Raw genomic sequence first — 56,614 nt, forward strand, 5'->3', positions numbered from 1 at the left:
CGTCCAGCGCATACCCCGAGATACGGCGGGGCAGGTCCGGGAAGCCCGTGCGCAGCCGGGCCAGCTCGCCCTCCGCCAGCTCCCGCAGCCCGTCCGGCGCCCCGGCCCAGCCCTGCCCGAGCCGCAGCCGCCGCCCGCGCGCGGTGAGGACGGACAGCTCCCGCACGCTGTCCGCGGTGGTGCCCCAGGCGACCGAGTGCGAGCCGCAGGAGTTGTTGCCGATCATCCCGCCGAGCGTGCACCGGCTGTGGGTGGAGGGGTCCGGGCCGAAGCGCAGGCCGTGCGGGGCGGCGGCCTCCTGGAGCCGGTCCAGCACCAGGCCGGGCTGTACGACGGCGGTCCGCGCCTCCGGGTCCAGCTCCAGCAGCCGGTTCATGTGCCGGGTGAAGTCCAGCACCACCCCGGTGCCGGTCGCCTGGCCGGCGATCGAGGTGCCTCCGCCGCGCGCCACCACCGGCACGCCGCGCGCCCGGCACACCTCCAGTACGGCCGCGACGTCGTCCGCGTCCCGGGGGGCGACGACGCCCAGCGGGACCCGCCGGTAGTTGGACGCGTCCATCGTCACGAGCGCCCGGTTGGTGACATCGAACCCGACCTCGCCCCGGACGGCGCCGCGCAGCTCTGCTTCGAGACCCGTGAGATCCGTGAGATCCGTCATGCGTCCAGGATGCGCCCGATCACGCTCCGTCACCGAAACTTTTCCACAGGGCCGCCCCTATCGTCGTACAAATTCACAAGTCCACAGACCGTCGATCTCGTCTCATCGGACGGACACCGTTCCATCCGGTTTCACCCAGCCGATACCCTCCGACTCGTGGCCGACATCCAGATCCCCGCTGACATCAAGCCCGCCGACGGACGCTTCGGTGCGGGCCCCTCCAAGGTGCGGACCGAGGCGCTGGACGCCCTCGCCGCCACCGGTACGTCCCTCATGGGCACCTCCCACCGCCAGGCGCCCGTCAAGAACCTGGTGGGCCAGGTCCGCGAGGGCATCAGCTCCCTGTTCTCCCTGCCCGAGGGGTACGAGGTCGTCCTCGGCAACGGCGGCTCCACCGCCTTCTGGGACATCGCCACCCACGGACTGATCGAGAACAAGTCCCAGCACCTCAATTTCGGCGAGTTCTCCTCGAAGTTCGCCAAGGCCGCCAAGCTCGCCCCCTGGCTGGCCGAGCCGACCGTCATCGCCAGCGACCCGGGCACCCACCCGGAGGCGCGGGCCGAGTCCGGCGTCGACGTCTACGCCTTCACCCACAACGAGACCTCGACCGGCGTCGCCATGCCGATCAAGCGGGTCGAGGGTGCCGACGAAGGCGCGCTGGTCCTGGTGGACGCCACCTCCGGCGCCGGCGGTCTCCCGGTGGACGTGTCCGAGACCGACGTCTACTACTTCGCCCCGCAGAAGTCCTTCGCCTCCGACGGCGGCCTGTGGATCGGTGTCTTCTCCCCGGCCGCGATCGAGCGCGCCGAGCGCGTCCACGCGTCCGGCCGCCACATCCCGGAGTTCTTCAGCCTGCCGACGGCGATCGACAACTCCCGCAAGAACCAGACGTACAACACCCCGGCCCTCGCCACCCTCTTCCTGCTGAACCAGCAGCTGGAGTGGCTCAACGGCCAGGGCGGTCTCGCCTGGTCCGCGGCCCGCACCAAGGACTCCTCGACCCGCCTGTACACCTGGGCGGAGGAGTCCAAGTACGCCACCCCGTTCGTCACCGACCCGGCCAAGCGCTCCCAGGTCATCGGCACGATCGACTTCTCCGACGAGGTCGACGCGGCCGCCGTCGCCAAGGTGCTGCGCGCCAACGGCATCGTGGACACCGAGCCCTACCGCAAGCTCGGCCGCAACCAGCTGCGCATCGCGATGTTCCCGGCGGTCGACCCGGCCGACGTCGAGGCGCTGACGCACTGCATCGACTACGTCATCGAGAAGCTCTGACCTCTCGGTATGTACGACGAAGGGCGCCCGGTGATCGTCACCGGGCGCCCTTCGCGGCTCCGGAACCCTGCTCTCCCTCCCCGGCGAACAGCTCCTCGGCGACCGAAGCGGTCAGGGAGCGGTCGAGCCAGGCTTCCAGCACCTCGAGCTCGGTGCAGGCCATGACCCGCTCGCGGACGGCGTCGGAGACCTCGATGCCCCGCGCATCAAGAACCCGAAGAACGGCCTTCGCCTCGCCCTTCGCCTCCCCGTAGGCGACGACCTTCCGCCAAGCCTCCTCCATCACGGTGCCCGCGCCAGGGAAGACCGGGGTGTACACGTCCATCAGCTTCCTCCAGTGGTCACGGGCCGGGCCATCACCCAAACCCATCTCGATGATTTCTGCCCACTCCTGATGGGGCCCCACCACCGGCCCGACCTCGTCCAGTATGGCAAGCACACCCGGATCTTTGGCGTGGGCGAGCACGGAGAACACGGTGGCGGGAAGGTCCTTCGCCGCCTCGTCCGGGTCGGTGATGACCGGCAGGTTCTTCGGTCCCAGCACCAGCGGGAAGAGCTGCATGCTGGTGTGGAAGTCACTACCGATGCGAATGGGCTCCGCAGCCCAGGACGCCGTCTTCTTGTCCTGGCACACGACCAACAGGATGGGCGGCAGCCGGTACTTGGCGTACAGATGCGCCACGTAGTACGTCCAGCTGTTGTGCTTGTCGCGGTCCGGCTTGCCCTGCGACTCGACGGCGAGCAGAAAACCGCCCTCGCTCCCGGCCGTCCGGACCCGGAAGAGGCTGTCAACCCTCCGCTCCAACGGCCTGATCTCGGTGAGGTCGGTGTCCAGCGGCTCGATCGAGTGGTACTCGGGGAACTCCATACCCGCCCGCGGCAGGAGCCGGGCGAGCAGATCCGGCTCCTTGCGGAAGATGTGGTGCATGGTGTCATGCGGTGAGCTGACCATGCGACGGAACGTAGCCACGGGAGCCCGACCAGCCGGGGTGTACGGCGGCAGAGTCAGCCGGATGAGTGAATGTGCCCCTGGAATATGCCGAGACGCCTACGCGAGCTGCTGGAGGAAGGCCTGCCAGGCGTCGCGGGAGACGGTGAGGAGGGGGCCGTTGTGTTGCTTGCTGTCGCGGACGGCTCGGCCGCCGGGAGCGGTGTCGGCGACCTCGACGCAGGCGTTCTCCTGCCCGGAGTACGACGACTTCCAGAAGGGGCTTACGACCTCGGTCACGATGTGTCTTCCTTCAAGCTCCGCAGTATGCCCCGGATGAGCTTCGCGCTCGTGTCCGGCGCCAACGCTGCCGATCGTAGTAGGTCGTACGCATTGGCGTAAGCGGCGAGGTCTTCGGCCCCTTCGAGGACCGACGTGCCTCGCAGATTGTCGATGGCAACTGCTTCGACCGTCGGCTCCTCGTCGAAGCTGAAGGAGTAGAAGGCAGACGAGTATCCGGCCAGGACACCTGCACTGAACGGCAGTACCTGCACGGCACTCGCCGAGAAGCCGGAGGTATCCCGTGTTCCGGCGCCTTTATGAGACGCTCGCCCGCCTGCGCCGCAAGCCCGCCGCCATGAATCACTGGCAGCTCGCACAGGAGGTTCGCACCCCCGACCCGTATGTATGGCCGCTCCCCAGCCCGTACGACGCCCGGTGGCGCCGCTGGTCCAGACTCAACCGGGCGGCCGGTCACCAACTGCCGTTCCCGTACGACGAGGAGTGCTGGCGGAGCCCCGCGATCCACCCCGGCGGGCCCCTGTGGGAAGCCGCTGATGACGTGGTCCGGCCGTATGTCCTCAGACCTTGATGCTCCGGCGGACGCGGGCGATCACTTGCTGGGCCTCGGCGCCGAAGACGGCCGACTCGGCGAAGGTGTCCCAGATGCGGCGGTACAGAGCGATCGTTTCGGCGTCTTCGAGCCAGAGTTCGGCGTGCCAGTCCTCGACCGCGACCACCTGCTCATCCACGATGCAGAAGGCGTTGGCGGGATTCAGGGACAGCTGTGCATCCAGCGGCACAATTCCCAAACGCACCGTGTCTATGCCCACCACCCCGAGAAGCCGGTCCATTTGCGCCGCCATCACATTCGGTGGCGCCACCCGAGCCCAGAGCGCTCCTTCCCATACCAGCAGATTCAGCTGCTTGCCAGGTCGGTACAAGCACTCCTGCCGCTTCATACGGGCACGTACCGCATCTTCGGTGTCGCGTGGGGAGTTCTGGAGTCGGGAGTGGCTTTCGAACACGCGGCGGGCGTAATCGGCGGTCTGGAGAAGGCCTGGGACGAGGCTGGTTTCCCACTCGTGCCAAACCGTGGAGTTGGACATGACCGCGTTCCAGGAGTCCTGAACAGGGCGGTGGCCCGCCGCGAGCTGGCGCCGCCAGGAGCGGGTCTGGCTCTCGAAGCCCTTGAGACGGGCACGCAGTTCAGCGAACACAGCAGGCTGGCCCGTGGCTTCGGCCCAAGCTCGGAGGTCGTCGTCCGTGGGCGTCTGTCTGCCGTTCTCCAGCTTGCTGACCTTCGACTGGGTCCAGCCAAGCCGCTGAGCGAGTGCGGTACCGGTGAGCCGGCCGTCAGGGCTGTCGACACGCAGCTCTCTGAGCCGACGGCCCAATTCCTCGCGTGCCCTCTGATAGTCCGTGCTCACCGGTACCCGCTCTTGCTCCTACAGGTCACTGGCCATTTCCGCCGCGAACTGCTCCCGGGGAACGGCCTGATGCCAAGCAGCATCCCGCACCATGCAGCAGCGCACCACCTCTGCGGGCTCTGTGATCAGTTCCACGTGGGTGAGCTGGTCGTCGTCATCAAAGCGCAGGAGCGCGAGGAGGCGGCTGTCGAACAGCCAGAAGTCCTCGGCGGGCAGCCTGAGGCGGTCCGCGTCGGCGCGCCACATGTTGCGGATGTCCTCGCCAAGGCCGATGTTCCATTTCGCGCTCTCGAAGAGGTAACGCTGACCGGTCGTCGCGGGCCGGTCCACGATGCGTACCCGCTCGATCCTCTTGCCCAGTGCGACCTGCGCGCGGATGGTGTCACCCCACTGCTTGGCCGCCGGGCTGTCCGAGCCGTTCGCGTCAGCAGTCCCCGTCTCGATGAATCGCGTCCAGCGGACATCGGCCTCATCACTCGCATAGCGGCGACGCGTCTCCAGCCGCCACGCGGTGTGCTCGAACTTACTGAACAGCGCACCGAACTCGTCCAGATCGATCGTCTGCACCTGCCTCGTCCGCTCCTTCGGCGCCCAGTCGACCAGAAGCTCACGCGGCACTACGACAGCCACCTCCCCCTCCGAGAGGTGCTGAAGCTGCGCCACGTCTTCAGGGTCGGTGAGCGGGGCGCCGTGAACGATGACCTCTCCGCTGTCCAAGTCCTCATGCACCGAGGGACACCCGTTGTAGCCACTCCCCGTCCCGTTGAACCGCAACCTGCGCACCACGACGACCACCCCCCGGGTGTTGACGATGTTGGTGGCCCCAGGATGTCGGTGCCTCTGAGTGAATGTCCATGCATCCAGAGTGACCGCAAGAGAATAGTCTCGAATATCGCGCTCGCCATTCTCCGCCCGGCTCCTACCGTCGTCTCGAACCCACACCCCCTCGGGAATCACGGTGACCGCCATGGCGAAAACCCACCGGGAGCGCTCGCCCCAGGTGCCCGCCGTCTACGACGCCTGGCTCTTGGACTGCGCTCCCGCCACCGGCTGTGACGTCTGCGCCGCCAACTGGCGACAGCTCCTCGCCTGCCGGCAGGCCGGTGACGTCACTCAGGCCGTGCGCCATGCCACCGAGATCCGGGACCACCCCTCGGGCGTCCACCCGAGGCCTTCGTGAACTTCCGCCCATGAGGCGGAAGCGGTCGGTCATGGCCGCGACAGCACAGCAGGAAGGTGCAGTGATGGTGAACGGAAGCGACCTCTACGCACTCGATCTCAGCGGCGCCTCGTTCGTGAGGGCCTGCGGAGGCAGCACCCACCCGGACGGCGAGGCGTGCGTGACCCTGGCCCGTATCGGCCAGGACGCCTGGGCCCTCGGGGACAGCAAGCGGCCGGAGGCGCAGCCGCTGCGCTTCAGCTCGGCCGAGCTGGCGGCCGCCGGTATCGACCCGGGGCGGTTCGGGCTGTCCGGCTGAGCCGGATCCGTCCGCCCACCCCCTCACCGGCCGGTCCCGGCATCCCATCGCCCCGCCGGGACCGGCCGGCTTCTCCGCCCCTGACGCCCCGAACCGGACGCCCATGCACCACCACGGCTACCTGTGGACCGGCCCCAAACCCCGCTTCGACGAGGAGGCCCTGCGCCGACCGCCCCACCCCGAGCCCCCTCCCGCCGGCAGCAGACCGGAGCTGGTCCAGCGGTACCGCATGGTCGCCGCCGAGTTCCCCGCGTCCGATCTGCCGCCGCTGGAGGTCTCCTACTGGCTCGTCAAACCACGCTCGCTGGTGCGGGGCACGTGGCAGGACCCGGAGGGGGCGACGGCCTGGCTGGGTGAGCGGCTCACCGAGTCCGCCCCCCGGTTCGCTTCCGGCGCGCAGCGCGAGGCCCGCCGCCTCGGGGCCCTGCTCGCCTCCGCCCGGGAGCGGCTGGCCGCGGGCGGTGACGTGTCGCTCGGTTTCTATCTCGAACGCCCCGCGTATCTCTCCCTCGCCCTGGTGACCTGTTCGCCGAACCGAGGGCGCCGCGAGCTGGGCTGTCCGCTCAGCCCCCCATCGACGGGTCCGGCGTCAGCAGGGCGAAGGCTGCTCCCGTCGGGTCCAGGAGCATCGCCAGGCGGCCCACTCCTTCGACGTCCATCGCCGGGATGAGCACCGTGGCGCCGGCCTCCGTCGCCCTGGCCACCGTGGCGTCGCAGTCGGCCACCGCGAAGTAGGGGTGCCACTCCGGGGTGGTACCGGCGTCCAGGTGCTGCTGTTGCAGCTGCATGATGCCGCCCTGGCCCGCCTCCTGGCCGCCCCCGGCCGGGGACACCACCGTGTAGGCCAGTTCCGCGTCCAGCGGCCAGTCCTGGAACTGCCAGGAGAACACCGCGCCGTAGAAGGCCCGGGCCGCCGCCGTGTCGGTGGTGTACAGCTCGGTCCAGCACAGGGCCCCCGGCACCCCGACGGTCTCGAAACCGGCCGTCTCGCCCGGCTGCCATACGGCGAAGTCCGCACCGGTGGAGTCGGTGAACTGGGCCATGCGCCCCGCGGAGAAGACGTCGGCGGGGGCGACGCGCACCCTGCCGCCCGCCCGCTTCACGGCCTCGGCGGTGGCGTCCGCGTCGGGGGTGTGGAAGTAGACCGTCCAGGAGGAGACGGCCCCCTCCTCGGTCAGCGGGCCGATCCCGGCGACCACCTTGCCGTCGAGCGTGAAGAACCCGTATCCCCCGGCGTCCGGTCCGGCCGACTGGAATTCCCAGCCGAACACCGCGCCGTAGAAGGCGGCGGCCGCAGCGGTGTCGGGCGTTCCGAGGTCGAGCCAGTTCGGCGCGCCCGGGACGAAGTCGGTCGAGAGCACGGCAGCGTCCTCCAGTGTGGTGGGTGGGTCATGGACCGGTGGACACTTTGCCGCATTGCTGGGCGAAAGCTGAGATTTGGTTGCGCGTCGGGCTCGAAAGTCGTCAGCTGTGCGGCGAGGGCCCGCACCCCCGGAGGGAGATGCGGGCCCTCGCCGTGGTCAGGCCCGGTATCCGCCGCCCGTCAGGAGGCGGTGCAGCTCACGCTCGGTACGGCGGCGCCGCCCGGCGCCGCGCCGAAGCCGAAGCTCACCGAACCGCCCGCCGGCACACTGCCGTTCTGCGGCGCGTTCACGGCCGTGACCGTCGAGCCGCTCTGCGTGTACGTCGCGTTCCACATGGTGCTGATCCGCTGCGAGCCGCTCCACGTCCACGTGACCTTCCAGGACGACAGCGCGGTCGTGCCGGTGTTCCGCACCGTCACATCGGCGTTGAAGCCGCTCCCCCAGTCGCTGCTGACGGAGTAGGTCGCGCTGCAACTCGCCGAGGTGCCCCCACCGCCACCGCCCCCGCCGCCACCGCTTCCCGTGCTCCCGAACAGCGGTGCCTTGATGCTGGTCAGGTATCCGTCCTTCGCGGTGTCCACGGTCGCCCAGTCGTCCTTGAGGATGCCGCCCGTGTCCCCCGAGTCGGGGTTCCAGGACCAGAACGTCCACTGGAAGGCGTCGCCCCCGTACGTCGATGTCGGCCTCAGGTAACTCACCAGCGCCGCCAGCCACTTCTGGTCGACCGTCGCCTGGAGCGTCGTACCGAATTCGCCGACCCACACCGGGGCGATGTTCTGCTTGAAGATGTAGCCCCAGTACTTGTCCCAGATGCCCGGCATGTTGGCCGGGAAGGACGGGTCGCTGAACCAGCTCTGCTGGGCGACGCTGGTGGCGTAGTCGTGGGCCGAGTACACCACCCGGTTGGGCACGCTGAGCCGCACCGGGTACTGGCCGACGCCCATCAGATTGCCGCCCCACCAGTACGAGGCGCCGTTGTACGACTGCACGCCCTCGACGAAGACCAGCAGGTTCGGGTTGACGGACAGCACCGCGTTACCGGCCCGCTCGGCGGCGAGGCGCCAGTCGGTGGCCTGGTCGCCGCAGCCCCAACAGGCGGGATCGTGCGGCTCGTTGTGCAGGTCGATGCCGATGACCGTGTCCTGGTTGAGATACCGGGTCGCCAGCGCCTTGAGGTCGGCTATCCACGTCGACTCGGGGACGGAGGAGGTGTACCAGAGCGCCGACTGGCCCGCGGAGTCCGGGCGGTGCCGGTCCAGGATGACCTTCAGGCCGTCCTGGCCGGCGTACGCCACCACCTTGTCCATGACCTGGAGCGAGGTCAGGCCCTGGAGGTCGGCGTTCTTCCCGCCGGAGAAGTCGATGCTGTCGGGCATCGCGCCCGGCTTGAAGATGTCGTCGCTGTAGGGCAGCCGGATGGTGTTGTAGCCGAGCGACCGCATCTGGTCGATCATGCTCTTGTAGTCCCGGGACCACAGGCCGTGGACCACCTTGTTGGTGGTCTCGAAGCCGAACCAGTTGACCCCGGCGATACGCACCGGGTGACCGGCCGCGTCCAGGATCTGGCGGCCGCTGGTGTGCCAGTAACCGGCCCCGGGTGCGGTGTCCGCGTGGGCGGTCTGCGCCCCGGCCAGCCCCGCCAAGGGCAACAAGAGTGCCGCCCCGGCCGCGCACAGGGCTCTTCGCAAACTGCGGAACATGTGCCTGGTCTCCTCTCGGAGGTGCGGCCCCGGAACTATGGGAGCGCTCCCATAAACCGCTCGCCTCCAGACAACCCGGAGACCATGCGCACGTCAAGATCTCGGTCGGGAACGGCGGGCGCCGCTCAGTCCCCTCACCCCCGTCGGCGCAGCCTGCGCAGCCCGAGCAGGGCGAGGGCGCCCACGGCGATGACGGCCGCGCCGACCCCGACACCGGAGCCGCTCCCGAACCCGGCGAGACCCGAGCCGCCCCCGGAGGCCGCGTTGGCGCTGCCGCCCGGTTCGTCGCCGGAGGGCCGGCCGGGCGCGTCCTTCGCCTCCACCGCACTCTCCGCGCCCTCGCTGCTGTACAGCAGCTTCGCCCCGTCCGGGGAGTAGGTGAGACCCTCCCCCTGCCCCTGCAACGGCACGTCCAGCTGGCCCGCGCGTTTGATCCGGCCGCCGTTCCAGTCGTAGTAGATGCCGCCGAAGTAGCCGCGCACGGCGAGCTGCCGGCCGTCCGGGGAGAAGGCCGCGTCGGTGGCCCACAGGTCGACCGGGGCGACGGGCTTGAAGATGTTCGCGCCGGAGGTGGAGAGGGTGGCCGGGCCCTCGTAGAGATGCCCGCCGTCCTGCTTCTTGTCGATGATGTAGACGCGCCCGGTCTTCGGGTGGACGACCAGCGACTCGGCGTCCCGCGGACCGTCCTCGTACTTCACCACGTACTGCGTGGCGGTGACCGTCTGGTCCTTGAGGACCTTCGGCTCGGGCAGCCGGTAGATCCAGACGTACGGCCATCTGCCGCCGAAGTTGTCACCGATGTCGCCGACGTAGATCTCGTCGTGCGGGCCGACGGAGATCGCCTCCACATCGCGCGGGGAGCCGACACCGCGCAGGGTGACACGGGCGACCGTCTTCCCGGTAGCGCTGTCCACGGCGTAGATGTACGGCCCGTCGCCGCTGTCGTTGTGCGTCCAGTAGATGCCGGGGTGCAGATGCGAGGCGGCGAGCCCGCTGGACTCGGCGATCCTCGGGTCCTTCAGGGTGAACCCCTGGTCACCGGCGCCGTCGGCCGGGGCGGCGGAGGCGGGGACCGCGGGCAGCGCGCAGACGCCGGCGAGCAGCGCTCCGGCGGACAGGGCTCGGGCGAGGCGGGCGGACGATCGACGCATCCCCCAAGCCTGCCATCCCCGCTCCGCGTTCACCGGCCGAGGCGGCCAGGTGGTGGCGCAGGGGTGACCCAGGGGCCCCACGGGTGGTGGCCCAGGAGTGGCCCACGGCTCCCACGGATGGTGGCCCAGGAGTGGCCCACGGCTCCCACGGATGGTGGCCCAGGAGTGGCCCACGGCTCCCACGGATGGTGGCCCAGGAGTGGCCCACGTAGCGGCCCGCGTGGCGGCCCTCACATCCCATGCGTACGCGTGATCGTCCATCATGAGCGGATGCTCAGGTTCATGCCCGTAGGCGACTCCATGACCATCGGAAGCGCGGGCGAACACACATGGCGTTACCGGCTGTGGCGGCATCTGTGCACGGCGTACGACGGTCCTTTCACCTTCGTCGGCCCGCGCGAGACGCTGTACGACAAGCAGACCGAGGCCCCGACCTCCCTCGCCTACGCCGAGCCCGACTTTCCCCGCGCCCACCTGGCCGGCTGGGGCGAGGGCTGGCTGCACATGGCCCCGCTGATCGGCCCGGCGGTGCGGGAGCACCGGGCGGATGTGCTGCTGGTCTCGCTCGGCCTGATCGACCTGGGCTTCTACACCAACGCCGAGCAGACCGCGGAGAACGTACGGGCCTTCGTCACCGGCGCCCGCGCGGCGAACCCGCGCATCCGCATGGTGCTGCTGCCGGTCATACCGAACATACGGGCCGAGGCCGACGAGCCCTTCGCCGCACAGGTCGACCTCTTCAACGACCTCCTCGCGAAAACGGCCGCCGACCTGGACGAACCCCGCTCGCCCATCCTGCTGGCCTCGCCGCCACGGCCGTACGACATCCACACCGACACCTACGACGGCACCCATCCCAACGCGAGCGGTGAGCACCGGATCGCGGGGGCGTTCGCCGGGGCGATGCGGGAGGCGTGGGGACTCGGGCAGATGTTCGCGGCCGGAACGGATTGACCTGATTTGCGGCGTCTCCTCGTCACCGTGCGTATCGTTGAAACCGCGCGGCTGCACTTGTCCGTGGGCAGCCGGGGAGGAGCGCCACGATGACCGTCCTCGAAGACAGGATCGAGATGGCCGAGGAGAGCGGCGAGCTGACTCTGGACGTCATGTTCGAGTGGCTCGACAAGATGCCCATCCCCGAGGGAACGAAAGTCGAGATCGTCGGGGGGCACATCTTCATGTCGCCGCAGCGGGCCAACCACTGGGAGATCATTTTCCGCGTCCTGGATCAGTTGCGGAGCACGTATCCGATCGAGCGGCTGGCATCAGACGTACGCATCGACTTCCCGGGGCATCTGAACGGTTTCGCCTGTGATGTGGCAGCGCTGGCCAAGGGATCCGTAAAGGACGACAAAGGCCGCTTTCGTTATCAGGACGTCGAATTCGTCGCCGAAGTCATCTCCAAGGACACCGCGCGCAACGACTACGGCCCCAAGAAGACCGCCTACGCCACCGCCGAAGTCCCCGTCTACCTCATCGTCGACCCGTACCAGGGCAGGTGCCATCTGCACACCCAGCCCAAGGACGGCGAGTACCTCAGCGAGCTGACCGTCGTCTTCGGGGTGGACCTCGACATGACCACCACCCCCCTCGGCCTCACTCTCAAGACCGACGAGTTCCCCCGCGACTGACCAACTCCCCTTGCCTTGAGCGCACTCCAGGACGTTGGCTGGTGGACCATGAAGTACACGCAGCTTGGACGCACGGGGCTCAAGGTCAGCCGGCTCGTCCTCGGGACGATGAACTTCGGTCCGCAGACCGAGGAGGCCGACAGCCACGCCATCATGGACGCGGCGCTGGACGCGGGCATCAACTTCTTCGACACCGCCAACGTCTACGGATGGGGCGAGAACAAGGGCCGGACCGAGAGCATCATCGGCAACTGGTTCGCCCAGGGCGGCGGACGGCGCGACAAGGTCGTGCTCGCCACCAAGGTGTACGCGCACATGGGCGCGGACGGCGACGACGTCTGGCCCAACCACGACAAGCTCTCCGCCCTCAACATCCGGCGGGCCGTCGACGCCAGTCTGAAGCGGCTGCGGACCGACCACATCGACGTCTACCAGTTCCACCACATCGACCGGAACACCCCCTTCGAGGAGATCTGGCAGGCCATCGACGTCCTGGTCCAGCAGGGCAAGATCCTCTACGCCGGCTCCTCCAACTTCCCCGGCTACAAGATCGCCCAGGCCAACGAGACCGCCGCCCGCCGCGGCGGCACCCTCGGCCTGGTCAGCGAGCAGTGCCTGTACAACCTCTACGAGCGGCGCGCCGAGATGGAGGTGCTCCCGGCCGCGCAGGAGTACGGCCTCGGGGTCATCCCCTGGTCCCCGCTGCACGGCGGCCTGCTCGGCGGGGTGATCAAGAAGGAGGGGCAGGGCGCGCGCCGGGCCTCCGGGCGGGCCGCCCAGGTCCTCGCCGACCCGGCCGCCCGCGCCCGGGTCCAGTCGTACGAGGATCTCCTCGACAAGCACGGCCTGGAGCCCGGCGAGGCCGCCCTGGCCTGGCTGCTCACCCGGCCCGCGGTGACCGGCCCGATCGTCGGCCCGCGCACCGCCGAGCAGCTGGAGTCCGCGCTGCGGGCGGTCGAGCTGGAGCTGAGCGAGGAGGTGCTGGCCGGCCTGGACGAGATCTTCCCGGGGCCGGGACCGTCGCCGGAGGCCTTCGCCTGGTGACCGAGGGTGCACGGGGGCGCGGGGGCGCATGCGAGATGCGGCCCCGCAGGCCCCCGGGCGCTACCTGACGGCCGACGCCAAGGCGACGACCGCGAACATCAACACCAACACACCGGCCATGATCCGGTTCCGCGTCTTCGGGTCCACGCCATCGAGCCTAACCGGCCCCGCCCAGTGCCCAGCGGGCGACCGCCTCGTACCGGGGCTGTTCCCCCGGCACTCCGGACCGGGGCAGGTTGCTGCGCACCAGGGCCAGGCCGGTCACGGTCCAGGTGTCTGAGGTGAACTCGCGCAGGAGCTGCACATACGACCGTACGTCGACCGCCTCCCGGCTCCTGGCCAGCGTCAGGTGGGCCTTGTAGCGGCGGTGTTCGCCCATCGGCACGCCCGCCTTGCGGGCCGCCGCCTCGGCGCGGTCGGCCAGCAGGCGCAGCGCCTCCACCCCGCCCGACGCCCCGGTCCACAGCGCCCGGCCCTGCCCGAACTGGCCCCCGCCGGAGAGGGCCAGCTCGAAGGGGTCCGTACGGTGGGCCGCGCGGGCCAGCCGGTCCGACAGGTCCGGTACGAGATCGTCGGCGACCTCGCCGTAGAAGGCGAGGGTGAAGTGCCAGCCGGGGCGGCCCGTCCAGCGCAGGCCGGCGGCACCCGGCAGCTGCTTCAACCGGTCCACTTCGGCGGCGAGTTGGCGGGTGACGTCCTCCGGGGGCAGTACGGCGGCGAAGAGTCTCATGCCCTCACCATCCCAGACCGAAATGCCGTCGCCTCCCCATGACGGCGCGGGCAGGATGGGCCCATGACGATCAGCATCCGCACCGGTGGCCCCGACGACGCTCCCCTCATCCTCGGCATGCTCGACAGCGCCGTGGAGTGGCTCGTCTCACAGGGGCGGACCGGGCAGTGGGGGACCGAGCCGTGGTCGACGAACGAGCGGGCCGTGGAGCTGGTGCACCGGTACGCCGCCGAGGGCACCCCGTACATCGCCGAGATAGACGGCACGCCGGCCGCCACGCTGACCCTGAGCAAGCGCCCGGGGGCCTATCTGGAGCCCGCCGACGAGCCCGAGCGGTACATCCACCTCTTCGCCACCGACCGGCGGTTCAGGGGGCGGGGTGCGGGGGCGGCGCTGCTCGCGCACGCGGCGGAGGAGACGCGGCGGGCCGGGGTGTCCTTGCTGCGGGTGGACTGTTATGCGGGGGACGACGGGAAGCTGGTCGCCTACTACGAGGGCAACGGGTTCATCCGGACCGAGGCGTTCACGGTGGGCGAGGAGGCGTGGCCGGGGCAGGTGCTGGCGAAGAGGGTGCTGTAGCGGACTTGGCTTGCCGGGTGCCGTGTGCTGTGGCTGGCCGGGGGGTGTTCCGCTCACCCGCGCTTGCGGGGTGCCGCTGCGCCCACCCGTGCCGCCCCCAGCGGCACGACTGCCCGCAGCTAGCGCGCCCGAAGGGGCGCGGGGAACTGCGCGACCGGCCCGCAGCTACCCGCACCCGGCATCCGAGCCGCAGCCCCCCTCAGGCGGCCGCCGCCAGCTCCTCCTTCGGGATGAAGTGCAGGCGGGGGTGGCCGCGATGCCAGCGGAGCGATACCCGGAGGCCGCCGACCCGGGTGAGGATCAGGCCGATGGCGACCGCGGCGCCCGCCGAGATGAGGCCGCCGCAGGCGAAGCCCACCCGGGGGCCGTAGGTGTCGGTGATCCAGCCGACGATCGGCGCGCCCAGCGGTGTGCCGCCCATGAAGACCATCATGAACAGGGCCATCACCCGGCCCCGCATGGCGGGGTCGGTGGCCATCTGCACCGCGGTGTTCGCGGTGACGTTGACCGTGAGGCCGGCGATGCCGATCGGCACCATGAGGAGCGCGAACAGCCAGTACGACGGGGCCAGCGCGGCCACGGTCTCCAGGACGCCGAAGGCCAGCGCGGCGGCGATCAGGACGCGCAGCCGGGCCGTGCCACGGCGGGCGGCCAGCAGGGCGCCGCACAGGGAGCCGGCGGCCATCAGGGTGTTGAAGAGGCTGTAGGAGCCGGCGCCGGCGTGGAATATGTGGTCCGCGTAGGCGGTGAGCCAGACCGGGAAGTTGAAGCCGAAGGTGCCGATGAAGCCGACCAGGACGATCGGCCAGACCAGCTCCGGCCGGCCGGCCACATAGCGCAGCCCTTCCCGCAGCTGGCCCTTGCCGCGCGGCGCGCGCTCGACCACGTGCAGTTCGCGGGCGCGCATCAGCAGCAGGCCGGCGATGGGCGCGGCGAAGGACAGGCCGTTGGCGAGGAACGCCCAGCCGGTGCCCACGCCGGTGATCAGGAGACCGGCGACGGCGGGGCCGACGAGACGGGCGGACTGGAAGTTCGCCGAGTTGAGGCTGACCGCGTTCTGGAGCTGCTCGGGGCCGACCATCTCGGAGACGAAGGACTGGCGGGCCGGGTTGTCGACCACGGTGGCGAGGCCGACGGCGAGGGCGGCGACGTAGACGTGCCAGACCTGGACATGGCCGGACAGGGTCAGGAAGGCGAGCGCGAGGCCGGTCAGGGCCATCGCCGTCTGGGTCACCAGCAGCGTCGGGCGCTTGGGCAGGCGGTCGACGAGGACGCCGCCGTACAGGCCGAGGAGGAGCATCGGCAGGAACTGGAGGGCGGTGGTGATGCCCACGGCCGCGGAGGAGCCGGTGAGGCTCAGGACCAGCCAGTCCTGGGCGATGCGCTGCATCCAGGTGCCGGTGTTGGAGACGACCTGGCCGAGGAAGAAGAGGCGGTAGTTCCGGATCCTCAGCGAGCTGAACATCGAGGACGTGCGGGGGTTGTGGGTGGTCGGTGCGGGGGCGGAAGGTGTTCCGGGTCCCGTACTCAAAAGGGTTCGCCTCCTCAGGCCGCGCTTACAGGTGTGCGAGCTTCTCCAGGACCGGGGCGGCGGCGCGCAGGGTCGCCCACTCCTCGTCGTCCAGGCCTTCGACCAGACCGGCGAGGAATGCGTTCCGCTTGCGGCGGCTCTCCTCGAGCATGGCCTCGGCCTGCTCGGTCTGGGTGACGACCTTCTGACGCCGGTCCTCGGGGTGCGGCTCCAGCCGGACCAGCCCCTTGGCCTCCAGCAGTGCGACGATGCGGGTCATCGACGGCGGCTGGACGTGTTCCTTGCGGGCGAGCTCGCCCGGGGTGGCGCTGCCGCAGCGGGCCAGGGTGCCGAGCACCGACATCTCGGTGGGGCTCAGCGACTCGTCGACCCGCTGGTGCTTGAGGCGACGGGACAGCCGCATCACGGCGGAGCGGAGTGAGTTCACGGCGGCCGCGTCGTCGCCATGGGTGAGGTCCTGCATGTTCTTTAGAGTAACTCATTACCCTGACTAAGGACCACCGGGACGCGCGTGAATGCCCGTGACACCCGCCACTGAACCCTTTGATCACCCGTATGGGTGACACGGTTCCGGAAAGGAACACAGTGGACGGCCGGGTGTGGCGACCCTCGTACGCATGGCGACCAGTGTGCTCAGCCTGCGGATAGACGGGGAGCTGCTCGAACGGCTCCGGCATCACGCGGCGAAAAGAGGAATGAGCGTGCAGGACTATGTGGTCCGCACGCTCATCCGGGACGACTTCGACGAGCGGTTCCAGACCGCCGTCGAGGAGACGGAGAGGTTCTACGGGGTCACCTGACGCCGTAGGGAGCGGGTCAGGTCAGACCCAGGGCCGGCATCAGGTAGAAGAAGGCGAAGACCGCCGAGACGACGTACATCGGGACCGGGATCTCCCGGCCGCGTCCGGCGACCAGGCGCAGCACCACGAAGGTGATGAAGCCCATGCCGATGCCGTTCGTGATCGAGTAGGTGAACGGCATCATCAGCATCGTCACGAAGGCCGGGATCGCGATCGTGTAGTCCGCCCAGTCGATCTCCTTGATCGAGTTGGACAGGATCAGGAAGCCGACCGCGATCAGCGCCGGGGTGGCCGCCTGGGACGGGACCATCGTGGCGACCGGGGTGAGGAACAGGGCGACGGCGAAGAGCGCGCCGGTGACCACGTTCGCGAGGCCCGTGCGGGCGCCCTCGCCGACACCGGCCGTGGACTCCACGAACGCGGTGTTGGCCGAGGCGGAGCTGGCGCCGCCCGCCGCGACCGCGAGGCCGTCGACGAAGAGGACCTTGTTGATGCCGGGCATGTAGCCCTGGGCGTCGGTCAGCTTGGCCTCGTCGCTGACGCCCATGATCGTGCCCATCGCGTCGAAGAAGCTCGACAGCAGGACCGTGAAGACGAAGAGGACGCCGGTCAGCACGCCGACCTTGGAGAAGCCGCCGAACAGGCTGACCTTGCCGACCAGGCCGAAGTCGGGGCTGGCGACCGGGTTGCCGGGCCACTTCGGGACCGTCAGGCCCCAGGACGGCACCTTGGCGACGGCGTCGATGATCATCGCGAGGACGGTCATGCCGACGATCGAGATCAGGATCGCGCCCGGCACCTTGCGGACGATCAGCGCGAAGGTCAGCAGCGCACCGAGGATGAAGATCAGCACCGGCCAGCCGAGCAGATGACCGCCCGTGCCGAGCTGGAGCGGGACGGTGGTCTGGGCGGCGTCCGGGATACGGCTGACGAAACCGGAGTCGACCAGACCGATCAGCATGATGAACAGGCCGATACCGATCGAGATCGCCTTGCGCAGACCGAACGGCACCGCGTTCATCACGCGCTCCCGCAGACCGGTGGCCACGAGCAGCATCACCACGAAGCCGGCCAGGACGACCATGCCCATCGCGTCCGGCCAGGTCATCCGGGGCGCCAGCTGGAGCGCGACCACGGAGTTCACGCCGAGGCCGGCGGCGCACGCGATCGGGACGTTGCCGATGACGCCCATGAGGAGGGTGGTGAAGGCGGCCGTCAGCGCGGTGGCGGTCACCAGCTGGCCGTTGTCCAGGTGGTGGCCGTACATGTCCTTCGCGCTGCCCAGGATGATCGGGTTCAGCACGATGATGTACGCCATCGCAAAGAAGGTGGCGAAACCGCCACGGATCTCCCGGACGACGGAGCTGCCGCGCTCGGAGATCTTGAAGTAGCGGTCGAGAGCGCTCTGAGCGGGCGCCCCGTCCGGCTTGCCGGGGGTGGGGACCTTGGCAGGTGCCGAGGTGGACATGCGAGACCTCATCACCAAGAGGGTTCCCCCGAGCCTCGTTGGCGTTTCATACGAACAGAAGCGGTCAAAGACAAACGGTTTCAGTATGAACGTATGAGCCGCAGATCGCTATCTCCGCGCGTAGATACGTCCAGCAAGAGAGAGAGCCGGTCGGCTTAAGCTGTGCCCATGGCTAAGTGGACCCCCAAGCACGAGGCGCCGGAGCCCCTGGAGGGGCCCGTGGTCGCCACGATCACCGGCGGCACCATCGTGTGGTTCGTCCTCTTCCTGGTGCAGCTCCCCTTCTACGGCTGGTTCACGGACCACCACCACACCTGGTGGCTGTGGACCTGCCTGGCCGGCGGCGGGCTGGGCCTGATCGGCGTCTGGTACGTCCGCAGGCGGGACGCGGCGATCAAACGGGACGCGGCGATCAAGAGGACCGCTGCCCCGGCCGAGTGACGCCATCGGTGGGCGGCCCGGCGGATCTGTACGTACCGTCGAATGCATGACCCACACAGACGCGGGCGCCGAGCTGGACCCCGTGCATCCGGTGGCCCCGCCGGCGACCGGGCCGGCCGGGCTGACCGGGGCCGAGGTGGCCGAGCGGCGGGCGCGCGGGCAGGTCAACGACATACCGGTGCGCAGCAGCCGGTCACTCGGGGAGATCGTCCGGGCGAACGTGTTCACCCGGTTCAACGCGATCATCGGCGTGCTGTGGCTGATCACGCTCTTCGTGGCGCCGATCCAGGACAGCCTCTTCGGCTTCGTGATCCTCGCCAACACCGGCATCGGCATCATCCAGGAGTGGCGGGCCAAGCAGACCCTGGACTCGCTCGCGGTGATCGGGGAGACGCGGCCGACCGTACGGCGCGACGGCACCGCCGTGGAGATCCCCACCCGTGAGATCGTCCTCGGCGACCTGCTGGAGATCGGGCCCGGCGACAAGGTCGTCGTGGACGGCGTCTGCGTGGAGGCCGAGGGGCTGGAGATCGACGAGTCGCTGCTCACCGGCGAGGCCGACCCGGTGGTGAAACGCCCCGGTGCCGCCGTCCTGTCCGGCAGCTTCGTCGTCGCGGGCGGCGGCGCCTACCAGGCGACCAAGGTCGGCCGGGAGGCCTACGCCGCCCAGCTCGCCGAGGAGGCCTCCCGCTTCACCCTGGTCCACTCCGAGCTGCGCACCGGCATCTCCACGATCCTCAAGTACGTCACCTGGATGATGGTCCCGGCCGCGATCGGGCTCGTGGTCACCCAGCTCGTGGTCAAGAGCAACGATCTGAAGGACTCGGTGGCCCGCACCGTCGGCGGGATCGTGCCGATGGTCCCGGAGGGGCTGGTCCTGCTCACCTCCGTCGCCTTCGCGGTCGGTGTCATCCGGCTGGGCCGGCAGCAGTGCCTGGTGCAGGAGCTGCCCGCCATCGAGGGGCTGGCCCGGGTCGACACCGTCTGCCTGGACAAGACCGGCACGCTCACCGAGGGCGGCATGGACGTCACCGAGCTGCGGCCGCTGGACGGGGCGGAGGAGCCGTACGTACGGCAGGTGCTCGGCGCGCTCGGCGAGTCCGACCCGCGCCCCAACGCCTCCCTCCAGGCGATCATCGACGCCTGCCCGGACAGCGAGGACTGGCGCTGTGTGGAGTCGCTGCCGTTCTCCTCGGCCCGCAAGTACAGCGGGGCCGCGTTCAGCGAGGGCGACGGCGAGACCAGTACCTGGCTGCTCGGCGCCCCGGACGTGCTGCTCGGCGACGGGGACCCCGCGCTGGCCGAGACCGAGCGGCTCAACGAGCAGGGGCTCAGGGTGCTGCTGCTGGCCCGGGCCGCCCGGGAGCTGGACGACCCCGAGCCGGCCCGGGGTGCCCGGCCCACCGCCCTGGTGGTGCTGGAACAGCGGCTGCGGCCCGACGCGGCCGACACCTTGCGCTACTTCGCCGAGCAGGACGTCCGCGCCAAGGTCGTCTCCGGGGACAACGCGGTGTCGGTGGGCGCGGTCGCGGCCAAGCTGGGGCTCGACGGGTCGGCCGTGGACGCGCGGCGGCTGCCGGCCGACCCGGCGGGGATGGCCCGGGCGCTGGAGGCGGGCACCGTCTTCGGGCGGGTCACCCCACGGCAGAAGCGGGACATGGTCGGCGCGCTCCAGTCGTGCGGGCACACGGTCGCGATGACCGGCGACGGCGTGAACGACGTCCTCGCCCTGAAGGACGCCGACATCGGGGTGGCCATGGGGTCGGGCGCGGAGGCCACGCGCGCGGTGGCGCAGATCGTGCTGCTGGACAACAGTTTCGCGAGCCTGCCCTCGGTGGTCGGCGAGGGCCGCCGGGTGATCGGCAACATCACGCGGGTGGCGACGCTGTTCCTGGTCAAGACGGTGTACTCGGTGCTGCTGGCGGTGCTGGTGGTCTGCTGGCAGGTGGAGTACCCGTTCCTGCCCCGGCATCTGACGCTGCTGTCCACGCTCACCATCGGCGTCCCGGCCTTCTTCCTGGCCCTGGCCCCCAACCGGGAGCGGGCGAGACCGCACTTCGTGCGCCGGGTCATGCGGTACGCGGTGCCGGGCGGGCTGGTGGCGGGCCTGGCGACCTTCGTGACGTATCTGACCGCCCGGCACTACTACACCGGCCCCGGCCGGCTGGACGCGGAGACCAGCGCGGCCACGCTGACCCTGTTTCTGGTCTCCATGTGGGTCCTGGCGATCGTCGCCCGCCCCTACACCTGGTGGCGGGTGGTCCTGGTGGCGGCGATGGGCGTGGCGTTCCTGCTGGTCCTCGCCGTCCCGGCGCTCCAGGAGTTCTTCGCGCTGAGGCTGGTGGGGCTGGCGATGCCGTGGACCGCCGTGGGCATCGCGGTGCTGGCGGCGGCCGCCCTGGAGGGTGCCTGGAAGTGGGTCGACCGCCGCGTTCCCGAGTGAGGTGCCCGGAAGGGGGTTACTTCACGCCGACGTACACGCCCGTGGCGGTGGCCGCCGGGGTGGTGGAGGTGCCGGCGAAGCTGTAGCGCCAGTAGCCGCTGTAGTTCGCGGTGGCGCTGGTCTTCAGGTTGCCGTAGGAGTCGGTGTACACGGTCTTGACGGTGGTGTACGTGGTGGTGCCGGCCTTGCGGAACTGGAGCTTGACCGGCTGGTTGGCGTAGCCGTGGTACAGGTGGTCGTCCCAGTCGGCGCGGGAGAGCTTGCCCGAGGCGGTGAAGGTCTTGCCCTTGTAGACCGAGGTCGAGCTGGCGGCGACGGTCTGCTTGGAGTAGCGCTGCACCAGGGTGGTGCCGAGGCTGCTGTCGTCCGTGTAGCCGACCTTGCTCATGTCGGCGGGGTTCTGCTCGTCCTGGCCGTTGAAGGCGATGGCCTCGGCGGCCACGTTCCAGCTGCCCGCCCAGGCGATCTTCAGGTCGCCGTCGGCCGGGTAGATGTTGATGTACCCCGTGCAGGTGGCCGTGGTCGACGTGACGTCCGTGCAGGTGGCCCAGTCGTCGCCGTCCAGCTCGGGGGCGGTGTCGGTGTAGCTGCCGTGGTAGAGGAAGACGTCCGTGTGGAAGTCGCTCGCGTGGATGTCCACGTCGGCGCCGTGCGTCAGCGTGTAGGTGTACTTGGCGCTGACCTCGCTGCTGGTGCCGACCTTGATCGCCTTGGCGATCGAGACGTTCGAGAAGTGGGCGTCCAGCGTGTACGGCGTGCCGTCGGGGGGGGGGGGCGGGGGGGGGGGGGCGGCGCGGGGGGGGGGGGGCCGGGGGCGGGCGCGCCCCCGCCACGGCGAGGGCGGAGAGGGCCAGGGCGCCGGAGACGGCGGCCACGGTGGCACGAATGCGCATGTGCGTTCCCCTGGAGGGAGGAGTGTCCTAGGAGTCGGTCGACTCGCGGGACGAGACCCGCGGGGGATGCGCTTGGTTGTACGAGAGGAGCCCCCCGGGATGCGATTTTGGGCTCGAATTACTGATCCATTGCACAAGTGAGGGAAAGGGCTCCGTTTTGCGCCCTTTCCCTCCTCGGCAGCTCAGTCGAACCAGCGGTCGCGGGCCAGCTCCTCGGTGCGGGACGGGTCCTCCAGCAACGCGGCCACCTCGAACCGGCGCGGCCACTGCCCCGCCGCCCAGGCCAGCCCGGCGGCGACGCCCTCCAGGGTGGCCGCGTGCAGCACCCCGTCGTCGGTCAGCCGCCAGTCGATCTCCACGCCGTCCACGACCAGCTCCTCGTGCTCGACGTACCGCTCGGGGGTACGCGGCCCGAGCAGCACCCGCACCGGCTCCGGTACGTCGTGCTCGGCGCCCTCGGAGTCGACCGCGCCGGTGACGGACTCGCTCAGCCTGCGCACCTGGAACAGCTCGGCCAGGTCGGCGGCGCGGGACGGCCGCACCGGCAGCAGCGGCACCCCGGAGGTGAACGGCAGCAGGTCGGGCGAGTCGACCACGACCGCCTCCCCCGCGTCCACGACCGCCACCCGCCCGTCGACCACGGCCCGCAGCTCGTCCGGCAGGGTCACCTGCTCGGGGTCCAGCTCGGCCAACGCGCCGTACAGGGCGTGCAGTTGGGCCGGGGTGACGGTCCGCTCCGGGTCGGCCATCCGGTCCAGCAGCTCGGCGGCCCCGCCCGGCTCGTCCAGCAGCGCGCCGACGGAGGTGCGCACCCCGAGCGCCCGCAGCACCTGCTCGTCCTCGAACCCGGTGGCGTCGGCCTCGTCGTACAGGCCCCGCAGCAGCGGGTCCCCGCCGGCGGCGAGCAGACCCGCCGGCCGGCGCCCGTCGAGCACCGGGTGCCCGCGCAGCCACCACGCGGTGTACGGCCGTACGACCTCATGGGTGCCGTCGTGCAGCAGGATGCGGACCGGCTGGGTGAGGGCGTCGCGCAGCGGCGGCCGGGCGAGCAGCCCGAGCGCCTCCGGCCAGCGGTCGTCGTCGACGAGGTCCAGGTCGCGGACGGCGACGAGTTCGGTGGCGACCGGGGGCACCGGACTGTCCGGGAACCGGTCGAGGATGTCCTCGCACCACACGTCCACGGCGTCCAGCAGCCCGGCGTCGTCCGGCTCGGCGTAGTCGCCCTCCCGGGGCTCCAGCTCGTCCGGGTCGAGGACCACATCGGTGGCCCGCACCAGCGCGAAGTTCGCGAGCACCCCGCACGCGGTCAGCGGCTGCTCCCCCCAGCGCTCCGCCAACTCCTGGTCGACGGCGGCCAGTTCACCCTCGCGGATCACCCGGGCGAAGGCGCTGCCGGGATACACCAGCTCACCGGCCGGAGCCAGTTCCCCGTCCTCGTCGGGCAGCGCCAGGGCGCCCAGCCAGGGCTCGTCACCCGGCTCCAGGCCGGCGTCCCGGACCAGGGAGAGCACGGTGTCCGCCAGCTCCTCGGCGTCCGGGGCGTCCTCCTCCCACCCGCCGATCCCGCCGTCCTCGTCCAGCGAGGCGGCGACGGCCGCCCGCACCTGCGGGGTGGTCAGCACCGCGCGGGGGGTCGCGGGCAGCGCGCCCAGCTTCTCCAGCAGCGGATGGGCGGCGTCCTCGTGGGCGACCTTCAGCCCCAGCCGCCCCAGCACGTCCGCGTCCAGGCGGGCGCCGTCCGGGGTGGGCAGCAGCACCTGGCGGGGCCCGATGGTGGTCCGCCCGTCCGCGAGCGGCACCGGCAGCCCGGACAGCCGGTCGGGGTCGACCCCGGCGAGGCTGTCGTACAGCCGCCACCACCAGTCCGGGTCCTTCTCCAGCCCGGCGAGCCGGTCCACGGCGTCGGCCAGGGGCAGCCGGGCGACACCGAGGGTGCGCAGTTCCACGCGCCGCTCCAGCCCGGCGGGCAGCAGCGTGGGCAGCACCTCGGCGAGCACCCGGACGGTGTCCGTCCCGGCGCCCTCCACGACCTCGGCGTCCCGGGGCCGGAGGGCCACCGGCAGCTCGCTGTCGCTCTCGCCGTCCCGCCCGGCCGGGGCCGCCGGGGGCAGGAAGGCGGTGCGCGGCAGCCGCTCCAGGATCGCCTGCCGCAGCGCGCCGTCCAGCTCGCCCTTGCCCAGCGGCCCGGGGACCAGGTCGATGATCCCGTCCGTCACCGGCCGCCACTCGGCGAGCAGTTCGGTGTAGACGTCGGCGGCCCGCTGCACCAGGAAGTCGGTGAGGGGGCCGGGCGCGGCGTGCCGGCGGGTGGTGTCCAGCGGGAACGAGGCGATGAGCAGCGCGGGCACCCCGAGGGGCTCGTCGCTGGGGGTGGGCGCGTGCACGACGGCCGACGTCCGAGGCCGCCCGGGGCGCCCGTCACCGTCCTCGGGTACGGCCCAGGTCACCGACCAGTGCGGTCGCAGCCGCTCCTCGACGGGCCGGTCGGCGAGCAGATCCGGGGTGAGCGGGCCGTGCGCGGAGACGGTCCGCCACCGGGTGGTGCCGCCCCGCGAGTCCGCCACCACGGTGACGGCGCCGTCGGCCTCCCGGCGCAGGGTGCGCGGAGCCGCGCCGTCGACCTCGATCACGACCTCGGCCAGCCCCGGCAGGGCGAGCAGCAGGGCGTCGTCGACGGCGTCCAGCAGCCGCTCGGCGAGACCGGCGGCCGCCGCGTCCCGCAGCGGCAGGATGACGGCCGTGTCGTACGGCTGCGGAGCGGTGCCCTCGGCGGCGAACGGCAGCCGGAGCAGCGGCACATGCCCGTCCCGCCGGCGCACCTCGTCGCCGAGTCCCGGGCTGTGCCGGGCCGTGTCGCGGGCCAGCTCCCGGGCCTCGGCCAGCGACCAGCGCACCCCGCCGTGCCGGCCCACGATCGCCGGCTCGTCGGTCACCGAGAGCACGGCCGCGAAGCCGACCCCGAACCGGCCCACGGCCCCCTGCGTCGCCTCGGCGTCCCGCTTGGCCGAGGCCCGCAGCGTGGACAGCGACTCGACACCGGTCGCGTCCAGCGGGGCCCCGGTGTTGGCGGCCACGAGGACCCCGTCCCGGAGGGTGAGGTGCAGCCGCCCCGGCACCTTCGCCCGGGCGGCGGCGTCGGCGGCGTTCTGCGCCAGCTCGATGACGAGACGGTCCCGGTAGCCGCCGAGGACCAGGTCCTCCTCCGCGTTGGCGTCCTCGCGGAACCGCGCGGGGCTGGTGGCCCAGGCGTCGAGCACACCGCGCCGCAGCCGGGCGGTGCCGAAGGGGTCGGCGCCCTCGGCAGCCGGACGCACGTACTTGCTCACGTTCACTCTCCTCACCTACGTGGGGACGAAGGTACAGCGCGGACGGCGAGGGCTTGCCCAGGGTGGGGCCAGGGGCCGTACCGCCGGAGAGGAGAGCGCCGAGCAGTCCGGCATGCGCCGTTTCCGCCACCGGGGCCGTGGACCGGCGGAGGTGCTTCTCCACGGCCCGGTGACAGGAAGGTGCAGGAGGTGGACGCGGTGGCGGGAGGGCTCAGGAGTGGCCCAGCTCCGCCGTCTCCTCGTCGCCGATCTCCGGGACCGAGCCCGAGTCGCGGGCGGGGCGCAGCGGGAAGGGGTCGACCCGGGTCTCGTCGAGGACCGGCGGGGCCGGCTGCGGGGGCTTCGGCATGACCGCCGCCTCCGAGTGGCCGCCGCAGCCGTAGGCGAGGGAGACCACACGGCCGTCCGCCGGCGAGAACTCGTTGGCGCACACGCCGAAGGCCTGGCCCAGCGAGCCGCCGATGGGGTTGAGGAAACCGCAGGACACGCAGGAGGCGGGGGCCGCCTGGGCCATGGCCGTCTTCGGGCCGTACGCCTCCTCCCAGCGGTCGGCGGCGGTGTGCAGGCCGTACCGGGACAGCACCCGGGCGCGGCGCAGGCCCAGTTCCTCGGCGACGGCCGCGATCGAGCCCCGGGTCGGAATCGTGGGCTGGACGGCGGGGGCGCCGGGGGCGACGTCCGCGTCCTCGGCCTCCGCCAGCTCCGCCATCTCCTCGGACACCGGGGAGTTCGGCAGCGGCTCGTCCTCGCCCGAGTAGCCGGGCTCCAGGCGCAGGTCCTCCTGGTCGGTGGGGAGGAGATCGCCGGGGCCCATGTCGCCGGGGCGCAGCCGCTCGCTCCAGGGCACCCACTCGGGGGCGAGGAGGGCGTCGGGGCCGGGGAGGAGGACCACCTCGTCCAGGGTCACGATCTTGGCGCGGGAGGCGCGAGCCACCGTCGCCGCCCAGCGCCAGCCGCGGTAGCCCGGCTCCTTGCACTCGAAGAAGTGCGTGACAACGCGGTCGCCCTCCGACACCAGACCGACGTGCTCGCCGACCACCCCGGGCGCGGCCGCCTCCTCGGCGGCGGTGCGGGCGAGGTCGACGGCCTCGGCGCACAGGCGGTCGGGGGTGCGGCTTCGCGTTGTCGCTGCGCTCACAGGTATCGCTTCTCTCCTACGCCGTCTCCACGAGTGCGGCTGCCTCCGGCGGGCTGTCCGACGGAGCGGACCGGGGGACCGCATCGACGTCTGCATCCGCGCGCTCGGGCGCACCTCTGCCATCCATTCTGCGTTATGGCTGAGATACGCACGCTACACCGAACAAGATTCGTTACCGCCACGCGGCAGGTTTTCCCACCCCCTCCACAACCGTGCCGGTCACCGCCGGACCCGAAACCCCGCCCGGGATGTCCGGGTCGTCGCGCACTATCCGGTGCCTTCTCGGGGCACTATGAAGCACGTGGCAACCGCGGACAGGCGTGGTGTTCGGTTGGGCGGGGCGAGCCGGGTCGGCGGCGCCGTCCGTTCCGTCGGGCGTGCCCTGCACCTGCCGGTCACCGGTGCGGCGCGCGGTATCCGCAAGGCGACGCACGCGCACGGAGCGGGCGAGTCGGGGCTCGGCAAGCTGATCGAGCTGCACGCCGTGAACGGCGCCGGGGACGTGATGGTCACCGTGGCGCTGGCCTCCACCGTCTTCTTCTCCGTGCCGACCGACGAGGCGCGCGGCCGGGTGGCCCTGTACCTGGCCATCACCATGGCGCCGTTCACCGTCCTCGCCCCCGTCATCGGCCCGCTCCTGGACCGGCTGCCGCACGGCCGCCGGGCCGCGATGGCCGGCGCGATGCTGGCCCGCGCGCTGCTCGCCCTGGTCATCTCGGGCGCCGTGGCCACCGGAAGCCTCCAGCTGTACCCGGCCGCGCTCGGTGTGCTGGTCGCCTCCAAGGCGTACGGCGTGGTCCGCAGCGCCGTCGTACCGCGGCTGCTGCCGCCCCGGTTCTCCCTGGTGAAGGCCAACTCCCGGGTCACCCTCGCGGGGCTGCTCGCCACCGGTGTGGCCGCACCGATCGCCGCCGGGCTGCACCGGGCCGGCGATCCCTGGCCGCTCTACGGCGCCTTCGTCATCTTCGTCGCGGGAACGTTCCTGTCGTTCTCGCTGCCCCCGAAGGTCGACTCGGCCAAGGGCGAGGACGTGGCGCTGCTCGCCGCCGACGCGCAGCATCTGCACGGGCCGCACCGCAAGGAGGTGAAGCGGCCGGGGCTGCGGACCGTCGGCCCCGCCGTCACCCACGCGCTCGGCGCCAACGCCGCGCTGCGCTGCCTCTCCGGCTTCCTGATCTTCTTCCTCGCGTTCCTGCTCCGCGAGCACCCGCTGACCGGGGAGAGCGCGGCGGTCTCGCTGGGCCTGGTCGGGGTCGCGGCGGGCGCGGGCAACGCCCTCGGTACGGCCGTGGGGGCCTGGCTGAAATCACGTGCTCCGGAGATCATCATCGTGACGGTCGTCGCGGTGGTGCTGGGCACGGCGATCGTCGCGGCGCTGTTCTTCGGGGCGGTGCTGGTGGCGTGTCTCGCCGCGGTCGCCGGGTTCGCGCAGGCGCTGGCCAAGCTGGCGCTGGACGCGCTGATCCAGCGGGACGTGCCGGAGCTGGTGCGCACCTCGGCGTTCGCGCGCTCGGAGACGCTGCTGCAAATGGCGTGGGTGTTCGGTGGCGCGGTCGGCATCGTGCTGCCGCTCAACGGCCCTCTGGGCCTGCTGATCGGCGCCTGCTTCGTCGCTGTCGGCTGGCTGGCCACGCTGAAGGGGCTGCTGTCCTCCGCCCGGCACGGCGGCTATCCCCGGGGCCGGGTGACCTGACCGGGGGCGCGTGGGGCCGCCGGCCGGCAATGGCACGGGCACTCCGGCGGCAGCAGGCAGGGGCACTCCGGCCGGCACCAGGCGGGCGCTCCGACGAGGTGCAAGTCGGGCTCCGGCCGGCATAACGAACCGGCCACGGTTACGCCGCCCGGCCCCGCCCGGCGTAACGAACCGGGCACGCCGCACCCCACGTGGGCGGGCGGCTCCGGGCGACCGATAGCCTTCGGCCATGACCACGCTGCAATCCGCTGTGCGACGCCGCCGCGCCGTCGCCGCCGCCGGCGCCGTTTCCGCCGGACTGCTTCTGCTGTCGGCCTGCGACAAGCCGACGCCCGTCGCGACGATCACCGTCGGCGAGGACTCGGTCCACTCCGAGGCGGTCTGCTACAACGACGGGAAGGCGCTGGACACCAAGTCCCTGGTGCAGTGCGCCAAGAACTCCAACGACGCCAAGTCCATCAAGGTCGACCAGGACTCCACCGTCCGCTTCGGCGTCGACCCGAAGATCGCGGACAGCGGCTGGACGCTCCTGGTGAACGGCCGTCAGTTCACGGACACCAGCAAGAAGACCTACCGCACGATCCCCGGCAGCGCGTTCTTCAACGCCCAGTACGGCACCGAGGGCGACACCAACACCGTCCTGATCCAGATGGGCACCAGCCCCGCCAAGGGCGTGTGGGCCTTCAAGCTGAAGAAGGCCTGATTCCGACGTCCGCACGGAACCGGATCCTCGTCGCCACCGCCGTCCCGGCCGAACGGGACGCGGTGGCGCGTGCGTTTTTCCCACCGGGCTCGCCGGAGTCGCCTGAGTCCCCCGAGTCGCCGGAGTCGCCGGGGTCCCCCGACTCGCCGTTCGAGCAGGTGTGGCTGCCCGGCACGGGGCTGCTGCGCGCGACCTTCGGATCCGGGCGCTGGGACCTGCTCGACGCCGGCGTCGGCCCGGCCCGCGCCGCCGTCTCCGTCTCCGCCGCCCTCACCGCGGCCCGGCTCGCCGGCACCCCGTACGACCTGGTCGTCTCGGCCGGGATCGGCGGCGGATTCCTGCCACAGGCGCCCGTCGGGTCGCTGGTCGTCGCCGACCGGATCACCGTCGCCGACCTGGGCGCCGAGACCGCCGACGGCTTTCTGCCGGTCACCGAACTGGGCTTCGGGACCGTCCAGCACCACCCGCCGAGATCACTCGTCCGCGCCGCCACCCAGGCCACCGGCGCCCCGGCCGGCACCGTCCTGACCGTCTCCACCGTCACCGGCACCGCCGCCCGCGCCACCGAGCTGCGCGCCCGGCACCCCCGGGCGCTCGCCGAGGGCATGGAGGGGTTCGGGGTCGCCGAGGCCGCCGACGCGCACGGCACGGCCGTCCTGGAGATCCGCGCGATCTCCAACCCGGTCGGCCCCCGCGACCGCGCCGCCTGGCGCATCGGCGACGCCCTCGCCGCCCTGACCGAGGCCTTCGGGAAGCTCGCGCCCGCACTGGAGAGTTGGAACCAGCATGACGACCACTGAGCAGCGGTCCTTGCAGATCGCCTACTCCCCCTGCCCGAACGACACCTTCGTCTTCGACGCCCTCGCCCACGGCCGCCTCCCCGGCGCCCCCGCGCTGGACGTGACCTTCGCCGACATCGACCTCACCAACGGCATGGCCGAGCGCGGCGAGTTCGACGTACTGAAGGTGTCGTACGCCGTCCTGCCGTACGTCCTCGACGAGTACGCGCTGCTGCCGTGCGGCGGTGCGCTCGGGCGGGGCTGCGGGCCACTGGTGCTCAGCCGGGAGGCGGGCACGGACCTGACGGGCCGTACGGTGGCCGTGCCGAGCGAGAAGTCGACCGCCTATCTGCTGTTCCGCCTCTGGGCGGCGGACACCCTGCCCGGCGGGGTCGGCGAGATCGTGGTCATGCCGTTCCACGAGATCATGCCGGCCGTGCGGGACGGGAAGGTGGACGCCGGACTGGTCATCCACGAGGCCCGGTTCACCTACCGCGACTACGGGCTGCACAAGCTGGCCGACATGGGCGAGCACTGGGAGCACACCACCGGGCTGCCGATCCCGCTGGGCGCGATCATCGCCAAGCGCTCGCTGGGCGCCGAGGCGCTCGGCCGGCTCGCGGACGCCGTCCGCGCCTCGGTACGCGCCGCCTGGGACGACCCCGAGGCCTCCCGGCCGTACGTCATGGAGCACGCCCAGGAGATGGACCCGGCCGTCGCCGACCAGCACATCGGTCTCTACGTCAACGAGTTCACCGCCGACCTCGGCGAGGACGGCTACGCGGCGGTCCGCGGGCTGCTCACCCGCGCGGCGGCCGAGGGGCTGCTGCCGCCCCTCGGCCCGGATGCGCTCGCCTTCCCGGCGGTCTAGCTGCTGGTCAGACGTCCAGCTGGTCAGACGTCCAGCTGGTCGGCGACCGCGCGCAGCAGGCCGGCGATCTTCTTGCCGGAGGCCTTCTCGGGGTAACGGCCCTTCTCCAGCATCGGGGTGATGTTCTCGAGGAGGGTCGTCAGGTCCTGCACGATCGAGGCCAGCTCGTCCGGCTTCTTGCGCTGGGCGGCGGCGACGGACGGGGTCGGGTCCAGCAGGATCACCGACAGCGCCTGGTCGCCGCGCTGACCGGCGACGACACCGAACTCCACCCGCTGTCCGGGCTTGAGCGCATCGACGCCGGCGGGGAGAACAGAGGAATGGACGAAGACGTCACCGCCGTCGTCGCGGGAGAGAAAGCCGAAGCCCTTCTCGCTGTTGAACCACTTGACCTTGCCGGTAGGCACGTCTGTCCTCGTCCTCGTACTCGTTGGGAAAACTGCTCGGAAACGGCTCTTGATAGCACTAGAGCGGGTCGACCGTGACCCGCCGCTACCAAGGCTAATGGTCTTCGGGCGGGTGACAAGACGTCCCCCGGTTGTTCTCTCGCGCAGGGAACTACCCTGGTCCGGTGCGTGACAAAACCCAAACGAATTCCGCCGGACCCGGTGACGGACTGATCCGCGCCGGTGCCGTCGTCTTCTTCATCGGTGCCCTGGCCACCCTGGTCACGGTGGTTCCGCTGTTCCTCGGCGCGAAGCCTTTTCCGACCTATATGTACGGCCTGAGCATGCTCATGGCCGTCGGATTCCTGCTCGCCGGGGCGGGCGTACTCCGCTCGATCGCCGCGGGCCGCCGCCAGGCACGGGACGCCTCGGCCGCCCACTGAGCCCGCCGTGCGGCGGGCCCGGTATCCGGCGGGTGCCGGGCCCGGGCCGTGCTAGGCCGCGGCCGCCCGGTGGGCGGACAGCCATGCCGGGAAGGCGGACAGGTCCTCCAGGACCACGTCCGCACCGGCCGCGCGCAGCTCGTCGGCCGGGCAGGGGCCGGTGGCCACCGCCACCGACAGCGCGCCCGCCGCACGCGCCCCGCGCACATCGCCGGTGTGATCGCCGACGTACACGTCCGCGCCGTACTCGCGCAGCGCCTCCGCCTTCTGCTCGGCCCACAGGTCGCCCACGACCACGTCCGGCTCGAGGGCGAGGTGGGTCAGGTGCAGCTTGGCGTTCGGCTCGTACTTCGCCGTGACCACCATCGTCCGCCCGCCGGCCTCCCGCACCGCGGCGATCGCCTCCCGTGCACCGGCCATGGCGGGGGTCGCGGCGATGGCGTACGACGGGTACATCTCCCGGTACAGATCCGACATCGCGGCCACCTGCTCGGCCGGGAACCAGTTGGCCATCTCGTCGGCGAGCGGCGGTCCCAGCCGGGTGACGACGAGGTCCGCGTCGATGTACGTCCCCGTCCGCTCCGACAGTGCCAGATAGCAGGCGCGGATGCCCGGCCTGGAGTCGATGAGGGTCATGTCGAGATCGAAGCCGACGGTGAGGGTCATGGGGATCATTCTGCCGGGTCGCGCCGGGCGGGGTGACCGTTTATCCGGCCGGGCCGGTGCACGGTACAGCTAACGCTGCTTGCTTCCGCCGGGCCGGTGCCCGGCACAGCCAACGCTGCTTGCTTCCGCCGGGCCGGTGCCCGGCACAGCTACCGCTACCGCTGCCGCTGGGAGCGCCAGACCAGATACAGCGCCGACGCCACCGCCGCACCCCGCACCACCCACGGCCAGGTCTGCCCGATCGCGTCGCTCATCTGCCCCTGGGCGATCGGCTCACCCCAGCGACCCGTCTGCCTGCCCCACAGCCACACCATCCCGGCGGCCGCCGCCGTACCGGGCAGCACCAGCACCGCCCACTTGCTCTCCGCCGGGCTCAGCCGCCGGGAGCCGTAGGCGATCAGCCAGCCCAGGAGCAGCGCGATCCAGCTGCCGAGCACGGCCCCGGCCACCAGCGAGGCGGCGGCCAGCAGCAGAAGGGGGTTGGACCAGCCGCCGGCCGGAGCCAGGAGACGCCGGCGGGCCGGGGCCGCGGCCGGTTCGTCCGCGACCGCCGCGGCGGGGGGCGCGGCCGGGGTCCGGCGGCCGAAGAGGCCACGGCGCCGGACCGCCGCTTCCGGCTCCGGTGCCGCCTCCTCCGTGAGCTGCCCGTCCGCCTCCTCCTCCCGCTGCGGGGGCCGCCGGAGCAGCTCCGGAATCTCCACTCCCCCCACGAAGCCCGGAACCGAGTCGGTCTCGGCGAAGCCGGCCGGCCCCGGCGCCACCCGCCACCAGTCCGGCTGCACCGCGCTGCCCCCGAGCTCCTGCGCCCCGGCGAGATGCGGCGGGGACGGCACATCGCGCGGAGCGGACGGCGGGGCCGGCTCGGCGGGCTTCCGGCGCGGCCGCGGCACCCGACGCAGTCCCTTCGGCCGCTCCTCACCCGAAGCACCCGAAGCGCCCGAAGCGCCCGATGTCCTTTCCCATGGCGTCGGCTGGACGGGCACCGAGGCGGCCGGCGGCTGCGGCACGCCCGCCCCGCCCGGCCCACCGGACCCGCTGCCCGCCGCCGTGACCACCTCGTCCGGGCTGCCGAGGCGCTCCAGGATGCGGCGGACGGCCGCCGGGGAGTCCACCGTCACCTTGGCCCGGTGCCGGTCGATCTCGTTCCGCAGCTCGGACACGAGCCGCATCCGCGTGGACGAGGGCAACTGCCGCTGCTGGGCGATGTCCCCGACGCGGCTCAGATACTCGTAGACGACCTGGTCGCTTTCGATCCCCAACGGACTACCCCTCCGGGGCGACGCCGACTGAAACCCCGTGAGGACCGTACTCCTTCTCGGCCACCGGACGGGCCGGGGCGTCCGCTACCGTTGACCGGATGAGCCCCGAGGCCCACGCCGCCCCTCGGTCCCTGGCGGAGGCACTCCGCGCCAGGGACGACGCCTCCCTGGCCGTGCTTCTGCGCAGCCGCCCGGACCTCATCACGCCCGTCCCCACCGACCTCACCCAGCTGGCCACCCGCGCCGGCACCCGCGCCTCGGTGCTGCGCGCCCTGGAACGGCTGGACCGGTTCGCCCTCCAGACCGCGGAGGCGCTGGCCGTCGCCCCGGACCCGGCCCCGTACCCGGTCCTGCTCGGTCTGATGGCGGGCGACAGCGGTGACCCCGCCGTGGCCGCCGCGCTCCCGCACGCCCTCGCCACCCTGCGCGAACAGGCGCTGGTGTGGGGCGACGACGACCGGCTCCGGCTCGTCCGCACCGCCCGCGAACTGCTCGCGCCCGCCCCCGGGCGGCCCTCCCCGACCGGGCTCGGACCCAGCGTGCAGGAGGCCACCTCCGGCATGTCGCCGGGCCGGATCCAGGAGATCGTCGCGGCGGCCGGGCTGCCCTCGACCCATGACTCGGTGTCCGCGGTGGGTGCGCTGTCCGCCCTGTTCGGCCACCGGAAGAAGATGGCCAAGCTGCTCGCCGGCGCACCGGAGGGCGCCCGCGAGGTGCTGTCCCGGCTGGTGTGGGGGCCGCCGTACGGGCAGGTCACCGCGGAACCGGCCGCCCATCTGCGCTGGCTGCTCGACCGCGGCCTGCTGCTGCCCACCACGCCGGGCACGGTCGTCCTGCCCCGCGAGGTCGCCCTGCACCTGCGCGAGGGCCGCGCGCACCGGGCGCCGGAGCCGCTGCCGCCCGCGGTCGAGGCGGCCGCCACGCACAGTCCCCGGATGGTGGACGCCACGGCGGCCGGGCAGGCGTACACCGCGCTCGCCACCGTCGAGGAACTGCTGAAGGACTGGGACGAGGGCGGGCCTGCGGTGCTGCGGGCCGGCGGGCTGAGCGTGCGGGACCTGAAGCGGACCGCCGTCGCCCTCGACGTGTCCGAACCGGTGGCCGCCTTCTGGGCCGAGCTGGCCTACACGGCCGGGCTGGTCGCCTCCGACGGCGAGGCCGACGAGCGGTACGCGGCCACCCCCGCCTACGACGAGTGGCTCGAACGGCCCCCCGCCGAACGCTGGGCCCAGCTCGCCGAGGCCTGGCTCACGGCCACCCGCACCTCCGGGCTGGTCGGCGGCCGGGACGCCAAGGACCGTACGCTCTCCGCGCTCGGCCCCGGCCTCGACCGCTCCGCCGCCCCCGAGGTACGGCACCGGGTGCTGACCCTGCTGGCCGCGCTGCCGGAGGGCGCCGCCCCCGACCAGGAGTCGGTGCTGGCCCGGCTGAGCTGGGAACGCCCGCTGCGCGGCCCGCAGCAGGACGGCGCCGACGATCTGCGTACCCGGCTCGCCCGCTGGACCCTCACCGAGGCGGAACTCCTCGGCGTCACCGGCCGCGGCGCCCTGTCGGCCCACGGCCGCGCCCTGCTCGGCGGCCCGCCGGGACACACGGAGGCCGGACCGGCGGGGCATACGGCAGCCGGACCGGCGGGGCATACTGCAGCCGGGCCGGCGGGACACCCCGGGGCCGGGCCGGCGGGAAGCCCGGCACCCACGGGGGAACCCTCCCCCTCCCCCTCCCCCTCCCCCTCCCTCGAACCCTCCGGTCCCGGCGACAAGCTCCCCGTCCATCACCGCCGGCCCGTCGCCGGGTCCGCGCCGCTCGCCCCAGCTGAGCAGGCCGTGGCGACGGCCGCCGCCGCCCGGCTTCTCGCCCCGCTCCTCCCGGAGCCCCTGGACCACGTCCTGCTCCAGGCCGACCTGACGGCGGTGGCCCCCGGGCCCCTCCAGCGCCCGCTCGCCGACATGCTGGGCGTGCTCGCGGACGTGGAGTCCAAGGGCGGGGCGACGGTGTACCGGTTCACCCCCGCCTCGGTCCGGCGCGCCCTGGACGCCGGCCGCACCGCCGCCGATCTGCACGCCTTCCTCAACCAGCACTCCCGTACGCCGGTCCCGCAGCCGCTCGCCTATCTGATCGACGACGTGGCCCGTAAGCACGGCCATCTGCGGGTCGGCGCCGCCTCCGCGTACGTCCGCTGCGACGACGACACCCTGCTGGGCGAGATCCTCGCCGACAAGCGCGCCGCCCCGCTGCGGCTGCGCCGCCTGGCCCCGACCGTGCTGGCCGCCCAGACCGACCCGGCGTCCCTGCTGGAGGGGCTGCGCGCGATGGGCTACGCGCCCGCCGCCGAGTCCGCCGAGGGCGACGTCCTGATCACCCGGGCCCACGCCCACCGCACCCCGCCGCGCACCGCGCCCGAGCCGGTGCCGGAGGGTCCGCCGCCGCCCGACCCCACGCTTCTCGCGGCGGCGATCCGCGCGATCCGGGCCGGCGACCTGGCCGCGACCACCCCGCGCAAGCCGCCCGGCTCCGCCGCCCCCCTCGCGGGCGGCGAGCTGCCCCGCACCTCCTCCGCCGAGACCCTGGCCACCGTCCAGGCGGCCGTCCTGACCGGCGAGTCCCTGTGGATCGGCTACGTCAACGCCGAGGGCGCCGCCAGCCAGCGGGTCATCGCCCCGATCCGTGTCGAGGGCGGCTTCGTCACGGCCTACGACCACACCGCCGACGAGGTCCGCACCTACCCCCTCCACCGCATCACGGGCGTGGCGGAACTGGCGGAGGACTGAGCCCTGTGGCACACATACGGCCCTGCCGCCGCCGGTGAGGCACACTGGACGTTTGGCCGTATCGAATGGCCGTGTGGAAAGGGTGTGCCGCGCGTGAATGGTCCGCTGATCGTCCAGTCCGACAAGACCCTCCTGCTGGAGGTCGACCACGAGCGGGCCGACGACTGCCGTCGGGCCATCGCGCCCTTCGCCGAGCTGGAGCGGGCGCCCGAGCACATCCACACCTACCGGGTGACCCCGCTCGGTCTGTGGAACGCGCGGGCCGCCGGGCACGACGCCGAGCAGGTCGTGGACGCGCTCGTGGAGTACAGCCGCTATCCCGTACCGCACGCGCTGCTCGTGGACATCGCCGAGACGATGGACCGCTACGGCCGGCTCACCCTCAGCAAGCACCCGGCGCACGGACTCGTCCTCACCACCACCGACCGGCCGGTGCTGGAGGAGGTGCTGAAGTCCAAGCGGATCGCCCCCCTGGTCGGGGCGCGGATCGACCCGGACACGGTGGTCGTGCACCCCTCCGAGCGCGGGCAGATCAAGCAGACGCTGCTGAAGCTGGGCTGGCCGGCCGAGGACCTCGCCGGGTATGTGGACGGTGAGGCGCACCCGATCGAACTGCTGGAGGACGGCTGGACGCTGCGGCCGTACCAGAAGCAGGCCGTGGAGAACTTCTGGCACGGCGGCAGCGGCGTGGTCGTGCTCCCCTGCGGTGCGGGCAAGACGCTGGTGGGCGCCGGGTCCATGGCGCAGGCCAAGTCCACCACGCTGATCCTCGTCACCAACACGGTCTCCGCCCGGCAGTGGAAGCACGAGCTGGTGAAGCGGACCTCGCTGACCGAGGAGGAGATCGGCGAGTACAGCGGCACGAAGAAGGAGATCCGCCCGGTCACCATCGCCACCTACCAGGTGCTGACGACCCGGCGGAAGGGCGTCTATCCGCACCTGGAGCTGTTCGACTCCCGGGACTGGGGTCTGATCGTCTACGACGAGGTGCACCTCCTTCCGGCTCCGGTGTTCAAGTTCACCGCCGATCTCCAGGCCCGGCGGCGGCTGGGGCTGACGGCCACCCTGGTCCGTGAGGACGGCCGCGAGTCGGACGTGTTCTCGCTGATCGGGCCCAAGCGCTTCGACGCCCCCTGGAAGGAGATCGAGGCGCAGGGCTATATCGCGCCCGCCGACTGTGTCGAGGTCAGGGTCAATCTCACCGACTCCGAGCGGCTCGCCTACGCGACCGCCGAGGCGGAGGAGAAGTACCGCTTCTGTGCCACCACGGACACCAAGCGGAAGGTGACCGAGGCGATCGTCCGCCGGTTCGCCGGGCAGCAGATCCTGGTGATCGGCCAGTACATCGATCAGCTGGACGAGCTGGGCGAGCATCTGAACGCGCCGGTGATCAAGGGCGAGACCTCCAACGCCCAGCGCGAGAAGCTCTTCGACGCCTTCCGCGAGGGCGAGATCAGCGTCCTGGTCGTCTCCAAGGTCGCGAACTTCTCCATCGACCTGCCCGAGGCCACGGTCGCCATCCAGGTGTCCGGCACCTTCGGCTCCCGGCAGGAGGAGGCCCAGCGGCTCGGCCGGGTGCTGCGTCCGAAGGCGGACGGTCACCAGGCGCACTTCTACTCGGTGGTCGCCCGGGACACCATCGACCAGGACTTCGCCGCCCACCGCCAGCGCTTCCTGGCCGAGCAGGGGTACGCCTACCGGATCATGGACGCGGACGAGATCCTCGCCGACGGGTAGAGCCGGCTCACTTTCTGCGTATGCCCACGTCCTCGCCGTACTCACCGAGCACGACCACGCCGAACGCCGCCTCCGCGAACACCTTGATCGCGCGCAGGGCGCTGCCGATCAGGTGGCGGGGGGCGCCGTCCACCGCAGTGGCGCCGCTCGGGGGCCGGACAGGGGATGGGGAGATGGTTGCTGCGGTCATGTCTCCATGGTGGAACTTCCGGCGGGTAGTCCGCATCGGTCTGCGGAGCCAGTTCCCGACGGCTCCGTGTGCACCTCCGGGTGGAGGCGGCCCCCTACTCCGGGGGCCTTCCGTCCCCTAGGGGTCGGCAGAACGCCGACCTCCCCGGCAGGCCGGCGTGCCGTGGCCGCGGCCGGAAATTCGTTGGCCCCTGCCGCGCCGCCTCCCCTACAATCTCCGCTCTTGCCCGCCTCCCCCACGGAGCGCCGCCGCCCGGACGGAAACCGGACGGCACCGTCGTAGCCACCCCGCAGGTCCACCGGAGGCACTCCCTTGTCCGCGCCCGCCCAAGAACCGCTCGACGCCCAGCACTCCGACGCCCACAGCGACCCCCTCGGCCGGGAGCGCGCCCACCTCGCCGCGTCCCGCGCCGCCCTGCGCGCCATGCGCGAGGACGTGGAGTCCCTGGACATCCGCGACGTCACCGCGAACTGGGTCAACGCCGAGGTGCTCGCCCGCCAGATCGACGACCGCATCAAGGCGCTGGCGGACCTCAGCGACACCCCGCTGTTCTTCGGGCGGCTCGACTATCTGCACGCCCCGGGCGCGGCGCAGGCCGAGGGCGCGGAGGGCGAGCGGTTCTACATCGGGCGGCGGCATGTGCACGACGCCGACGGCGACCCCATGGTGATCGACTGGCGTGCGCCGGTCTCGCAGCCGTTCTACCGGGCGTCCAAGAAGGACCCCATGGACGTCGGGCTGCGCCGCCGCTTCGGCTACACCGGCGGCGATCTGACCGCCTACGAGGACGAGCATCTCTCCGACCCGGAGGAGACCGCCGCCACCAGCAAGCTGCTCCAGCGGGAGATCGAGCGGCCGCGTGTCGGTCCGATGCGGGACATCGTCGCCACCATCCAGCCGGAGCAGGACGAGATCGTGCGCTCCGGTCTGTCCGGCACGGTCTGTGTGCAGGGCGGCCCCGGCACCGGTAAGACCGCCGTCGGTCTGCACCGGGTCGCCTATCTGCTCTACGCCCACCGGGAGCGGCTCGCCCGCACCGGCACCCTGGTCATCGGGCCGAACCGCTCCTTCCTGCACTACATCGAGCAAGTGCTGCCCGCGCTGGGCGAGTTGGCCGTCCAGCAGGCCACCGTGGACGACCTGGTCGCGCATGTGGAGGTGCGCGGCACGGACGACGCGGCCGCGGCCGTGATCAAGGGCGACGCGCGGATGGCCGAGGTGCTGCGCCGGGCGCTGTACGCGCATGTGACCATGCCGACCGAGCCCGTGATGGTCGTACGCGGGTCGCGGCGCTGGCGGGTCCCGGCGTACGAGATCGAGGAGCTGGTACGGGAGTTGCTGGACCGGGACATCCGGTACGGCGCCGCCCGGGAGGCGCTGCCGCAGCGGATCGCGCACGCGGTGCTGGTGCAGATGGAGCGGGCCGGGGAGGCGCCGGACGACCGGGTGCAGGACGCGGTCGCGCGCAACGCCGCGGTGAAGGCGGCCGTCAAGGCGGTCTGGCCGGCCGTCGACCCGGCCAAGCTGGTGCTGCGGCTGCTGACCGACGCGGAGTTCCTCGCCGAGCACGCGGAGGGGATCCTCGACGAGGACGAGCAGAAGACGATCCTCTGGGCGAAGCCGGTGCGGAGCGTGAAGTCGGCCAAGTGGTCCTCGGCGGACGCGGTGCTGGTCGACGAGGCCGCCGACCTGATCCAGCGCACGCACTCGCTCGGCCATGTGGTGCTGGACGAGGCGCAGGATCTGTCGCCGATGCAGTACCGGGCCGTGGGGCGGCGCTGTACGACCGGCAGCGCGACCGTGCTGGGCGACCTGGCGCAGGGTACGACCCCCTGGGCGACGCGGAGTTGGGCGGACGCGCTGGGGCATCTCGGCAAGCCGGAGGGGGTCGTGGAGGAGCTGACGGCCGGATTCCGTGTCCCCACGGACGTCATCACCTACGCCTCCCGGCTGCTCCCGCACATCGCGCCGGGGCTCACCCCGGTCGCCTCCGTCCGGGAGAACCCGGGCTTCTTCGAGATCCGTCCGGTCGGCACGGAGGCGGAAGTCGTCGCCGCGTGCGAGGAGTTGCTGCGGCACGAGGGCTCGATCGGGCTGATCGCCGCGGACGCGCGGGTGCCGGTGCTGGCCGAGGCGCTGACGGCGGCGGGGATCGCCTATCTCGACCCCGGCGCGGAGACCACCCGCGAGACCCGGCTGACGCTGGTCCCGGCATCCCTCGCCAAGGGTCTGGAGTACGACTACGTGGTCCTGGACGAGCCGCAGGCGGTGGTCGACGGCGAGCCGGACGAACGGACGGGCCTGCGGCGGCTGTACGTGGCGCTGACCCGTGCGGTGTCGGGCCTGATCGTGGCGCACTCGGCACCGGTGCCTGCGGAACTCGGTGCGGCGGGCGATGAGTAGGGTGTCGGCCGTCCCGCTCGTCCCCTGAAAGGCCTCCCTTGAGCACGCCTCCGCCTTCGCACCCCGCGTACCAGCAGAACCCCGGCCCGTACCAGCAGGCGCCCGGCCCGTACCAGCCGGCTCCGGGCCCCTACCAGCAGGCACCCGCCGGGTACGCCCAGCCGCCGGCCGCGGCCCCCGTGGGGCAGCCTGCCGCGCCGTACCCGCACGCGCCCGGTGGCTACGGCCAGCCCCCGGCCGCCGTCCCGACCCCGCAGGGCGCCGCCGGCTACGCCCACAACCCGCAGGCCGCCGCGGCTCCTTACCCGCCGGCCCCCGGTGTCGGATGCGAGGTGTGCGGGGCGGCGCCCGCCGAGCAGGTGACCATCCGTGGCCACCAGGGCTTCATCGTGATGATGCGCTTCCTGCGGCGGCAGGGCGTCTTCTGCCGCACCTGCGGGACCGCGATATTCCGGAAGATGCAGTCGGACACCATGGCACAGGGGTGGTGGGGTCCGGCGTCGTCGCTGATCACGCCGATCACGCTGCTGATCAATCTCTTCACCCTGAAGAAGCTCCGCAACCTCCCCGAGCCGGCCGGCGCCTGGCGCGCCCCGCTGGACCCGGGCGCCCCGGTCCTGCGCCGGCCGATGGGCATGGTGGGCCTGCTCCCGCTCACGGGCTTCGCCCTGTTCGTCCTGCTCATCATCATCGGCGCGACGGCAGGCTGACGCCGGACCCGCCCCGCGGAGCCGCGCCGACCCGCAGCAGGGCTTCGCCCGGGAGGCCGGCGCTTGGGGGCGGCGGGGTGCCCTCAGGCGGTGGCCGTACGGCCCGACGGCAGGGGCTCGGCCGGGCAGGCCGCCCCGGCTCGGCGGTCGTACGGCCCGGCAGCAGGCGCTCGGCCGGGAAGGCAGGGCGCCTCGGCCGTCATACGGCCCATCGGCAAGGGCTCGGCCGGGCGCCTCGGCAGTCGTACGGCCCGACGGCAGGGGCTCGGCCGGGCATGCCATCCCGGCTCGGCGGACGTACGACCCGGCAGCAGGCGCTCGGCCAGGAAGGCAGGGCGCCTCGGCCGTCATACGGCCCATCGGCAAGGGCTCGGCCGGGCGCCTCGGCAGTCGTACGGCCCGACGGCAGGGGCTGCCCGGGCAGACCACCCCGGCCCGACGGCCGTACGCCCAGGCGACAGGCGCTCGGCCAGGAAGGCAGGGCGCCTCGGCGGGCGTTCGGCCGGGAGGGGGCCCGTGCGTCGGAGGGGTGCTGGGGCGGCCGGGGGGTCAGGCGGTGGCCGTGATGCGTTCGTCCAGCAGGGAACGCCAGTGGGCCACCGCCTCCGTCGAGACCGGGCCCGCCCAGCCTTCGGGGCGGGCCGCGCCACCGATGTGGAAGGCGTCGACACCGGCCGCCCGCAGCCGCGGCACATGCTCCAGGCGCAGGCCGCCGCCGACCATGATCCGCTGCTCGTACCCCGGGCGGCCGCTCCGCGCCGCCTCGGCGACCAGCGTGGCCAGACCGTCGTCCACGCCGGTGGCGGAGCCCGCCGTGAGGTAGGTGTCCAGGCCGGGCAGTCCGGCGAGCCGCCTGCGCAGCGCGTCCCGGTCGGCGGCCCGGTCGATGGCCCGGTGGAAGGTCCACGGGCAGCCGTCCAGCGCGGCCACCACCTCTTCCGCGGCGGCCAGGTCGACCCGGCCCTCGGCGTCGAGGAAGCCGAGGACGAACTGGTCGGCGCCCGCGTCCCGCAGCTGCCGCGCCACCCGGACCAGCCGGTGCGTGTCCCCCGCCGCGAACCCGTCCGCCAGCCGCAGCATCACGCGCAGGTCGATGTCGACGGCCGCCCGGATCGCCGCGAAGGTGTGCACCGACGGGGTCAGCCCGTCGGCCGCCATCTCCGTGACCAGTTCGAGGCGGTCCGCGCCTCCGGCCTGGGCGGCGACCGCGTCCTCGGGGCCGAGGGCGATCACCTCCAGGACTGCACGCTTGCTCATGAGACCCCATTCGTCGGCTGCGGGCACAGGTCTAGTCCAATCCAAGACTACGCCTCTCCCTGCTTCACCCGCTGCGCCTGCGGAGGGAGGGCCCGGGAGATTCACGGGAGAATGAGGGCATGGCCGATCTCGACGCCCTGCGTCTGCGTTTCGCCCGCGCACTCGAAGGAGCCCGCACGCCGGGGGGCACCCCCGCAAGCGACGGCCCCGCGCCCGACCCGGCGCCGTACGCCGACAACCTCCTCGCCCGCTGGCAGGAGCCGCAGCGCCGGTATCACACGCTCACCCACCTCACCGCCGTCCTGGACCGGGTCGACCTCCTCCAGGAGCACGCGGCCGACCCGGACGCCGTACGCCTCGCCGCCTGGTTCCACGACGCCGTCTACCTCCCCGACCGGTCCGAGAACGAGGAGCGGTCGGCACGGCTGGCCGAGCGCGCGCTGCCGGAGGCCGGGGTGCCGGAGCCGACGACCGCCGAGGTGGCCCGGCTGGTCCGGCTCACCGTCGGCCACGACCCCGCCGAGGACGACCGCAACGGCCAGGTGCTGTGCGACGCGGATCTCGCCATCCTGGCCGCGCCTCCGTCGGCGTACGCCGTCTACACCGCCGAGGTCCGCGAGGAGTACCACTTCGTGCCCAACGACGCCTTCCGCACGGGCCGTTCGGCGGTCCTGCGCCAACTTCTCGCGCTGCCACGCCTGTTCCACACCCCGTACGGCCGGCGGAACTGGGAGGCCACCGCCCGGCACAACCTCGCCTCCGAGCTGGAAATGCTGTCGACCTGACCGCCGCCGGCCCATACCCTGCGCGCATGCGACCGACAGACGCTGACCATCTGACCGAGGCCGTGGCGAGCTGCACGGCGGCCCTGCGACCGGCACTGGACCGGGACTGGGAGGAGGCCGGCGCCGGGCGCCTGGAGTGGAGTTGCCGGAAGACGGCCGAGCACATCGGCTACGCCCTCCTGCGCTACGCGAGCGGACTGGCGGTCGGCGTCGAGGACGTCCGCGTCCCCTTCCACCTCGCCCTGGACGACGGGGCCGACAACGCGGGCCTGCTGAAGGTCATCGAGTCCACCGGCACGCTCCTCGCCACCACCGTCCGCACCGCCGCGCCCACCGCCCGCACCTTCCACCCCTATCCCTTCGGCAGCGCCGACCGCACCGGCTGCGCCGCGATGGGCGTCACCGAGATCCTGCTGCACACCCACGACATCGCGCAGGGCCTCGGGATCGCCTACGAACCCCCCGCCGAGCTGGCCGAGTCCGTGCTGGCCTGGCTCTTCCCGCACGTCCAGCCCGGCCCCGCACCCTGGCCGACCCTGCTGTGGGCCACCGGGCGCGGCGAGCTGCCCGGCCGGGCGCCGGTGACCGAGTGGCACTGGTACAACAACCTCACCATCCGCACCGAGCGGGTCACCCTCACCGGCGTCCGCCCGGGCGCCGCCCACGATCTGCGGCTGGGCGGCGACGGCGGTTTCACCTGGCTGGGGGGCGAGCCCTACCAGGGCACCCGGGAGGCCTCCTCGTACCTGCTCAAGGCGTACGAAGCGGGCGTGCACCGGCCCGAGTTCGGCCTCTTCGCCCTCGTCCGGCACGAGGACGGCCTGGCGATCGGCGGCATGGGCTTCCACGGCGTCCCGGACGAGGAGGGCCGCGTCGAGATCGGCTACGACCTGGTCGAGGACGCCCGGGGTCAGGGGTACGCGACCGAGGCCCTCAAGGCGCTCGCCGAGTGGGCGCTGGCGCGCGACGACGTCCACATGGTGTTCGCGACCATCGAGCGGGACAACGTGCCCTCGCAGCGCGTGGTGTCACGGGCCGGGTTCACCCGGGCGACCGTGGCGGAGGAGCGGCTCGCCCACGAGGAGCACGGCATGGACGAGGCACTCCAGCTCTACATCCGCCACGCCTGAGAGCCACCCCTGAGAGCCACCCCTGAGGGCTACGGCTGCCGCCGCCCCTTGCGCCGGCGCAGTCCGGACGCGTGCAGCAGCCGTACCACCTCACGGCTGCTGACCTCCACCGCGCCGGCCGCCACGACCTCCGCGTACCGGTGCGACGGAATGTCGTAGTGGTCGCGTTCGAAGGCCCGCCGGGGCACCCCCAAGGTCGCGGCGAACCGGTGCAGTTCGTCGTACGACACATCGCTGACCAGGTGCGACCACATACGGCCGTGACCGGGCCAGGCCGGCGGGTCGACATAGACCGTCACGGGCGCCTCACGAGGACGCCCCGCCGACGGCCGGCCCGAGCGAGCCCACCGCCGCGACCCGCACGCCCGCCTTGTGACACACCCAGTGCGGGTCGGGGCCCAGTTCCGGCTCCACGTCCAGCGCGTGCGGGTCGCCGGAGCCGCACACCGAGCACAGCGGCCAGCGGCCGTACCGCTCCAGCAGGGCGTCCTGCACGTCCTGGGCGACCAGCCCGGCCACATACCCGGCGCCGTCCGGCCACTGCTCGACCCACCAGCGCCGCTGCGCGATCGAGTCCTCCACCAGCGAGACGACGTCCGCCTGGGCGACCTCCCGCGCGACGAGATCGGCGAGCACCAGCGCGCGGGCGGCGTGCAGGGCCTGTTCCAGGGGGCTGAGGGGGCTGACGGGCTCCATACGACCCATTGTGCGCACTCTTGACCCCGACACCGAACCGAAAATAGCTTTCACCTGTGACCAAGGACGTGAAGGAAAGTTTCGGAAGTCCGGGCGGCTCCCTCGCCGCCAAGGTGCGCACCCTCGCCCCGTCCATGACCCGGTCCATGCAGCGCGTCGCCGAGGCCGTCGCCAACGACCCGGCCGGCTGCGCCGCCCTCACCGTCACCGGCCTCGCCGAACTCACCGGGACCAGCGAGGCCACCGTCGTCCGCACCGCCCGGCTGCTCGGCTATCCCGGCTACCGCGATCTGCGCCTCGCGCTCGCCGGGCTCGCCGCGCAGCAGCAGTCCGGGCGCGCCCCCGCCATCACCACCGACATCGCGGTGGACGACCCGATCGCCGACGTCGTCGCCAAGCTGGCCTACGAGGAGCAGCAGACCCTCGCCGACACCGCCGCCGGACTCGACACCGCCCAACTGGGCGCGGCCGTCTCCGCGCTGGCCGCCGCCCGGCGCACCGATGTGTACGGCATAGGGGCGTCCGGGCTGGTCGCCCAGGACCTCACCCAGAAGCTGCTGCGCATAGGCCTCATAGCCCACGCGCACAGCGACCCGCATCTGGCGGTGACCAACGCCGTACAGCTCCGCTCGGGCGACGTGGCGATCGCGATCACGCACTCCGGCTCCACCGGGGACGTCATCGAGCCGCTCCGGGTGGCGTTCGAGCGCGGCGCGACGACGGTGGCCATCACCGGCCGCCCGGACTCGCCGGTCACCCAGTACGCCGACCATGTGCTGACCACCTCCACCTCCCGGGAGACCGAGCTGCGGCCGGCCGCGATGTCCTCCCGGACCAGTCAACTGCTGGTCGTGGACTGCCTGTTCGTCGGGGTGGCGCAGCGTACGTACGAGACGGCGGCGCCTGCTCTGGCGGCGTCGTACGAGGCGCTGGCCCACCGGCACCGCTCGACCCGCAGGTGAGCGTCCGCATCCCCGGACGCCCGACGACACCCCCCGCACCTGAAAGAGCCGCCCCCCATGACCTCCTCCTCCGACCTGCGCAGCCAGCTGGACTCCCTGACCACCGAGGCCTTCCGGCCCGAGCTGGCCGAGATCGACGAACTGCCCACCCTCGAGATCGCCCGCCTGATGAACGGCGAGGACGCGGGCGTGGCCGGCGCCGTCGCCGCCCAGCTGCCCCGCATCGCCGCCGCCGTGGACGCGGTGGCCGAGCGTATGGGCCGGGGCGGGCGCCTGGTGTACGCCGGCGCCGGCACCGCCGGACGGCTCGGCGTGCTGGACGCCGCCGAGTGCCCGCCCACCTTCAACACCGACCCCGCCCAGGTCGTCGGCCTGATCGCGGGCGGCCCGGACGCCCTGCTGACGTCCGTCGAGGGCGCCGAGGACTCCGCGGAGCTGGCCCGCGGGGACCTGGACGCGCTGAAGCTCACCCCGGACGACACCGTCGTCGGCATCTCCGCCTCCGGCCGTACCCCCTACGCCGTCGCCGCCGTCGCGCACGCCCGTGACCTGGGCGCGCTGACCATCGGCCTGGCCTGCAACGAGCACAGCGCCCTCGCGGCCGCCGCCGAGCACGGCATCGAGGTCGTCGTCGGCCCGGAGCTGATCACCGGGTCCACGCGGCTGAAGGCGGGTACGGCCCAGAAGCTGGTCCTGAACATGCTGTCGACGATCACGATGATCCGGCTCGGCAAGACGTACGGGAACCTGATGGTCGACGTCCGCGCCTCCAACGACAAGCTGCGCGCCCGCTCCCGGCGGATCGTGTCCCTGGCCACCGGCGCGTCGGACGAGGAGATCGAGCGCGCCCTCACCGCGTCCGGCGGCGAGGTGAAGCAGGCGATCCTCGCCCTGCTCGCCGATGTCGACGGCCCGACGGCCGCCCGCCTTCTGGAGGAGTCCGGCGGCCGGCTGCGTGCCGCGCTGGCGCACGCCGCCCGCTGACCCGCACGCTCGGGGTGTGCACACCGACCCCGCCCCCGCCGGCGGCTCCGCCACCGCGACCGCCATCCTCGCCCTGGTCGGCGGCCCGGCCAACGTCGTCTCCGTGACCCACTGCCTGACCCGGCTGCGCCTGGACCTCGCCGACCCGGCGGCGGTGGACGAGGAGGGGCTGCGCGCCCTGCCCGGCGTCCTGGGCGTGGTCGCCGCCGGCACGGGCCGGCAGATCGTCCTGGGCCCGGGGGTGGTGGACGAGGTCACGGCGGAGGTGAGGGCGGGGGTGGAGGCGGGGGCGGGGGCAGGGGCAGGGGCAGGGGCAGGGCTGACGGCAGAGTCTGAGGCGCGTGGGGTGGCGCAGTCGACGGAGCGCACGGCGCGCGGGACGGCGCAGAGGGCGGAGTCCACGGCGCCCGCCTCAGCCGGCACCCCCCTCAAGAACCTCCTGCGCCGGATCGCGAACGTCTTCGTCCCGCTCATCCCCGCCCTCATCGGCTGCGGCATCCTCGCCGGCCTCGACGGCCTGCTCCGCAACGCCGGCTGGCTGCCCTTCCTCACCCCCGCGCTGTCCGCCCTCTCCGCCGCCTTCATGGCGCTGATCGCGGTGTTCGTCGGCTACCTCACCGCCCAGGAGTTCGGCGGCACCCCGGTGCTGGGCGGGGCGGTGGCGGCTGTGGTGGTGTATCCGGGCGTCGCGAAGGTGACGGTGTTCGGGACGCAGCTGGTCCCCGGACAGGGCGGGGTGCTCGGCGCGCTCGCGGCGGCACTGCTGGCCACCCGGGTGGAGAAGTGGGTCCGGGGCCGGGTGCCGGGCGCGCTGGACGTGCTGCTCACCCCGACCGTGACCGTCCTGGTCTCCGGCCTGGTGACGCTGTACGGCCTGATGTACGCGGCGGGCGCGGTGGCGACGGCGATCGGCACCGCCGCGAACTGGCTGCTGAGCACGGCCGGCGCCGTGGCCGGACTCGTCCTGGGCGGCCTCTTCCTCCCCCTGGTCATGCTGGGCCTGCACCAGGCCCTGATCCCCATCCACGCCACCCTCATCGAGCAGCAGGGCTACACGGTTCTGCTCCCCCTGCTGGCCATGGCGGGCGCGGGCCAGGTCGGCGCGGCCCTCGCGGTGTACGTCCGGCTGCGCCACGACGTCTCCGCCGGTACGACCGCCTTGCGTACGACGATCAGATCGGCGCTCCCGGCCGGGCTGCTGGGCGTCGGCGAACCCCTCGTCTACGGCGTCTCGCTGCCCCTCGGCCGCCCGTTCCTGACCGCGTGCGCGGGCGGCGCGGCGGGCGGCGCGTTCGTCGGCTGCTTCGCGATGCTCGGCACCCGGGTCGGCGCGACGGCGATCGGCCCCTCGGGCTGGGCGCTGTTCCCGCTGCTGACCGGAAACCGCGGCCCGGGCTGGGCGACGGCCGTGTACGCGGGCGGCCTGCTCACCGCCTACGCGGTGGGCTTCACGGCGACCTGGCTCCTCGGCACCCCCACCGGCCGCCCCCGCTAGCGCCCTTCTCCCGCATCGCGCCGGGGCCGCGGCTTCCGTCCCGCCACGGCACCGCACCCCGGCCACGGCACCGCACCCCCCACCCGGCCGCACCCGGCGTGACGCACCGACCCGGCTGTTCGTTCCCCCGGGCATGATGAAGAAGCTCCTGGCCACCGCCGCCCTGACGGCCACCGCCGCCGCCCTCGCCCCCGCCGCCCACGCCGACCCGCACTGGACCACCACCGACACCGCCCGCTGCGCCACCGACCTGGCCGTGCTGCCCGCGCTCAAGGCCGTCTCCCCGCTGCCGCTGACCGGGGACACCTCCGCGTGCGGCGAGGGCAGTCTCCTCCAGCACCACGCCCACTGAGGCGAGGCCCCGGAGAGCTTGCTTCGCCTCATCCGCCTCATCCGCCTCAGACAAGGACGCCCTTGGCCCGCAGGAAGGCGACCGGGTCGACCGTGGAGCCGAAGTCCGGGGGCATACGGATCTCGAAGTGCAGGTGCGGGCCGGTGGAGTTGCCGGTGGAGCCGGACAGGCCGATGTGCCGGCCGGTGGCGACGATCCGGCCGACGCGCACGTCGACCCGGGACAGGTGCGCGTACTGCGAGTAGGCGCCGTCGCCGTGCCTGATGACGATCGCGTTGCCGTACGCGGGGCCGTCACCGGCGCCGCCCGGCCCGGCCCGGCCTTGACGACGGTGCCGCCGTGCGCGGAACAGCGGCGTTCGCCACCCCGGTCCCGAGCACGGCCAGGGCACTGGCTCCGGCGTCTCGACCGCTCCCGGTAAAAGTGCTGCACGACTCTGTACGCCTACCGTTCAGTAACCCTACGGTTCCCCTCGCGCCACCCGCACCACACAGCATGTCCCTGACAGTCCACGAGATCAGGCCCGTGTACCGGACGTGAGAGGACCCCCACCGATGACCAGCCGCCCCTGGGCACGCCACATATCCGTCGCCGTGGTCACCGCCGCCGCGCTCACCGCGCTGACCGCCCCGGCCCAGGCCGCCGACACCACCACCTCGGTCACGTCCAAGACGACGGCCGCGGCGACCACCAAGGTCGACTACGCCACCTGGCAGAAGGACTGCCAGGCGGTCATGGACCAGGCACTCCCGTACCTGAAGGACCGCATCGCCGCCGCCGCGCCCGGCGAGAAGCAGGCGATCGTCCTCGACATCGACAACACCGCGCTGGAGACCGACTTCGGCTTCAGCTACCCCCAGCCGGCCAACAAGCCGGTCCTGAACGTCGCCCAGTACGCCCAGGAGCACGGCGTCTCGGTCTTCTTCGTCACCGCCCGCCCCGGCGTCCTCTCCTGGCCCACCGAGTACAACCTCGAGCACGACGGCTACCAGGTCTCCGGCCTCTACGTCCGCGGACTGTTCGACCTGTTCAAGGACGTCGCCGCCTACAAGACCGCCCAGCGCGAGAACATCGAGGACAACGGCTACACGATCATCGCGAACATCGGCAACAGCGCCACCGACCTGTCCGGCGGCCACGCCGAGAAGACCTTCAAGCTCCCGGACTACAACGGCCAGCTGTCCTGAGATTGCGCTGCCGCGGAGCGGATCCGCTGACTAGGCTCCACCCGTTGCCCGTTCGCGATCGTACGACCACGGGGGTGGCGGGTGGAGCCGACGGTACTGGGCGGCAAGCTGGCGTCCAGCCTGGCCGCACCGCTGGTGCGCAAGCTGTTCGTCCAGGACGGGCCGGGCGCGGGGGTGGTCGACAGACCCATACGGCTGTCCTCGCTCGTGTCCTTCCGGGGAGAGAAGCGCACCCTCGGCGAGAAGGACGTCCACCGGCTGGCCGAGCGGATCGTGGCGCAGGCGGTCCGCTCCCCGGGCGAGCCCCCGTTCCCGGCCGACGAGGAACCGGCCGTCGCCGACGCCCTCGCCCGGCGGCTGCTCGCCCTCGGCGACCTGGACATGGACGACGTACAGGCCGTACGGCTGGGCCACCGTGAGCTGGCCGAGCGGCTGCGCCATGCCGCCCCCGTGCCGGACGGCCTCTGCACGGACGCCCGGCACTTCCTGGACTCCGCCACCGAGTGGGCCTGCCTCCAGATCCTGGAGTTCTTCACCCGGCGGTCCACCTTTGTCGCCCGCACCCTCGTGGAGCAGACGCGGGCGCAGGCGGAACTCATCGCCAGGGTGGACGAGCTGATCGCCCGCACCCCGCGCCCCGACGCCCGCGACACCGCCTTCGAACGCCGCTACCTGGCCCATGTCGCCCACCAGCACAACCACATCACCATCTACGGCATCGACCTGCGCGACTCCCCCGACCGCTGGCCCCTGGAAGTGGCGTATCTCAGCCTGGAGGCCACGACGGCGGAGGACACCGTCCGCGACCCGGCGCCCGGTGAGCACCGGCCGGCCGCCCCCGGACGACTGCCGGCCGAAGAGGCCCTGCTCGCCGACACCCGGGTGCTGCTGCGCGGCGACGCCGGATCCGGCAAGACCACCCTCGTCCAGTGGCTCGCGGTCACGGCGGCCCGCGACGGCGACCGCGTCCCCTTCGTCCTGCCGCTGCGCACCCTGATCCGCACCGGCCCGCTGCCGCCGCCCGCCGGCTTCCTGCCCGCCGTGAGCTGCCCGCTGACCCCGCCGGAGGGCTGGACCGAGCGCGTGCTGTCGACCGGCCGGGGCCTGGTCCTGGTGGACGGCCTGGACGAGATCCCGGCCGCCGACCGCCACCGCACCCGCGACTGGCTGCACGCCCTACTCGCGGCCTACCCCGGCAACCGCTGGCTGCTGACCTCCCGCCCCACCGCCGTACGCCCCGACTGGCTGGCCGAGCAGGGCTTCCGGGAACTGACCCTGGCCCCGATGCGCCGCTCCGAGCTGGCCACCTTCGTCCACCGCTGGCACCGGGCCGCCCAGGCACCGGAGTTCGAGAAACCGCTGCTGGACTCCCTGCGCACCAAGCGCGACCTGGCCCGGCTGGCGACCAACCCGCTGATGTGCGGCCTGATCTGCGCACTCCACCGCGAGCGGCGCGGCTATCTCCCCACCGGCCGCAAGGAGTTGTACGACGCCGCCCTCACGATGCTGCTCGCCCGCCGGGACCGGGAGCGGGGCATGGGCTCGGTGGACGGCTCGGAGCTGGGCGAGGAGGCCCAGCTGGAGCTGCTCCAGCGGCTGGCCTACGCCCTGGTGCTGGGCGGCCGTACCGAGATGGCCCGCGACACGGCCGAGGGGATCGTCGAGCGCTGCCTGCCCACGGTGGCCGCGGCGGCCGGCCACGGCGACGCGGCGACGGTCCTGGCCACCCTGCTGCTGCGCAGCGGTCTGCTGCGCCAGCCGGTCGAGGGCGTGGTCGACTTCGTCCACCGCACCTTCCAGGACTATCTCGGCGCCCGCTACGCCGTGGCGGAAGGCCATCTGGAGGTCTTGGTCAGCCATGCCGACGACACCCAGTGGGAGGACGTCATCCGCATGGCGGTGGCCCACGCCCGGCCCCGGGAACGGGCCTGGATGCTGCGCCAGTTGCTGACCGATGACTCACCCCGGCGCACCCTGCTCGCCCTGGCCTGCCTGGAACACGCCACGGCCCTGGATCCGGCGGTGCGGGCGGAGGTGGAGGCGCGGGCGGGGACGCTGATCCCGCCGCGGTCGACGGAGGACGCCCGGGCGCTGGCGGAGGCGGGACCGCTGGTGCTGGAACTGCTGCCACCCCCGGAAGGGCTGACCGACGAGGAGGCGCACGGCGTCGCCGTCACCGCCTCGCTGCTCGGGGACGAGGAGCCCGAAGGCGCGCTGGCGGTGCTGCGCCGGTTCCGCGGGCATCCCGACCTGGAGGTCCGCCGACAGCTCGCCGGGACGTGGCACCGGTTCGGCACGGAGGAGTACGCGGCGGAGGTCCTGGACCATCTGGACCGATCCGGTCTGTACCTGAGCTGCGAGACGCCGGAGCAGGTCGCTGCCCTCGCCGGGATGCGCTCCTGGCACGACATCACTGTGCGGGGCCCCCATGACCTCGGTAATGTGCTGGCCGCCCTGCCCGAGCCGGACGCGGTGACCATGCTCAGCCTGCGGGACAATCCGCGGCTCGGCGATCTGACCGCCTTGCTACCGCTGACCTCGCTGAGAGGGTTGTGGCTGTCCAAGTGCGACGAGCTGCGCAGTCTGGCCCCACTGGCGGAGCTACCGATCGACCGCCTCGGCTTCAGCCGGATCGCCGAGCTGACCGGGCTGCGGTCCCTGCGTTCGCTGACCTGGCTCTCCCTCATCCAAGAGCTGCCCGGACCGGACCTCACCGAGGCTCTGCCCGTCGAAGCCCCGCTGGGCAGCCTCTTTCTCGGTGGGCGCAGCACGGACCGCACCGGGCTGCGTGGGCTCGAGAACTGGGCCGGCCTGCGGGAGCTCGGCCTCGGAGGGCTGACCACGGCACTCACGGCCATGGACTGGCAGGCGGTCGCCGGACTGCCCGAACTGAAACATCTCTTCCTGAATGCGTTTCTCGTCCGCGAATTTACGCATTCCCTGGACCTCATGCCGGAATTGCCCGGAATTGAGGTGCTCGAAGTTCCCCACATGCAGGGTTCCGAGAATCTGGCGGCTCTCGCGCTCAAGCTGCCGGGACTACGCTCGGTGATCCTTCAGAACGAACCCGGACACTTCGTTCCCGCCCGCTTCGCCGATCTCTTCCCGGGCGCGGAGGTCCGCCTGGAGCGCCAATGAAATGCGAAAGGGGCCGGTGCTCGAAAGCACCGGCCCCTTTGCTTCGGCCTACGCCTTACGCGTCCTTGCTCAGGTTCGGCCCGGCACCGCCGGCCGCCTGCTCGATCGGCGGGACGTCGGGCAGCGCCGACTTCTCCTCACCGCGGAAGGTGAAGGTCTTGGTGTCGCCCTCGCCCTCGGTGTCCACGACCACGATGTGACCGGGGCGCAGCTCGCCGAAGAGGATCTTCTCGGAGAGGGTGTCCTCGATCTCGCGCTGGATCGTGCGACGCAGCGGACGCGCGCCCAGCACCGGGTCGTAGCCCTTCTTGGACAGCAGCTCCTTGGCGGACTGGGACAGCTCGATGCCCATGTCCCGGTCCTTCAGGCGCTCGTCCACCTTGCTGATCATCAGGTCGACGATCCGCAGGATGTCCTCCTGCGTCAGCTGCGGGAAGACGACCACGTCGTCGACACGGTTGAGGAACTCGGGACGGAAGTGCTGCTTCAGCTCGTCCGACACCTTGTTCTTCATGCGCTCGTAGTTGGTCTTCGTGTCGCCCTGGGCGGCGAAGCCCAGGTTGAAGCCCTTGGAGATGTCCCGGGTGCCGAGGTTGGTCGTCATGATGATGACCGTGTTCTTGAAGTCCACGACCCGGCCCTGGGAGTCGGTCAGACGACCGTCCTCCAGGATCTGGAGCAGCGAGTTGAAGATGTCCGGGTGGGCCTTCTCGACCTCGTCGAAGAGGACGACCGAGAACGGCTTGCGGCGCACCTTCTCGGTGAGCTGGCCGCCCTCCTCGTAACCCACGTATCCGGGCGGGGAACCGAAGAGCCGGGAGACCGTGTGCTTCTCGCTGAACTCCGACATGTCGAGGGAGATCAGCGCGTCCTCGTCGCCGAAGAGGAACTCGGCGAGCGCCTTGGACAGCTCGGTCTTACCGACACCGGACGGGCCGGCGAAGATGAACGAACCACCCGGACGCTTCGGGTCCTTCAGACCGGCGCGGGTACGGCGGATCGCCTTCGACAGCGCCTTGACGGCGTCGTTCTGGCCGATGACCCGCTTGTGCAGCTCCTCCTCCATGCGGAGCAGGCGGCTGGACTCCTCCTCGGTCAGCTTGAAGACCGGGATGCCGGTGGCCGTGGCGAGGACCTCGGCGATCAGCTCGCCGTCGACCTCGGCGACGACGTCCATGTCGCCAGCCTTCCACTCCTTCTCCCGCTTGGCCTTGGCGGACAGGAGCTGCTTCTCCTTGTCGCGCAGCGAGGCGGCCTTCTCGAAGTCCTGCGAGTCGATCGCGGACTCCTTGTCCCGGCGGACGGCGGCGATCTTCTCGTCGAACTCGCGCAGGTCCGGCGGAGCGGTCATCCGGCGGATGCGCATCCGGGAACCGGCCTCGTCGATCAGGTCGATCGCCTTGTCCGGCAGGAAGCGGTCGGAGATGTAACGGTCGGCCAGGGTGGCGGCCTGGACCAGCGCCTCGTCGGTGATGGAGACGCGGTGATGCGCCTCGTACCGGTCGCGCAGGCCCTTGAGGATCTCGATCGTGTGCGGCAGGGACGGCTCGGCGACCTGGATGGGCTGGAAGCGGCGCTCGAGGGCCGCGTCCTTCTCCAGGTGCTTGCGGTACTCGTCCAGCGTGGTCGCACCGATGGTCTGGAGCTCACCGCGGGCCAGCATCGGCTTGAGGATGCTCGCGGCGTCGATGGCACCCTCGGCGGCACCCGCACCGACCAGCGTGTGCAGCTCGTCGATGAACAGGATGATGTCGCCGCGGGTGCGGATCTCCTTGAGCACCTTCTTCAGGCGCTCCTCGAAGTCACCGCGGTAGCGGGAGCCGGCGACCAGGGCGCCGAGGTCCAGCGTGTAGAGGTGCTTGTCCTTCAGCGTCTCGGGAACCTCGCCCTTGACGATGGCCTGGGCGAGGCCCTCCACGACGGCGGTCTTGCCGACGCCGGGCTCACCGATCAGCACCGGGTTGTTCTTGGTACGGCGGGACAGCACCTGCATGACCCGCTCGATCTCCTTCTCGCGCCCGATGACCGGGTCGAGCTTGGACTCACGAGCGGCCTGGGTGAGGTTCCGGCCGAACTGGTCCAGGACCAGAGAGGTCGAGGGGGTGCCCTCGGCCGGCCCGCCGGCGGCGGCGGTCTCCTTGCCCTGGTAACCGGAGAGCAGCTGGATGACCTGCTGCCGCACCCGGTTGAGGTCTGCGCCCAGCTTGACCAGGACCTGGGCGGCGACGCCCTCGCCCTCGCGGATCAGGCCGAGCAGGATGTGCTCCGTGCCGATGTAGTTGTGGCCCAGCTGAAGGGCCTCGCGGAGCGACAGCTCCAGGACCTTCTTGGCACGGGGGGTGAAGGGGATGTGCCCGGACGGGGCCTGCTGGCCCTGACCGATGATCTCCTCCACCTGCTGGCGGACCGCCTCAAGCGAAATGCCGAGGCTCTCCAGGGCCTTAGCGGCGACACCTTCGCCCTCGTGGATGAGACCCAGGAGGATGTGCTCGGTGCCGATGTAGTTGTGGTTGAGCATCCGGGCTTCTTCCTGAGCCAGGACGACAACCCGCCGCGCGCGGTCGGTGAACCTCTCGAACATCGTTAATCGCTCCTCAGAGCGGTCAGGCAGTGGGGGGAACTTCCCCTCCCTGTCCTTCCGCAGCTTAGTCCCGCAAGCGGGGACCGCTCATTCCAACTGCCGACACCGTCCTTGGCCTCCTGACCCCGAACGCCGACATCTGCTCCAACCCGATGGTGCGAGACGATGTTCCCGCAGGCCAGGCAGTTACCCCAGTCGCCAGTACGCCGATGGCGAACGTGAGACGGCCCTTCCTGCGTGTCGCCCCCTCCCACTAGGCATGTCTTACCCGCAGGGACTGACACTCCATGCCGCGCGCACCGGTTCCCTCCGCTATGGGCGAACAACCTTGCGCCTCCCCGAGGCCCCACGCGCCCCCATTTCCGGCACCTTGTGCGATCGACTGGACACCCAGCGTAACGCGCGGGCTCTCGCGGCGGTTGCACCGGGCATGGTTGGCTCGGCCCCCATGGCCCACCCTTGCGCCCATACCGTCCCGCCTCCTCGCCACCCCCTCGACGGGGGGCCGGCATCCTCGTCCGCGCCGGCCGGCCCGGAGGACGCCCGGACCCGCCACTGGTACGAGAACGATCTGGGCTGGCCGACCGTGCCCGACGCGGCGAAAAAGCCGCTACGGCTGCTCACGGGGGTGCGCTTCGACGTCCTGGACGTGCCGGCCGAGGCGGGCAGGAGGGCGCTGCGGCATCTCGCGGCGGACTCCCCGGTGGCCCTGCGGGGCGACCGGACGGAGCTGCTGCTGGCCGCGGGCAGCGCGGAGGAGCTGCCGGGGCTGCTGGATTGGCTGGAGTGGGGCGCCATCGCCCTCGACCTGCGGGTCCTGGGGGCGGGCGAGGTGATGGAAGCGCCGCTTCCGCCCTGGGCGGTCACCGGGGCCGCGGGGGCCGCCGTACCCGGGCGAGGGGCTCCCGCTGAGGCCGCCGTGGGGGCCGCCGTGTGGCTGCGGCCCCCCGGGCCGGGGCGCGAGGTCGAGGACTCGCTGCCGGCGCTGCCGGCGCTGTCGGCCGTGGGACGCGAGGGGAGCGTCCCCGATCTCGTACGACTGCTGGACACGGTGGCAGCGGAGTGTCACCGCATCCGGCTGCGGCGCGGGTGCGCCGGGCCGTCCGCCCGTGAGCGCAGCCGGCCGGCCGCCTTCTCGTAAGCGCCGCG

General features: G+C 72.1%; 52 protein-coding genes and 2 pseudogenes (1 of these 54 running past the window's edge). 29 read left to right on the plus strand and 25 right to left on the minus strand.

All coding sequences use genetic code 11. The features are described from left to right. Positions 1–658, minus strand: the start of a protein-coding gene (locus ACFVIU_RS11295; RefSeq protein ID WP_385842042.1) for an FAD-binding and (Fe-S)-binding domain-containing protein. Its footprint begins 2,330 nt before the window's first position; the window shows 658 of its 2,988 coding nt (coding positions 1–658); it begins with the start codon at positions 656–658; the stop codon falls past the left edge of the window. Between the two features lie 156 nt (positions 659–814). Between ACFVIU_RS11295 and serC the strand changes: the two genes are divergently transcribed. Continuing rightward, positions 815–1,933, plus strand: coding sequence for a phosphoserine transaminase (gene serC, locus ACFVIU_RS11300; RefSeq protein ID WP_385842044.1), 1,119 nt, complete (start codon positions 815–817; stop codon positions 1,931–1,933). 37 nt (positions 1,934–1,970) lie between these two features. Here serC and ACFVIU_RS11305 read toward each other — a convergent pair whose 3' ends face one another. The 5 genes from ACFVIU_RS11305 to ACFVIU_RS11325 all read right to left on the minus strand — a co-directional run bounded on the left by ACFVIU_RS11305 (position 1,971) and on the right by ACFVIU_RS11325 (position 5,356). Next, a complete protein-coding gene (locus ACFVIU_RS11305; protein WP_385842045.1) occupies positions 1,971–2,885 on the minus strand; it encodes a hypothetical protein in 915 nt (304 codons plus the stop codon). 96 nt (positions 2,886–2,981) lie between these two features. Next, on the minus strand, positions 2,982–3,161 hold the full coding sequence (locus tag ACFVIU_RS11310; RefSeq protein WP_385842046.1) for a DUF397 domain-containing protein: 180 nt from the start codon (positions 3,159–3,161) through the stop codon (positions 2,982–2,984). After that, a complete protein-coding gene (locus ACFVIU_RS11315) occupies positions 3,158–3,415 on the minus strand; it encodes a Scr1 family TA system antitoxin-like transcriptional regulator (RefSeq protein ID WP_385842047.1) in 258 nt (85 codons plus the stop codon). Before ACFVIU_RS11315 ends, ACFVIU_RS11310 begins: the two co-directional genes overlap by 4 nt. A gap of 306 nt (positions 3,416–3,721) precedes the next feature. Beyond that, complete coding sequence (locus tag ACFVIU_RS11320) at positions 3,722–4,570, minus strand: helix-turn-helix domain-containing protein (protein WP_385842048.1); 849 nt, start codon at positions 4,568–4,570, stop codon at positions 3,722–3,724. Between the two features lie 18 nt (positions 4,571–4,588). After that, a complete protein-coding gene (locus ACFVIU_RS11325) occupies positions 4,589–5,356 on the minus strand; it encodes a DUF6879 family protein (RefSeq protein ID WP_385842209.1) in 768 nt (255 codons plus the stop codon). Positions 5,357–5,537: 181 nt separating this feature from the next. On the opposite strand from ACFVIU_RS11325, the gene ACFVIU_RS11330 reads away from it, so the two are divergent. From ACFVIU_RS11330 to ACFVIU_RS11340, 3 genes and pseudogenes are all read left to right on the plus strand, one after another. Further along, entirely contained in the window at positions 5,538–5,750 is a 213-nt protein-coding gene (locus tag ACFVIU_RS11330; protein WP_385842049.1) for a hypothetical protein, read from the plus strand. 64 nt (positions 5,751–5,814) lie between these two features. Then, the gene (locus tag ACFVIU_RS11335; RefSeq protein WP_385842050.1) at positions 5,815–6,048 is read left to right on the plus strand and encodes a DUF397 domain-containing protein; all 234 of its coding nucleotides are present in this window, start codon (positions 5,815–5,817) and stop codon (positions 6,046–6,048) included. Between the two features lie 103 nt (positions 6,049–6,151). Then, a pseudogene (locus tag ACFVIU_RS11340) lies at positions 6,152–6,613 on the plus strand (hypothetical protein); the annotation flags it as partial. Here the strand turns inward: ACFVIU_RS11340 and ACFVIU_RS11345 are convergent. The 3 genes from ACFVIU_RS11345 to ACFVIU_RS11355 all read right to left on the minus strand — a co-directional run bounded on the left by ACFVIU_RS11345 (position 6,612) and on the right by ACFVIU_RS11355 (position 10,263). Further along, positions 6,612–7,409, minus strand: coding sequence for a VOC family protein (locus ACFVIU_RS11345; protein WP_385842052.1), 798 nt, complete (start codon positions 7,407–7,409; stop codon positions 6,612–6,614). The pseudogene ACFVIU_RS11340 and the gene ACFVIU_RS11345 overlap by 2 nt on opposite strands. A 182-nt stretch (positions 7,410–7,591) precedes the next feature. Then, positions 7,592–9,112 (minus strand): cellulase family glycosylhydrolase, encoded by a 1,521-nt coding sequence (locus ACFVIU_RS11350; RefSeq protein ID WP_385842053.1) that lies wholly within the window; start codon positions 9,110–9,112, stop codon positions 7,592–7,594. Positions 9,113–9,246: 134 nt separating this feature from the next. Next, entirely contained in the window at positions 9,247–10,263 is a 1,017-nt protein-coding gene (locus tag ACFVIU_RS11355; protein ID WP_385842054.1) for a WD40 repeat domain-containing protein, read from the minus strand. A gap of 270 nt (positions 10,264–10,533) precedes the next feature. On the opposite strand from ACFVIU_RS11355, the gene ACFVIU_RS11360 reads away from it, so the two are divergent. From ACFVIU_RS11360 to ACFVIU_RS11370, 3 genes are all read left to right on the plus strand, one after another. Beyond that, positions 10,534–11,217: an SGNH/GDSL hydrolase family protein gene (locus tag ACFVIU_RS11360; RefSeq protein WP_385842055.1), complete on the plus strand. Its 684-nt coding sequence runs from the start codon at positions 10,534–10,536 to the stop codon at positions 11,215–11,217. 89 nt (positions 11,218–11,306) lie between these two features. Continuing rightward, positions 11,307–11,894, plus strand: a complete 588-nt coding sequence (locus ACFVIU_RS11365; RefSeq protein ID WP_385842056.1) for a Uma2 family endonuclease — start codon at positions 11,307–11,309, stop codon at positions 11,892–11,894. Positions 11,895–11,942: 48 nt separating this feature from the next. Further along, positions 11,943–12,938, plus strand: coding sequence for an aldo/keto reductase (locus tag ACFVIU_RS11370; protein WP_385842057.1), 996 nt, complete (start codon positions 11,943–11,945; stop codon positions 12,936–12,938). A gap of 157 nt (positions 12,939–13,095) precedes the next feature. Here the strand turns inward: ACFVIU_RS11370 and thpR are convergent, their stop codons facing one another. Next, positions 13,096–13,668, minus strand: coding sequence for an RNA 2',3'-cyclic phosphodiesterase (thpR, locus tag ACFVIU_RS11375; protein ID WP_385842058.1), 573 nt, complete (start codon positions 13,666–13,668; stop codon positions 13,096–13,098). A 63-nt stretch (positions 13,669–13,731) separates the two neighbouring features. On the opposite strand from thpR, the gene ACFVIU_RS11380 reads away from it, so the two are divergent. After that, positions 13,732–14,247 (plus strand): GNAT family N-acetyltransferase, encoded by a 516-nt coding sequence (locus ACFVIU_RS11380; protein WP_385842059.1) that lies wholly within the window; start codon positions 13,732–13,734, stop codon positions 14,245–14,247. 199 nt (positions 14,248–14,446) lie between these two features. On the opposite strand, the gene ACFVIU_RS11385 is transcribed toward ACFVIU_RS11380, so the two are convergent. Both ACFVIU_RS11385 and ACFVIU_RS11390 read right to left on the minus strand, forming a co-directional pair. Further along, positions 14,447–15,778: an MFS transporter gene (locus ACFVIU_RS11385; protein WP_385842061.1), complete on the minus strand. Its 1,332-nt coding sequence runs from the start codon at positions 15,776–15,778 to the stop codon at positions 14,447–14,449. Positions 15,779–15,803: 25 nt separating this feature from the next. Beyond that, entirely contained in the window at positions 15,804–16,241 is a 438-nt protein-coding gene (locus ACFVIU_RS11390; protein ID WP_385842062.1) for a MarR family winged helix-turn-helix transcriptional regulator, read from the minus strand. 154 nt (positions 16,242–16,395) lie between these two features. Between ACFVIU_RS11390 and ACFVIU_RS11395 the strand changes: the two genes are divergently transcribed. After that, entirely contained in the window at positions 16,396–16,578 is a 183-nt protein-coding gene (locus tag ACFVIU_RS11395; RefSeq protein WP_385842063.1) for a ribbon-helix-helix protein, CopG family, read from the plus strand. Positions 16,579–16,594: 16 nt separating this feature from the next. On the opposite strand, the gene ACFVIU_RS11400 is transcribed toward ACFVIU_RS11395, so the two are convergent. Further along, positions 16,595–18,046, minus strand: a complete 1,452-nt coding sequence (locus ACFVIU_RS11400) for an NCS2 family permease (RefSeq protein WP_385842064.1) — start codon at positions 18,044–18,046, stop codon at positions 16,595–16,597. Positions 18,047–18,214: 168 nt separating this feature from the next. On the opposite strand from ACFVIU_RS11400, the gene ACFVIU_RS11405 reads away from it, so the two are divergent. Continuing rightward, positions 18,215–18,487, plus strand: a complete 273-nt coding sequence (locus ACFVIU_RS11405; protein ID WP_385842065.1) for a DUF2530 domain-containing protein — start codon at positions 18,215–18,217, stop codon at positions 18,485–18,487. Positions 18,488–18,533: 46 nt separating this feature from the next. Continuing rightward, positions 18,534–20,930 carry a cation-translocating P-type ATPase gene (locus tag ACFVIU_RS11410; RefSeq protein WP_385842066.1) on the plus strand — a complete coding sequence of 799 codons (2,397 nt, stop codon included), beginning with the start codon at positions 18,534–18,536 and terminating at the stop codon, positions 20,928–20,930. 16 nt (positions 20,931–20,946) lie between these two features. Here the strand turns inward: ACFVIU_RS11410 and ACFVIU_RS11415 are convergent, their stop codons facing one another. The 3 genes from ACFVIU_RS11415 to ACFVIU_RS11425 form a co-directional block, all read right to left on the minus strand. Continuing rightward, entirely contained in the window at positions 20,947–21,570 is a 624-nt protein-coding gene (locus tag ACFVIU_RS11415; protein WP_385842067.1) for a hypothetical protein, read from the minus strand. Positions 21,571–22,005: 435 nt separating this feature from the next. Beyond that, on the minus strand, positions 22,006–25,149 hold the full coding sequence (locus ACFVIU_RS11420) for a sacsin N-terminal ATP-binding-like domain-containing protein (RefSeq protein ID WP_385842069.1): 3,144 nt from the start codon (positions 25,147–25,149) through the stop codon (positions 22,006–22,008). A gap of 211 nt (positions 25,150–25,360) precedes the next feature. Further along, positions 25,361–26,287, minus strand: a complete 927-nt coding sequence (locus ACFVIU_RS11425) for a DUF3027 domain-containing protein (protein ID WP_385842070.1) — start codon at positions 26,285–26,287, stop codon at positions 25,361–25,363. 292 nt (positions 26,288–26,579) lie between these two features. Between ACFVIU_RS11425 and ACFVIU_RS11430 the strand changes: the two genes are divergently transcribed. The 4 genes from ACFVIU_RS11430 (at position 26,580) to ACFVIU_RS11445 (ending at position 30,333) form a co-directional block, all read left to right on the plus strand. After that, positions 26,580–27,980 carry an MFS transporter gene (locus ACFVIU_RS11430; RefSeq protein ID WP_385842071.1) on the plus strand — a complete coding sequence of 467 codons (1,401 nt, stop codon included), beginning with the start codon at positions 26,580–26,582 and terminating at the stop codon, positions 27,978–27,980. A 229-nt stretch (positions 27,981–28,209) separates the two neighbouring features. Then, positions 28,210–28,683 (plus strand): DUF2771 domain-containing protein, encoded by a 474-nt coding sequence (locus ACFVIU_RS11435; RefSeq protein ID WP_385842073.1) that lies wholly within the window; start codon positions 28,210–28,212, stop codon positions 28,681–28,683. After that, a complete protein-coding gene (locus ACFVIU_RS11440; RefSeq protein ID WP_385842074.1) occupies positions 28,656–29,483 on the plus strand; it encodes a futalosine hydrolase in 828 nt (275 codons plus the stop codon). The genes ACFVIU_RS11435 and ACFVIU_RS11440 overlap by 28 nt, the downstream gene beginning before the upstream one ends. Continuing rightward, on the plus strand, positions 29,470–30,333 hold the full coding sequence (locus tag ACFVIU_RS11445; protein ID WP_385842075.1) for a 1,4-dihydroxy-6-naphthoate synthase: 864 nt from the start codon (positions 29,470–29,472) through the stop codon (positions 30,331–30,333). Before ACFVIU_RS11440 ends, ACFVIU_RS11445 begins: the two co-directional genes overlap by 14 nt. 23 nt (positions 30,334–30,356) lie before the next feature. On the opposite strand, the gene ACFVIU_RS11450 is transcribed toward ACFVIU_RS11445, so the two are convergent. Then, positions 30,357–30,740: a cold-shock protein gene (locus ACFVIU_RS11450; protein ID WP_385842077.1), complete on the minus strand. Its 384-nt coding sequence runs from the start codon at positions 30,738–30,740 to the stop codon at positions 30,357–30,359. Positions 30,741–30,904: 164 nt separating this feature from the next. On the opposite strand from ACFVIU_RS11450, the gene ACFVIU_RS11455 reads away from it, so the two are divergent. Beyond that, positions 30,905–31,162 carry a hypothetical protein gene (locus ACFVIU_RS11455; protein WP_385842078.1) on the plus strand — a complete coding sequence of 86 codons (258 nt, stop codon included), beginning with the start codon at positions 30,905–30,907 and terminating at the stop codon, positions 31,160–31,162. Positions 31,163–31,213: 51 nt separating this feature from the next. On the opposite strand, the gene ACFVIU_RS11460 is transcribed toward ACFVIU_RS11455, so the two are convergent. Together ACFVIU_RS11460 and ACFVIU_RS11465 are read right to left on the minus strand one after the other, a co-directional pair. Continuing rightward, positions 31,214–31,828: an HAD family hydrolase gene (locus ACFVIU_RS11460; RefSeq protein WP_385842080.1), complete on the minus strand. Its 615-nt coding sequence runs from the start codon at positions 31,826–31,828 to the stop codon at positions 31,214–31,216. A gap of 155 nt (positions 31,829–31,983) precedes the next feature. Then, on the minus strand, positions 31,984–33,087 hold the full coding sequence (locus ACFVIU_RS11465; RefSeq protein WP_385842081.1) for a hypothetical protein: 1,104 nt from the start codon (positions 33,085–33,087) through the stop codon (positions 31,984–31,986). A gap of 98 nt (positions 33,088–33,185) precedes the next feature. On the opposite strand from ACFVIU_RS11465, the gene ACFVIU_RS11470 reads away from it, so the two are divergent. After that, the gene (locus ACFVIU_RS11470) at positions 33,186–35,858 is read left to right on the plus strand and encodes a helicase-associated domain-containing protein (protein WP_385842082.1); all 2,673 of its coding nucleotides are present in this window, start codon (positions 33,186–33,188) and stop codon (positions 35,856–35,858) included. Between the two features lie 93 nt (positions 35,859–35,951). Next, a complete protein-coding gene (locus tag ACFVIU_RS11475) occupies positions 35,952–37,595 on the plus strand; it encodes a DNA repair helicase XPB (RefSeq protein ID WP_385842084.1) in 1,644 nt (547 codons plus the stop codon). A 7-nt stretch (positions 37,596–37,602) separates the two neighbouring features. On the opposite strand, the gene ACFVIU_RS11480 is transcribed toward ACFVIU_RS11475, so the two are convergent. Continuing rightward, positions 37,603–37,785: a hypothetical protein gene (locus ACFVIU_RS11480; protein ID WP_385842085.1), complete on the minus strand. Its 183-nt coding sequence runs from the start codon at positions 37,783–37,785 to the stop codon at positions 37,603–37,605. Between the two features lie 312 nt (positions 37,786–38,097). Between ACFVIU_RS11480 and ACFVIU_RS11485 the strand changes: the two genes are divergently transcribed. Both ACFVIU_RS11485 and ACFVIU_RS11490 read left to right on the plus strand, forming a co-directional pair. Then, complete coding sequence (locus tag ACFVIU_RS11485; protein ID WP_385842086.1) at positions 38,098–40,188, plus strand: HelD family protein; 2,091 nt, start codon at positions 38,098–38,100, stop codon at positions 40,186–40,188. A gap of 38 nt (positions 40,189–40,226) precedes the next feature. Next, positions 40,227–40,898, plus strand: a complete 672-nt coding sequence (locus tag ACFVIU_RS11490; RefSeq protein WP_385842088.1) for a hypothetical protein — start codon at positions 40,227–40,229, stop codon at positions 40,896–40,898. Positions 40,899–41,447: 549 nt separating this feature from the next. On the opposite strand, the gene ACFVIU_RS11495 is transcribed toward ACFVIU_RS11490, so the two are convergent. Then, positions 41,448–42,155: a copper homeostasis protein CutC gene (locus ACFVIU_RS11495; RefSeq protein ID WP_385842089.1), complete on the minus strand. Its 708-nt coding sequence runs from the start codon at positions 42,153–42,155 to the stop codon at positions 41,448–41,450. Between the two features lie 119 nt (positions 42,156–42,274). On the opposite strand from ACFVIU_RS11495, the gene ACFVIU_RS11500 reads away from it, so the two are divergent. Together ACFVIU_RS11500 and ACFVIU_RS11505 are read left to right on the plus strand one after the other, a co-directional pair. Further along, a complete protein-coding gene (locus ACFVIU_RS11500; RefSeq protein WP_385842090.1) occupies positions 42,275–42,940 on the plus strand; it encodes a hypothetical protein in 666 nt (221 codons plus the stop codon). A gap of 50 nt (positions 42,941–42,990) precedes the next feature. Continuing rightward, the gene (locus tag ACFVIU_RS11505) at positions 42,991–44,070 is read left to right on the plus strand and encodes a GNAT family N-acetyltransferase (protein WP_385842210.1); all 1,080 of its coding nucleotides are present in this window, start codon (positions 42,991–42,993) and stop codon (positions 44,068–44,070) included. A gap of 29 nt (positions 44,071–44,099) precedes the next feature. Here ACFVIU_RS11505 and ACFVIU_RS11510 read toward each other — a convergent pair whose 3' ends face one another. Both ACFVIU_RS11510 and ACFVIU_RS11515 read right to left on the minus strand, forming a co-directional pair. Next, positions 44,100–44,369: a DUF4031 domain-containing protein gene (locus ACFVIU_RS11510; RefSeq protein WP_385842092.1), complete on the minus strand. Its 270-nt coding sequence runs from the start codon at positions 44,367–44,369 to the stop codon at positions 44,100–44,102. A 7-nt stretch (positions 44,370–44,376) separates the two neighbouring features. Beyond that, on the minus strand, positions 44,377–44,766 hold the full coding sequence (locus ACFVIU_RS11515; RefSeq protein ID WP_385842093.1) for a hypothetical protein: 390 nt from the start codon (positions 44,764–44,766) through the stop codon (positions 44,377–44,379). Positions 44,767–44,822: 56 nt separating this feature from the next. On the opposite strand from ACFVIU_RS11515, the gene ACFVIU_RS11520 reads away from it, so the two are divergent. The 4 genes from ACFVIU_RS11520 to ACFVIU_RS11535 all read left to right on the plus strand — a co-directional run bounded on the left by ACFVIU_RS11520 (position 44,823) and on the right by ACFVIU_RS11535 (position 48,559). Further along, positions 44,823–45,728 carry a MurR/RpiR family transcriptional regulator gene (locus ACFVIU_RS11520; protein WP_385842095.1) on the plus strand — a complete coding sequence of 302 codons (906 nt, stop codon included), beginning with the start codon at positions 44,823–44,825 and terminating at the stop codon, positions 45,726–45,728. Between the two features lie 57 nt (positions 45,729–45,785). Beyond that, positions 45,786–46,712 carry an N-acetylmuramic acid 6-phosphate etherase gene (gene murQ / locus ACFVIU_RS11525; RefSeq protein ID WP_385842096.1) on the plus strand — a complete coding sequence of 309 codons (927 nt, stop codon included), beginning with the start codon at positions 45,786–45,788 and terminating at the stop codon, positions 46,710–46,712. A gap of 16 nt (positions 46,713–46,728) precedes the next feature. Further along, positions 46,729–48,207, plus strand: coding sequence for a PTS transporter subunit EIIC (locus tag ACFVIU_RS11530; RefSeq protein ID WP_385842098.1), 1,479 nt, complete (start codon positions 46,729–46,731; stop codon positions 48,205–48,207). Positions 48,208–48,340: 133 nt separating this feature from the next. Further along, positions 48,341–48,559 (plus strand): hypothetical protein, encoded by a 219-nt coding sequence (locus ACFVIU_RS11535; RefSeq protein ID WP_385842099.1) that lies wholly within the window; start codon positions 48,341–48,343, stop codon positions 48,557–48,559. A 46-nt stretch (positions 48,560–48,605) separates the two neighbouring features. Here ACFVIU_RS11535 and ACFVIU_RS11540 read toward each other — a convergent pair. After that, a pseudogene (locus ACFVIU_RS11540) lies at positions 48,606–48,907 on the minus strand (M23 family metallopeptidase); the annotation flags it as partial. Between the two features lie 206 nt (positions 48,908–49,113). Between ACFVIU_RS11540 and ACFVIU_RS11545 the strand changes: the two are divergent. Together ACFVIU_RS11545 and ACFVIU_RS11550 are read left to right on the plus strand one after the other, a co-directional pair. After that, positions 49,114–49,746, plus strand: coding sequence for an HAD family acid phosphatase (locus ACFVIU_RS11545; protein WP_385842100.1), 633 nt, complete (start codon positions 49,114–49,116; stop codon positions 49,744–49,746). 81 nt (positions 49,747–49,827) lie between these two features. Further along, on the plus strand, positions 49,828–52,884 hold the full coding sequence (locus ACFVIU_RS11550) for an NACHT domain-containing protein (RefSeq protein ID WP_385842101.1): 3,057 nt from the start codon (positions 49,828–49,830) through the stop codon (positions 52,882–52,884). Positions 52,885–52,939: 55 nt separating this feature from the next. On the opposite strand, the gene ACFVIU_RS11555 is transcribed toward ACFVIU_RS11550, so the two are convergent. Then, positions 52,940–55,465: an ATP-dependent Clp protease ATP-binding subunit gene (locus ACFVIU_RS11555; RefSeq protein ID WP_385842102.1), complete on the minus strand. Its 2,526-nt coding sequence runs from the start codon at positions 55,463–55,465 to the stop codon at positions 52,940–52,942. A gap of 430 nt (positions 55,466–55,895) precedes the next feature. Between ACFVIU_RS11555 and ACFVIU_RS11560 the strand changes: the two genes are divergently transcribed. Then, a complete protein-coding gene (locus ACFVIU_RS11560; protein ID WP_385842103.1) occupies positions 55,896–56,606 on the plus strand; it encodes an SCO3374 family protein in 711 nt (236 codons plus the stop codon). Positions 56,607–56,614 lie beyond the last annotated feature (8 nt).

Origin of the sequence: Streptomyces sp. NPDC127190 (assembly GCF_042672505.1) — a bacterium.
Lineage (GTDB): Bacteria > Actinomycetota > Actinomycetes > Streptomycetales > Streptomycetaceae > Streptomyces.

Excerpts from the sequence above, each read along its gene's own strand:
- ACFVIU_RS11305 (WP_385842045.1), bottom strand. The coding sequence starts at position 2,885 with ATGGTCAGCTCACCGCATGACACCATGCACCACATCTTCCGCAAGGAG.
- ACFVIU_RS11330 (WP_385842049.1), top strand. The coding sequence starts at position 5,538 with ATGGCGAAAACCCACCGGGAGCGCTCGCCCCAGGTGCCCGCCGTCTAC.
- ACFVIU_RS11335 (WP_385842050.1), top strand. The coding sequence starts at position 5,815 with ATGGTGAACGGAAGCGACCTCTACGCACTCGATCTCAGCGGCGCCTCG.
- ACFVIU_RS11350 (WP_385842053.1), bottom strand. The coding sequence starts at position 9,112 with ATGTTCCGCAGTTTGCGAAGAGCCCTGTGCGCGGCCGGGGCGGCACTC.
- ACFVIU_RS11355 (WP_385842054.1), bottom strand. The coding sequence starts at position 10,263 with ATGCGTCGATCGTCCGCCCGCCTCGCCCGAGCCCTGTCCGCCGGAGCG.
- ACFVIU_RS11360 (WP_385842055.1), top strand. The coding sequence starts at position 10,534 with ATGCTCAGGTTCATGCCCGTAGGCGACTCCATGACCATCGGAAGCGCG.
- ACFVIU_RS11365 (WP_385842056.1), top strand. The coding sequence starts at position 11,307 with ATGACCGTCCTCGAAGACAGGATCGAGATGGCCGAGGAGAGCGGCGAG.
- ACFVIU_RS11370 (WP_385842057.1), top strand. The coding sequence starts at position 11,943 with ATGAAGTACACGCAGCTTGGACGCACGGGGCTCAAGGTCAGCCGGCTC.
- thpR (WP_385842058.1), bottom strand. The coding sequence starts at position 13,668 with ATGAGACTCTTCGCCGCCGTACTGCCCCCGGAGGACGTCACCCGCCAA.
- ACFVIU_RS11380 (WP_385842059.1), top strand. The coding sequence starts at position 13,732 with ATGACGATCAGCATCCGCACCGGTGGCCCCGACGACGCTCCCCTCATC.
- ACFVIU_RS11390 (WP_385842062.1), bottom strand. The coding sequence starts at position 16,241 with ATGCAGGACCTCACCCATGGCGACGACGCGGCCGCCGTGAACTCACTC.
- ACFVIU_RS11395 (WP_385842063.1), top strand. The coding sequence starts at position 16,396 with ATGGCGACCAGTGTGCTCAGCCTGCGGATAGACGGGGAGCTGCTCGAA.
- ACFVIU_RS11400 (WP_385842064.1), bottom strand. The coding sequence starts at position 18,046 with ATGTCCACCTCGGCACCTGCCAAGGTCCCCACCCCCGGCAAGCCGGAC.
- ACFVIU_RS11405 (WP_385842065.1), top strand. The coding sequence starts at position 18,215 with ATGGCTAAGTGGACCCCCAAGCACGAGGCGCCGGAGCCCCTGGAGGGG.
- ACFVIU_RS11410 (WP_385842066.1), top strand. The coding sequence starts at position 18,534 with ATGACCCACACAGACGCGGGCGCCGAGCTGGACCCCGTGCATCCGGTG.
- ACFVIU_RS11430 (WP_385842071.1), top strand. The coding sequence starts at position 26,580 with ATGAAGCACGTGGCAACCGCGGACAGGCGTGGTGTTCGGTTGGGCGGG.
- ACFVIU_RS11435 (WP_385842073.1), top strand. The coding sequence starts at position 28,210 with ATGACCACGCTGCAATCCGCTGTGCGACGCCGCCGCGCCGTCGCCGCC.
- ACFVIU_RS11445 (WP_385842075.1), top strand. The coding sequence starts at position 29,470 with ATGACGACCACTGAGCAGCGGTCCTTGCAGATCGCCTACTCCCCCTGC.
- ACFVIU_RS11460 (WP_385842080.1), bottom strand. The coding sequence starts at position 31,828 with ATGACCCTCACCGTCGGCTTCGATCTCGACATGACCCTCATCGACTCC.
- ACFVIU_RS11470 (WP_385842082.1), top strand. The coding sequence starts at position 33,186 with ATGAGCCCCGAGGCCCACGCCGCCCCTCGGTCCCTGGCGGAGGCACTC.
- ACFVIU_RS11480 (WP_385842085.1), bottom strand. The coding sequence starts at position 37,785 with ATGACCGCAGCAACCATCTCCCCATCCCCTGTCCGGCCCCCGAGCGGC.
- ACFVIU_RS11495 (WP_385842089.1), bottom strand. The coding sequence starts at position 42,155 with ATGAGCAAGCGTGCAGTCCTGGAGGTGATCGCCCTCGGCCCCGAGGAC.
- ACFVIU_RS11500 (WP_385842090.1), top strand. The coding sequence starts at position 42,275 with ATGGCCGATCTCGACGCCCTGCGTCTGCGTTTCGCCCGCGCACTCGAA.
- ACFVIU_RS11515 (WP_385842093.1), bottom strand. The coding sequence starts at position 44,766 with ATGGAGCCCGTCAGCCCCCTCAGCCCCCTGGAACAGGCCCTGCACGCC.
- murQ (WP_385842096.1), top strand. The coding sequence starts at position 45,786 with ATGACCTCCTCCTCCGACCTGCGCAGCCAGCTGGACTCCCTGACCACC.
- ACFVIU_RS11535 (WP_385842099.1), top strand. The coding sequence starts at position 48,341 with ATGATGAAGAAGCTCCTGGCCACCGCCGCCCTGACGGCCACCGCCGCC.
- ACFVIU_RS11545 (WP_385842100.1), top strand. The coding sequence starts at position 49,114 with ATGACCAGCCGCCCCTGGGCACGCCACATATCCGTCGCCGTGGTCACC.
- ACFVIU_RS11555 (WP_385842102.1), bottom strand. The coding sequence starts at position 55,465 with ATGTTCGAGAGGTTCACCGACCGCGCGCGGCGGGTTGTCGTCCTGGCT.
- ACFVIU_RS11560 (WP_385842103.1), top strand. The coding sequence starts at position 55,896 with ATGGTTGGCTCGGCCCCCATGGCCCACCCTTGCGCCCATACCGTCCCG.